This window comes from Pseudomonas putida (assembly GCF_030159595.1).
Taxonomy (GTDB): Bacteria; Pseudomonadota; Gammaproteobacteria; order Pseudomonadales; family Pseudomonadaceae; genus Aquipseudomonas; species Aquipseudomonas putida_AC.
Genome location: NZ_BSKJ01000009.1, coordinates 228,325 through 285,995, shown reverse-complemented (window position 1 = coordinate 285,995; position 57,671 = coordinate 228,325). Strand labels below are relative to the sequence as shown.

General features: G+C 63.6%; 46 protein-coding genes and 1 pseudogene (2 of these 47 only partly in view). 24 read left to right on the top strand and 23 right to left on the bottom strand.

Annotated elements, in window-relative coordinates:
* From QQL85_RS20730 to QQL85_RS20720, 3 genes are all read right to left on the bottom strand, one after another.
* Positions 1–62, bottom strand: the 5' portion of a protein-coding gene (locus QQL85_RS20730) for an AraC family transcriptional regulator (protein WP_284357223.1). 979 nt of this gene lie to the left of the window's left edge; 62 of the gene's 1,041 nt are visible here — the first part of the coding sequence; it begins with the start codon at positions 60–62; its stop codon lies off the left edge, out of view.
* Positions 63–66: 4 nt separating this feature from the next.
* The gene (locus QQL85_RS20725; RefSeq protein WP_284357222.1) at positions 67–1,185 is read right to left on the bottom strand and encodes a nitrilase-related carbon-nitrogen hydrolase; all 1,119 of its coding nucleotides are present in this window, start codon (positions 1,183–1,185) and stop codon (positions 67–69) included.
* A 115-nt stretch (positions 1,186–1,300) separates the two neighbouring features.
* The gene (locus QQL85_RS20720) at positions 1,301–3,538 is read right to left on the bottom strand and encodes a TonB-dependent siderophore receptor (RefSeq protein WP_284357221.1); all 2,238 of its coding nucleotides are present in this window, start codon (positions 3,536–3,538) and stop codon (positions 1,301–1,303) included.
* Positions 3,539–3,797: 259 nt separating this feature from the next.
* Here QQL85_RS20720 and QQL85_RS20715 point away from each other — a divergent pair, with 259 nt between their 5' ends.
* Both QQL85_RS20715 and QQL85_RS20710 read left to right on the top strand, forming a co-directional pair.
* On the top strand, positions 3,798–5,834 hold the full coding sequence (locus tag QQL85_RS20715; protein ID WP_284357220.1) for an NADPH-dependent 2,4-dienoyl-CoA reductase: 2,037 nt from the start codon (positions 3,798–3,800) through the stop codon (positions 5,832–5,834).
* Between the two features lie 51 nt (positions 5,835–5,885).
* A complete protein-coding gene (locus tag QQL85_RS20710) occupies positions 5,886–6,776 on the top strand; it encodes a 1-aminocyclopropane-1-carboxylate deaminase/D-cysteine desulfhydrase (RefSeq protein ID WP_284357219.1) in 891 nt (296 codons plus the stop codon).
* Here the strand turns inward: QQL85_RS20710 and QQL85_RS20705 are convergent.
* On the bottom strand, positions 6,767–7,312 hold the full coding sequence (locus QQL85_RS20705) for a cytochrome b (protein WP_284357218.1): 546 nt from the start codon (positions 7,310–7,312) through the stop codon (positions 6,767–6,769). The genes QQL85_RS20710 and QQL85_RS20705 overlap by 10 nt on opposite strands.
* Before the next feature lie 135 nt (positions 7,313–7,447).
* Positions 7,448–8,425: a DUF1853 family protein gene (locus QQL85_RS20700; protein ID WP_284357217.1), complete on the bottom strand. Its 978-nt coding sequence runs from the start codon at positions 8,423–8,425 to the stop codon at positions 7,448–7,450.
* A gap of 43 nt (positions 8,426–8,468) precedes the next feature.
* Here QQL85_RS20700 and QQL85_RS20695 point away from each other — a divergent pair, with 43 nt between their 5' ends.
* From QQL85_RS20695 to QQL85_RS20645, 11 genes are all read left to right on the top strand, one after another.
* Entirely contained in the window at positions 8,469–9,359 is an 891-nt protein-coding gene (locus tag QQL85_RS20695) for an NAD(+) kinase (protein WP_008090067.1), read from the top strand.
* Positions 9,356–10,330: a metallophosphoesterase gene (locus tag QQL85_RS20690; protein ID WP_284357226.1), complete on the top strand. Its 975-nt coding sequence runs from the start codon at positions 9,356–9,358 to the stop codon at positions 10,328–10,330. The genes QQL85_RS20695 and QQL85_RS20690 overlap by 4 nt, the downstream gene beginning before the upstream one ends.
* Positions 10,327–11,229: a rhomboid family intramembrane serine protease gene (locus tag QQL85_RS20685; RefSeq protein ID WP_284357216.1), complete on the top strand. Its 903-nt coding sequence runs from the start codon at positions 10,327–10,329 to the stop codon at positions 11,227–11,229. Before QQL85_RS20690 ends, QQL85_RS20685 begins: the two co-directional genes overlap by 4 nt.
* A gap of 13 nt (positions 11,230–11,242) precedes the next feature.
* Positions 11,243–11,503: a YeaC family protein gene (locus QQL85_RS20680; RefSeq protein WP_003260154.1), complete on the top strand. Its 261-nt coding sequence runs from the start codon at positions 11,243–11,245 to the stop codon at positions 11,501–11,503.
* Positions 11,500–12,330, top strand: a complete 831-nt coding sequence (locus QQL85_RS20675) for a DUF2797 domain-containing protein (protein WP_284357215.1) — start codon at positions 11,500–11,502, stop codon at positions 12,328–12,330. Before QQL85_RS20680 ends, QQL85_RS20675 begins: the two co-directional genes overlap by 4 nt.
* Positions 12,331–12,343: 13 nt before the next feature.
* The gene (gene pepN, locus QQL85_RS20670; RefSeq protein WP_284357214.1) at positions 12,344–15,001 is read left to right on the top strand and encodes an aminopeptidase N; all 2,658 of its coding nucleotides are present in this window, start codon (positions 12,344–12,346) and stop codon (positions 14,999–15,001) included.
* Between the two features lie 293 nt (positions 15,002–15,294).
* Complete coding sequence (locus tag QQL85_RS20665) at positions 15,295–16,323, top strand: WD40/YVTN/BNR-like repeat-containing protein (protein WP_284357213.1); 1,029 nt, start codon at positions 15,295–15,297, stop codon at positions 16,321–16,323.
* 20 nt (positions 16,324–16,343) lie between these two features.
* Entirely contained in the window at positions 16,344–18,719 is a 2,376-nt protein-coding gene (locus QQL85_RS20660) for an efflux RND transporter permease subunit (protein ID WP_284357225.1), read from the top strand.
* A gap of 64 nt (positions 18,720–18,783) precedes the next feature.
* On the top strand, positions 18,784–19,074 hold the full coding sequence (locus QQL85_RS20655) for a DUF5629 family protein (RefSeq protein WP_284357212.1): 291 nt from the start codon (positions 18,784–18,786) through the stop codon (positions 19,072–19,074).
* Positions 19,040–20,170: a lactonase family protein gene (locus QQL85_RS20650; RefSeq protein ID WP_284357211.1), complete on the top strand. Its 1,131-nt coding sequence runs from the start codon at positions 19,040–19,042 to the stop codon at positions 20,168–20,170. Before QQL85_RS20655 ends, QQL85_RS20650 begins: the two co-directional genes overlap by 35 nt.
* Positions 20,171–20,292: 122 nt before the next feature.
* A complete protein-coding gene (locus tag QQL85_RS20645; RefSeq protein WP_284357210.1) occupies positions 20,293–20,472 on the top strand; it encodes a hypothetical protein in 180 nt (59 codons plus the stop codon).
* A gap of 39 nt (positions 20,473–20,511) precedes the next feature.
* On the opposite strand, the gene QQL85_RS20640 is transcribed toward QQL85_RS20645, so the two are convergent.
* The 9 genes from QQL85_RS20640 to QQL85_RS20600 form a co-directional block, all read right to left on the bottom strand.
* The gene (locus tag QQL85_RS20640) at positions 20,512–21,105 is read right to left on the bottom strand and encodes a glutathione S-transferase (RefSeq protein WP_284357209.1); all 594 of its coding nucleotides are present in this window, start codon (positions 21,103–21,105) and stop codon (positions 20,512–20,514) included.
* Complete coding sequence (locus tag QQL85_RS20635; protein WP_284357208.1) at positions 21,102–24,746, bottom strand: AAA family ATPase; 3,645 nt, start codon at positions 24,744–24,746, stop codon at positions 21,102–21,104. Before QQL85_RS20635 ends, QQL85_RS20640 begins: the two co-directional genes overlap by 4 nt.
* Positions 24,743–25,981, bottom strand: coding sequence for an exonuclease SbcCD subunit D C-terminal domain-containing protein (locus QQL85_RS20630; protein ID WP_284357207.1), 1,239 nt, complete (start codon positions 25,979–25,981; stop codon positions 24,743–24,745). The genes QQL85_RS20635 and QQL85_RS20630 overlap by 4 nt, the downstream gene beginning before the upstream one ends.
* Positions 25,982–26,095: 114 nt before the next feature.
* Positions 26,096–27,730, bottom strand: a complete 1,635-nt coding sequence (locus tag QQL85_RS20625; protein WP_284357206.1) for a BatD family protein — start codon at positions 27,728–27,730, stop codon at positions 26,096–26,098.
* The gene (locus QQL85_RS20620; protein WP_284357205.1) at positions 27,727–29,445 is read right to left on the bottom strand and encodes a vWA domain-containing protein; all 1,719 of its coding nucleotides are present in this window, start codon (positions 29,443–29,445) and stop codon (positions 27,727–27,729) included. Before QQL85_RS20620 ends, QQL85_RS20625 begins: the two co-directional genes overlap by 4 nt.
* Positions 29,442–30,518, bottom strand: coding sequence for a vWA domain-containing protein (locus tag QQL85_RS20615; RefSeq protein WP_119370820.1), 1,077 nt, complete (start codon positions 30,516–30,518; stop codon positions 29,442–29,444). Before QQL85_RS20615 ends, QQL85_RS20620 begins: the two co-directional genes overlap by 4 nt.
* Positions 30,511–31,005, bottom strand: a complete 495-nt coding sequence (locus QQL85_RS20610) for a DUF4381 domain-containing protein (RefSeq protein WP_284357204.1) — start codon at positions 31,003–31,005, stop codon at positions 30,511–30,513. The genes QQL85_RS20615 and QQL85_RS20610 overlap by 8 nt, the downstream gene beginning before the upstream one ends.
* Positions 31,002–31,946, bottom strand: a complete 945-nt coding sequence (locus tag QQL85_RS20605; protein ID WP_016714823.1) for a DUF58 domain-containing protein — start codon at positions 31,944–31,946, stop codon at positions 31,002–31,004. The genes QQL85_RS20610 and QQL85_RS20605 overlap by 4 nt, the downstream gene beginning before the upstream one ends.
* A 4-nt stretch (positions 31,947–31,950) precedes the next feature.
* Positions 31,951–32,910 (bottom strand): AAA family ATPase, encoded by a 960-nt coding sequence (locus tag QQL85_RS20600; RefSeq protein WP_016714824.1) that lies wholly within the window; start codon positions 32,908–32,910, stop codon positions 31,951–31,953.
* Between the two features lie 227 nt (positions 32,911–33,137).
* On the opposite strand from QQL85_RS20600, the gene QQL85_RS20595 reads away from it, so the two are divergent.
* Positions 33,138–34,439, top strand: a complete 1,302-nt coding sequence (locus QQL85_RS20595; protein ID WP_284357203.1) for a phospholipase effector Tle1 domain-containing protein — start codon at positions 33,138–33,140, stop codon at positions 34,437–34,439.
* Positions 34,440–34,468: 29 nt separating this feature from the next.
* Here QQL85_RS20595 and QQL85_RS20590 read toward each other — a convergent pair whose 3' ends face one another.
* The 6 genes and pseudogenes from QQL85_RS20590 to QQL85_RS20565 form a co-directional block, all read right to left on the bottom strand.
* Positions 34,469–35,686, bottom strand: coding sequence for an MFS transporter (locus QQL85_RS20590; protein WP_284357202.1), 1,218 nt, complete (start codon positions 35,684–35,686; stop codon positions 34,469–34,471).
* 59 nt (positions 35,687–35,745) lie between these two features.
* On the bottom strand, positions 35,746–36,960 hold the full coding sequence (locus QQL85_RS20585) for a benzoate/H(+) symporter BenE family transporter (RefSeq protein WP_284357201.1): 1,215 nt from the start codon (positions 36,958–36,960) through the stop codon (positions 35,746–35,748).
* Positions 36,961–37,055: 95 nt separating this feature from the next.
* On the bottom strand, positions 37,056–37,943 hold the full coding sequence (locus QQL85_RS20580) for a dihydrodipicolinate synthase family protein (RefSeq protein WP_284357200.1): 888 nt from the start codon (positions 37,941–37,943) through the stop codon (positions 37,056–37,058).
* 44 nt (positions 37,944–37,987) lie between these two features.
* Positions 37,988–38,770: an aldolase gene (locus QQL85_RS20575; RefSeq protein WP_019097010.1), complete on the bottom strand. Its 783-nt coding sequence runs from the start codon at positions 38,768–38,770 to the stop codon at positions 37,988–37,990.
* Between the two features lie 303 nt (positions 38,771–39,073).
* Positions 39,074–39,475 (bottom strand): hypothetical protein, encoded by a 402-nt coding sequence (locus QQL85_RS20570; protein ID WP_284368778.1) that lies wholly within the window; start codon positions 39,473–39,475, stop codon positions 39,074–39,076.
* A pseudogene (locus tag QQL85_RS20565) lies at positions 39,468–40,867 on the bottom strand (PAAR domain-containing protein). Before QQL85_RS20565 ends, QQL85_RS20570 begins: the two are co-directional and overlap by 8 nt.
* Before the next feature lie 220 nt (positions 40,868–41,087).
* Here QQL85_RS20565 and QQL85_RS20560 point away from each other — a divergent pair.
* The 3 genes from QQL85_RS20560 (at position 41,088) to QQL85_RS20550 (ending at position 45,106) form a co-directional block, all read left to right on the top strand.
* Positions 41,088–41,588 (top strand): sigma-70 family RNA polymerase sigma factor, encoded by a 501-nt coding sequence (locus tag QQL85_RS20560; protein WP_284356565.1) that lies wholly within the window; start codon positions 41,088–41,090, stop codon positions 41,586–41,588.
* Positions 41,585–42,511: a FecR domain-containing protein gene (locus QQL85_RS20555; protein WP_284356564.1), complete on the top strand. Its 927-nt coding sequence runs from the start codon at positions 41,585–41,587 to the stop codon at positions 42,509–42,511. The genes QQL85_RS20560 and QQL85_RS20555 overlap by 4 nt, the downstream gene beginning before the upstream one ends.
* An 84-nt stretch (positions 42,512–42,595) precedes the next feature.
* Positions 42,596–45,106 (top strand): TonB-dependent siderophore receptor, encoded by a 2,511-nt coding sequence (locus tag QQL85_RS20550; protein WP_284356563.1) that lies wholly within the window; start codon positions 42,596–42,598, stop codon positions 45,104–45,106.
* A 207-nt stretch (positions 45,107–45,313) separates the two neighbouring features.
* On the opposite strand, the gene mtlD is transcribed toward QQL85_RS20550, so the two are convergent.
* Complete coding sequence (mtlD, locus tag QQL85_RS20545; protein ID WP_284356562.1) at positions 45,314–47,452, bottom strand: bifunctional mannitol-1-phosphate dehydrogenase/phosphatase; 2,139 nt, start codon at positions 47,450–47,452, stop codon at positions 45,314–45,316.
* Positions 47,453–47,837: 385 nt separating this feature from the next.
* On the opposite strand from mtlD, the gene QQL85_RS20540 reads away from it, so the two are divergent.
* Entirely contained in the window at positions 47,838–48,134 is a 297-nt protein-coding gene (locus QQL85_RS20540; RefSeq protein WP_284356561.1) for a DUF3144 domain-containing protein, read from the top strand.
* A gap of 25 nt (positions 48,135–48,159) precedes the next feature.
* Here the strand turns inward: QQL85_RS20540 and QQL85_RS20535 are convergent, their stop codons facing one another.
* Positions 48,160–49,053 (bottom strand): LysR family transcriptional regulator, encoded by an 894-nt coding sequence (locus QQL85_RS20535; RefSeq protein ID WP_284356560.1) that lies wholly within the window; start codon positions 49,051–49,053, stop codon positions 48,160–48,162.
* 147 nt (positions 49,054–49,200) lie between these two features.
* Here QQL85_RS20535 and QQL85_RS20530 point away from each other — a divergent pair, with 147 nt between their 5' ends.
* The 4 genes from QQL85_RS20530 to QQL85_RS20515 all read left to right on the top strand — a co-directional run bounded on the left by QQL85_RS20530 (position 49,201) and on the right by QQL85_RS20515 (position 54,427).
* The gene (locus QQL85_RS20530; protein WP_284356559.1) at positions 49,201–50,280 is read left to right on the top strand and encodes a 4-oxalomesaconate tautomerase; all 1,080 of its coding nucleotides are present in this window, start codon (positions 49,201–49,203) and stop codon (positions 50,278–50,280) included.
* A 74-nt stretch (positions 50,281–50,354) separates the two neighbouring features.
* Positions 50,355–51,677, top strand: a complete 1,323-nt coding sequence (gene dctA, locus QQL85_RS20525) for a C4-dicarboxylate transporter DctA (protein ID WP_284356558.1) — start codon at positions 50,355–50,357, stop codon at positions 51,675–51,677.
* Between the two features lie 123 nt (positions 51,678–51,800).
* Complete coding sequence (locus QQL85_RS20520) at positions 51,801–53,105, top strand: CitMHS family transporter (RefSeq protein WP_284356557.1); 1,305 nt, start codon at positions 51,801–51,803, stop codon at positions 53,103–53,105.
* A gap of 68 nt (positions 53,106–53,173) precedes the next feature.
* Entirely contained in the window at positions 53,174–54,427 is a 1,254-nt protein-coding gene (locus tag QQL85_RS20515) for an OprD family porin (protein ID WP_284356556.1), read from the top strand.
* Positions 54,428–54,626: 199 nt separating this feature from the next.
* On the opposite strand, the gene soxR is transcribed toward QQL85_RS20515, so the two are convergent.
* On the bottom strand, positions 54,627–55,082 hold the full coding sequence (soxR, locus tag QQL85_RS20510; protein ID WP_284356555.1) for a redox-sensitive transcriptional activator SoxR: 456 nt from the start codon (positions 55,080–55,082) through the stop codon (positions 54,627–54,629).
* Positions 55,083–55,166: 84 nt separating this feature from the next.
* Here soxR and QQL85_RS20505 point away from each other — a divergent pair, with 84 nt between their 5' ends.
* Entirely contained in the window at positions 55,167–56,264 is a 1,098-nt protein-coding gene (locus QQL85_RS20505) for an efflux RND transporter periplasmic adaptor subunit (protein ID WP_284356554.1), read from the top strand.
* Positions 56,261–57,671, top strand: the beginning of a protein-coding gene (locus QQL85_RS20500; protein WP_284356553.1) for a MexW/MexI family multidrug efflux RND transporter permease subunit. Its footprint extends 1,673 nt past the window's final position; 1,411 of the gene's 3,084 nt are visible here — the first part of the coding sequence; the start codon lies at positions 56,261–56,263; the stop codon falls past the right edge of the window. The genes QQL85_RS20505 and QQL85_RS20500 overlap by 4 nt, the downstream gene beginning before the upstream one ends.

The following is a 57,671-nucleotide window of genomic DNA, read 5'->3' as shown; positions in this document are numbered from 1 at the left end:
TCGCTCAGCGGCTGGACAAAGCCAACCGACAGGTCGCCCAGGCGCACGCGGGGACGGGTCATGGGGTTACAGCCACAGGTTCAACAAGCGGGCACCTGGGCTGGGGTTGCCCACCAGCAATTCACCTGCCTGGTAGGCGAAACCTTGGCCATCGCTGCCCTGTTCCCAGAATTGCCCGCGCATGAACACGCTCATGCTGCTGACGCTACCCCCAGCTGCCTCGGTCAGGCGTTGCCAGGCCGTCTGTTCGCTGACTTCGCCACGCTGCAGCGGCAGCCCGGCGCTTGCATCCTGGTGACGGTTGCCGCGCCATGGCGCTAGCCAGCTGCCCTTACCGCTTAGAAACACCGGGTTGGCGACCAGTTGTACGGCTTGCTTAGCCAGCTGCTGGTGGTTTTGCGGGTACCAGCTGTCACTGCCCACCAGCACGCCCAAGCGCCCGGCGGGGGTTTGCACGACCTGCAGCGGTTGCTGGCGGCCATCATGGACATAGCGGCGCATTTCGCTGTCGGGGAACTGCTGGTGCTGTGGCTGGCCCAGTAGCGAGCCGTCACCGGCAAACACCATGCTGCTGTTGAACAGCGGGCCGCTACCAGCGTGCAGTACGCCTTGTTTCACATAGGGTGCAGGCAGCACGATGGAACCGGCCACCAGGGTAACGCCGAATTCCTTGGCCAGGCCGCCGAACAGTTGCTGGTAGTCTGCGGCCATTTGTTCGGCCTTCATGCGCAGGTGCGCGTCGGCGCGCCAGTCGTCGCCGTCGGCGCCCAGCATCGCCAGGCCGTAGCGCAGCGGGTTGCTCAGCTCCAGCCATTGCAGGGCTTCGCGGCTTTGCGTGACCTGGTACAGCTCGTTCTTTTCCCCACGCGCCCACAGCCAGGTGCCGATGTGCTCCGGCAGCACGACCACCGTGCGCGGCCCCACCAACCCTTGGGTGCGGGCCTGCTCCAGGTACGCAGCGAGCTTGCGGTGCAAACGTTGCAGGTTCTGGTAATCGCCCGGGTACAGCAACGGCTCGACGCCCAGCAGGTTGCCGTGCTCGCCCGGTACGCCATGGTTCAGCGCCAGTTCTATACGCAGGTCGGAAAGGTAATGGCCTTCCGGGCGCTGTTGGGTCCAGAAGCCGTAGCCGCAGAGGGCGGCGAGGAAGACCAGCGCCAAAGCGCCAGTAAGCAGTTTTCGCATTGGCCGTGTCTATTCAGTTGGAACTGTGACAAGGGTACGAGCAAACCGGCGCCCAGCGGAAGGTCAATTGTGCGATTTGGTTGTACCGGGGCCGCAACCGGCCCCGGCGGCGGCATCAGAACTTGCCGCTCAGGCTGACCAGGAAGCTGCGTGGTTCGCCGTACAGGTTGCCATAGCCGGTCGAAGACACGGTGCTGTAGTAGGTTTTGTCGAACAGGTTGTTGGCGTTCAGGGCCAGCGTCCAGTGCTCGTCCAGATCGAACGCGGCACGCGCCGAGTAGATGGCATAGCCGCTTTCCACGAAGGAGTAGTCCAGCGATTCGCTGCCGCCCAAAGGCACCACGGTGCCCGATTCGCTGTGCTCGCTCTGGGCGATCACCCCAGCGCCAAGGCTCAGTGCCGGCAGGCGCTGGAAGCGGTAGTCGGTCCACAGCTTGAACAGGTGGCGCGGGGTATGGGTGCTGAAGCGGGCATCGCCTTCACGCTTGTTCTCGTTGGCGTTGTAGGTATAGCCCAACGCCACTTGCAGCCCAGGCAGCACTTCGCCGTTCAGTTCCAGTTCGAAGCCCTGACTCAGCTGGTAGCCATTGCCGACATAGCAGCATGAGGTGACAGACCCCCACTGACGTGGGTAGTCGGGATCGATCTGGCCTTCGCCCTTCTTCTCGATACGGTACAAGGCAAAGCTGGCCAGCAGCTTGCCGTCAGCCAGTTCCTGCTTGATGCCGACCTCGTAGTTGGTGCCGGTCAACGGCTCCAGGGCCTTGCTGCCTGGCGGCGGGCCTTGCAGCTTGGTGGCCTGCGACTTGTAGATTTCGGCGTGGCTGGCATACAGGCTGGTGGTTTCGCTGAGGTCGTAGACGATGCCGTAGTACGGTACGAACTGGCGGTCCTCATCGATGGAGTTGAGCTTCTGGCCGTTGGCGCCGACATACTCGGTGTCTTCCATGAGCGTATAGCGGCCACCGATGATCAGCGACAGGTCGTCCACCGGGCGGATGCGCAGCGAGGTATAAGCCCCTGCCTTGCGCACATCGGTGCTGGTGTCCGGGAAGTTCTCCGCCGTGGGGAAGCGGTCCGGCAGGGTTGGCGAGAAGATCAGGTCGTCGTAAAGGAAGTTCCAGTAGCTGCCGCCACGGCTTTTCAGCTTGCTGCCGTCCACCCCCACGGTCAGGTCGTGCATGTGGCCGAACGCGTCGAACGAGCCTTGCAGGTTCAGGTCCAGGGTGGTGTTGGTGGTTTTGAAATCATGCTGGTTGTTCCACCACGAACCACCGGTACCGGTAACCGGGTCGATGGGGTTTTCCAACTCCACCACGTTCTGCGCGTTGCGGTTGATGTTGTGGCGCACATTGGCCACGGCTTTCCAGTTGTCGCTCAGTTGCTGGTCGAGGCGGGCGAACACCGTGGTGTTCTCGATATCGTTCCAGCTCCAGGGCGTGGTCAGGTTGGTGCTGCGTGACAAGCCCAGGTCGCTGCCGTCGGAGAAGCGTCCCAGTGTGTTGCGCACGCCCTTGAGGTCGTCGCGCTGGTGGCTGGCACCGAAGAACAGCAGGGTATCGTCGCTGGCATCGAACTCGAACGACACATAATTGAGGTTGCGTTTCTTGTGGTCGTAGTCGACGAAGTTGTGTTTGTCTTCCAGTACGCCTACATAGCGCCCGCGCAGGCGACCGTCCATTGCCAGGGGGCCGGTTACGTCGAACTCGCCGCGGTAGTTGTCCCAGCTGCCGGCCGAGGTGAGTGTCTTGACCTGTGGCACCGCCAGCGGGCGCTTGTAGCTGAAGTTGATCACGCCGCCCGGTTCGCCTGCGCCGTACAAGCCGTCGGCACCGCGCAACAGGCCGACGCTGTCGAACTGGGCAAGGTCTTCGTAGCGGCTGCTGTCGAGCATGCTCGAAGTGGCACCGCCCTCGTAGCGCACATCATTGATTTCGAAGCCTCGTGACACATAGGTGTTCTTGGCCCACGCCTCCTTGCGGGTAACACCCGTCATCTGGTTCATCACCTGGTCCATGTTGCGCAATTGCTGGTCCTGCAGGCGCTGATCGGTGATGACGGTTACCGATTGCGGGATTTCGCGCAGTTTCTGCGGCCCCTTGCCGCCCATGGTGGTGGTGCCCGGTGCATAGCTGCCGGTGTTTTCCGTGCTGGCGCCCAGCCACTGGCTTTCGACGTTGGTGGCGGACAGCTCCAATGGGGGTGCGACGTGATTGCCGCCTTCCTTGGCAGCCTCCTGTGTCGTCAGGGCCAGTGTTTCGGCGCGCAGTACGCCGGTTGGCAGTGCTGCGGCGACGCCGAGGCACAGGTGCAGTGACAGGGGAGACAGCCGGGTGAGGCGGGTTTTGACCATGAAGGCAACATCCAATTGGTAGTTATTATCGGATGCGAATTATTTACAATTGATTTACGTTTTCAATACGCTCGTGAAAATATTTTTACAATTCATGACGTGGCGTGAGGTTTTCTTGTTGGTTCTGATCATGAACTTGTCAGTTTGAATCATTGAGCCAGTTCAAACGGTTGTTTAATGTCGTTGACAGATAAACGACGGGCCCCGCCGACCAGTGAGGTGCCCGCATCCCGTGATCACGCCACCAGGGGACCTATCCATGGCCGCCGACCGCTACCCGCACCTGCTCGCTCCGCTGGACCTGGGCTTCACCACCTTGCGCAACCGCACCCTGATGGGCTCGATGCACACCGGCCTCGAAGAGCGCCCCGGCGGTTTCGAACGCATGGCCGCCTACTTTGCCGAGCGCGCACATGGCGGCGTTGGCCTGATGGTGACGGGGGGCATTGCACCCAATGATGAAGGCGGGGTGTATTCCGGTGCGGCCAAGCTCAGCACCGAGGAAGAGGCCGACAAGCACCGCATTGTCACCGAAGCGGTGCATGCCGCCGGCGGCAAGATCTGCCTGCAGATCCTGCATGCCGGGCGCTATGCCTACAGCCCACGGCAAGTGGCACCCAGTGCGATCCAGGCGCCGATCAACCCGTTCAAGCCCAAAGAGCTGGATGAGGCGGGCATCGAGAAGCAGATCGCCGACTTCGTCAACTGCGCGGTGCTGGCCCAGCGTGCCGGTTACGACGGCGTCGAGATCATGGGTTCGGAAGGCTACTTCATCAACCAGTTCCTGGCTGCCCATACCAACCACCGTACCGACCGCTGGGGCGGTAGTTATGAAAACCGTATGCGCCTGGCGGTGGACATCGTCAGCCGGGTACGCGGTGCGGTAGGGCCGAATTTCATCATCATCTTCCGCCTGTCGATGCTTGACCTGGTCGAGGGTGGCAGCACCTGGGACGAGATCGAGCTGCTGGCCAAGGCCATCGAGCAGGCTGGCGCAACCTTGATCAATACTGGCATCGGCTGGCACGAAGCGCGTATTCCGACCATTGCCACCAAAGTGCCGCGTGCGGCGTTCAGCAAGGTCACCGCCAAACTGCGCGGCGTGGTGAACATTCCGCTGATCACCACCAACCGCATCAACACCCCGGAAGTGGCCGAGGCCGTATTGGCCGAAGGCGATGCCGACATGGTCTCGATGGCCCGGCCGTTCCTGGCCGACCCCGACTTCGTCAACAAGGCGGCCGCCGGCCGCGCCGACGAAATCAACACCTGCATCGGTTGCAACCAGGCCTGCCTGGACCACACCTTTGGTGGCAAGCTGACCAGCTGCCTGGTCAACCCCCGTGCTTGTCACGAAACCGAACTCAACTACCTGCCCGTGCGGCTCGTGAAGCGCATTGCGGTGGTGGGGGCAGGTCCGGCTGGCCTGGCGGCGGCCACGGTGGCAGCCGAGCGTGGCCACGCGGTAACCCTGTTCGATGCTGCCAGCGAAATTGGCGGGCAGTTCAACGTCGCCAAGCGGGTGCCAGGCAAGGAAGAGTTCTATGAAACCTTGCGCTACTTCCGTAACAAGGTGAAAAGCACGGGCGTGGACCTGCGCCTGAATACCCGTGTCGATGTACAGGCGCTGGTGAGTGGCGGCTACGACGACATTATCCTGGCCACCGGCATCGCCCCACGCACGCCGGCCATTCCTGGGGTAGAGCATGCCAAGGTGCTCAGCTACCTGGATGTGCTGCTTGAGCGCAAGCCGGTGGGCAAGGCTGTCGCGGTGATTGGCGCAGGTGGTATCGGCTTCGATGTGTCCGAGTACCTGGTGCATCAGGGCGTCGCCACCAGCCAGGACCGTGAGGCGTTCTGGAAGGAGTGGGGCATCGATACCCACCTGGAAGCACGCGGTGGCGTGGCCGGGGTCAAGGCGGAGCCGCATGCCCCGGCGCGGCAGGTGTACCTGTTGCAGCGCAAGCAGTCCAAGGTGGGTGATGGCCTGGGCAAGACCACTGGCTGGATTCACCGCACCGGATTGAAGAACAAGCGGGTGCAGATGCTGAACAGTGTCGAGTACTTGGGTATCGATGATGCCGGTTTGCACATTCGCGTGGCGGACGGCGAGCCGCAGGTGTTGCCGGTGGACAACGTGGTGATCTGCGCCGGGCAGGATCCGCTGCGCGAGCTGCAGGACGGGTTGGTGGCGGCAGGGCAGTCGGTGCACCTGATTGGTGGTGCGGATGTAGCGGCTGAATTGGATGCCAAGCGGGCCATCAGCCAAGGGTCAAGGTTGGCGGCTGAACTCTGAGATTGCCGGGGCCGCACAGCGGCCCCAGGATTTCGCTGGTAAACTCGCACGATGTTTTTCGACCTCCCACAAGCGCCCCTGCAACCCCTGAACCTGCCTTGGCTGGCAACTGCCAGTGTCGAGGCCGCCATCCTGCGCCTGGACCTGATCGACCCGCTTATCAGCGGCAACAAGTGGTTCAAGCTGCGCCATCACCTGCAGCAAGCCAGTACCCGCAACGCCCCTGGCCTTGTCAGCCTCGGCGGCAATCATTCCAATCATCTGCACGCCCTGGCCGCCGCAGGCAAGCGCTTCGGTTTCGCCACTGCCGGCCTGCTGCGCGGCCACGCCCAGGACACACCTACTGTGCGTGACTTGCAGGCGCTGGGCATGGAGCTGCACTGGCTGGGCTATGGCGGGTATCGTGCACGCAACGAAGCCGGCTTCTGGCAACCCTGGCAGGCCTGCTACCCCGGCTGGCATTGCATCCCAGAAGGCGGCGGCGGGCTGGCCGGCGCACAGGGTTGCGCCCTGATCATGGAGCAGGCGCGCTCGCAGATTGCGGCACTGGGCTGGTCGGATTATGACGCCTGGTGGTTGGCTGCTGGAACGGGTACAACCTTGGCCGGCCTGGTACTGGCAGAGGCAGGCACACATGCCGTACATGGCGCACTGGCGGTGCCCAGGGATCATGGTGTGCCGCAGACGGTGGCAGCGCTGGCCGGCGCCCACGGTTACCAGCTACACGACGCCTGCCGCAGCGGTTTCGGCAAGTTCGACGATGACCTGCTGGTCTTCATCGCCGAGTGCGAGCAGCACAGCGGCGTGCCACTCGAAGCCCTCTACACCGGCAAGGCCCTGCTGGCCCTGCGTGATCAGGTCGAGGCCGGGCTGTTCACGCCCGGCACCCGCCTTATCGTTGTGCACACAGGTGGCCTTCAGGGCCGGCGCGGTTACTTGTAGGGCAGCATGCGCAGCAGCGTGTTGTCGCGCTGCACATAGTGGTGATACAGGCCGGCCAGCGCGTGCAGGCCGATCAGCCAGTAGCCCCAACTGCCGATGCGTTCATGCCAGCCTTTGATGAACTTGGCCTGGTCCGGGTCAGGGCCGATCAGGTGTGGCAGCTCCAGGCCGAAGAACGGCACCGGTTTGTCGGCGGCGCTGAGGATCAGCCAGCCGGCCAGCGGCAGGCCGATCATCAGCAGATACAGCGCCAGGTGCATCAGGTGCGCAAGGCCGGTCTGCCAGGCGGGTGGCTTGGGCACGATGGGTGGGGTCGGTCGGCTCACGCGTACGGCCAGGCGCAGCCAGACCAGCACGAACACACTGAGCCCGAGCATGAAGTGCAGGTCTTTCATCAGGTTGCGTTCAACGCTGTCCTTGGGGAACAGGCCGCGCAGTTCGATAAGGGCGTAGACAGCGGCCAGCAGCACCAGCATCAGCCAATGCAGGGCGATGGACAGGCGCGCATAGTGGGTCGCGGGGGTGGATGAAACCATGATCGGTCCTCGTCATCAGGTCGGAATGGCGCTCTTGCTGGCGCTCAGGTACCACTGTAAGGGTTAGCGGGAACAAATCTTTGCGCTGGGTCTGTGAAAATTGTGTTGTCTGCGCCGATCTCTTCGCGGGCGACATCATGCCTCGGGTGTAAATGGCCAACTGTCAGCCACCAGAAACACCCGCTCCACCTCCTGCCAAGTACCATCAGCATCAGGCGCCAACCTCACCAGCAACTGCGCCGGCGCCTGCCGTTCCAGCACATGCAACCAGGCCGCAAACTGTGCCGCCGTCCAGCCTTCGCCTGCCTCGACCCGCGCAGGTGCCAGCCAGGCATGCCGCTGCAGCGGCTGCCAATGCTCACCCGCTGCCATGACCCAGTCCCGCCGTCGCACCCAGCGCCCGCGCAAGTGCTGCGGGTTGGCGCCCGCAGGCGGCTCGGCATGCCCCGGCCACGGATAGAACAGATAGCCACCCAGCCACACATGTGCCTGCACCTGATCAATCCCCAACCGGGCCAGCAGCTCGCGGCTGTGCGCCGCCTTCGACATGGGCAACTGATGCCCCGTCAGGTGCGCAAGCTTGGTCCCCAGCCGGTCATGGCAGCCTGGCCCCAGCCAGGCTTGCGGGTCGTGCCCGGCGCCTTCCGGCCCCAGGTACAACTTGATTGCCAGTTCCAGGTGATGCACGCCGTCGCGGTCGCACAGCACCACGTCCAGCTCGCCCAGCGTGCGCCCCGCGTCACGAATTGCCAGGTTGGCTGCCAGTAGCTCGATGCCCGGCGCCTGGCCCAGGGCAAATTGCCACAGGCGTTCGTAGTAATGCCCTAACCGCCGGCTGCCGAGTTTCGCCAGCCAGTCTTGCAAGGGGCGGTCGTCGTCATCCAGGGCCCGCAACCACTGCTCAAGGCGCATCGGCTGCTGCGCCCACAGGCTACCCGCCAGCGGGTGGCGCTGGGGGCAGGGCGGGGCGCTGAGCAGGGGTGGCGACAGCAGGGCCCATGCCAGGTCGCGCACCGCTGGGCGGCGCAGGTGCCGGGGCAGGTCATGGAGCAGGGCGAATGGCATCATCCAGCGAGCATAGCCGGTTTGCCGCTGCCGGGTGGTTTCGCCCATAATCGGCCCATCGTCACCCGCCGCAGAGCCTCGCAGGAGCCCCATGGAGCAATTTCGCAATATCGGTATCATCGGTCGCCTTGGCAGCTCGCAGGTGCTCGACACCATTCGCCGACTGAAAAAATTCCTCCTCGAGCGCCACCTGCATGTGATTCTCGAGGACACCATCGCCGAAGTGCTGCCCGGCCATGGCCTGCAAACCTCCACCCGCAAGCTGCTGGGCGAAGTCTGCGACCTGGTCATCGTGGTTGGCGGCGACGGCAGCCTGTTGGGCGCTGCCCGCGCCCTGGCTCGCCACAACATTCCGGTGCTGGGCATCAACCGTGGCAACCTGGGCTTTCTCACCGACATCCGTCCTGACGAGCTGGAAGAGAAGGTCGCTGAGGTACTCGACGGCCACTACCTGGTGGAAAACCGCTTCCTGCTGCAGGCCGAGGTGCGCCGTCATCATGAGGCCATCGGCCAGGGCGATGCGCTGAACGACGTGGTGCTGCACCCGGGCAAGTCCACGCGCATGATCGAGTTCGAGATCTACATCGACGGCCAGTTCGTCTGCAGCCAGAAGGCCGACGGCCTGATCGTCGCCACCCCCACCGGTTCCACCGCCTACGCGCTGTCGGCCGGTGGCCCGATCATGCACCCCAAGCTCGATGCCATCGTCATCGTGCCGATGTACCCGCACACCTTGTCGGGCCGGCCGATCGTGGTCGACGGCAACAGCGAACTGAAGATCGTGGTGTCCAAGGACCTGCAGATTTACCCGCAAGTGTCCTGTGACGGCCAGAACCACTTCACCTGCGCCCCCGGCGACACCATCACGGTCAGCAAGAAGCCGCAGAAGCTGCGCCTGATCCACCCGCTGGACCACAATTACTACGAGGTCTGCCGCACCAAGCTGGGTTGGGGCAGCCGTCTGGGGAGCAGGGACGACTGATGCTCGATCCGGCGCGAAGTTTCGACATCATCGGTGACGTGCACGGCTGTGCATTGACCCTTGAACGCCTGCTCGACGCCCTCGGTTACAAGCGCGTGGCCGGTGTGTGGCGCCACCCGCGGCGCCAGGCGCTGTTCCTGGGTGATATCGTCGACCGCGGGCCGCGTATCCGCGAGGCGCTGCACATCGTCCACGACATGGTCGAGGCCGGCCAGGCGTTCTGCATCATGGGCAACCACGAGTACAACGCCCTCGGCTGGGTCACCCCGGCGCTGCCCGGCAGTGGCAAGGCCTATGTGCGCGAGCACACGCCACGTCACGCCCGGCTGATCGACGAAACCCTGACCCAGTTCGCCCACCATCCCGGCGACTGGCACGACTTCGTCAACTGGTTCTATCAACTGCCGCTGTTCATCGACGCTGGGCGGTTCCGCCTGGTACATGCCTGCTGGGATCCGCGCTTGATCGAACCGCTGCGTCAACAATACCCTGACGGGCGCATCGATGAGCACTTCATCCAGGCCTCGGCAGTCAGTGGCAGTTTTGCCGACACGGTGTGCAACCGCCTGTTGCGCGGCACCGACATGCGCCTGCCGGACGGCCTGACGCTGACCGGTGGCGACGGCTTGACCCGTGCCTTCTTCCGCACCAAGTTCTGGGAAGAAGACCCGCAAACCTACGGCGATATCGTATTCCAGCCCGATGCCCTGCCCGAAGAGGTGGCCAGTACCCCGCTCAGCCACAGCCAGAAGAACGCCCTGCTGCGCTATGACGAAGACGAGCCGCTGTTGTTTGTCGGCCACTACTGGCGCAGCGGCCGTCCTGCGCCAATCCGTGCCAACCTGGCCTGCCTGGACTACAGCGCCGTGCTCTACGGCAAGCTGGTCGCCTACCGGCTGGATGATGAAACCCGCATCGACCCGCACAAGTTCGTCTGGGTCGACGTCGACCGCCCACAGGCCAACCAATGAACATTATCGAAGTGATGCGCCTGCCGCTGTCGGTCGACCTCAGCGGCTTCGTTCACCTGCTGCAGCGCCTGCAGGTGCCGCACCGGGTGAGCGAAGAGGGCGATGCCCAAGTCCTCTGGGCCCCCGATACCCTCGCCGATGACGTGCTGCAACTCTACCAGCGCTTCCCTGACGGCAACGCAGACATCCCGGCAACCGACGAACCTGTGGGAGCGGGCTTGTCGGGGCGCCGAACCGCCGCGAATAGCCCCACACAACCCTCCCTGGTAGAACAAGCCAAAGCCTGCAAGGTCACCACCCTCACCCTGCTGCTGTGCTTCATCGTCGCCGGCCTTACCAGCCTGGGCGACAACTTCACCACCATCAGCTGGTTCACCTTCCTCGACTTCCGTGTCCAGGGTGACTACCTGTACTTCAGCTCGCTGGCGCAGGTTCTGGACGAAGGCCAGTGGTGGCGCCTGGTATCGCCCATGCTGCTGCACTTCGGCGTACTGCACCTGGCCATGAACAGCCTGTGGTACTGGGAGCTGGGCAAGCGTATCGAGCTGCGCCAGGGCCCCTGGATGCTGCTGGGCCTGACCCTGCTGTTCAGCCTGGTGTCCAACCTGGCCCAGCACTACACCAGCGGGCCGAGCCTGTTCGGCGGCCTGTCGGGCGTGCTGTACGGCCTGCTCGGGCATGTGTGGCTGTTCCAGTGGCTGGCGCCCAACCGCTACTTCAACCTGCCCAAGGGCGTGCTGGTGATGATGCTGATCTGGCTGGTGGTGTGCCTCACCGGTGTGGTCGGAACCCTCGGCCTTGGTCAGATCGCCAACGCCGCCCATGTGGGCGGGCTGCTCATCGGATGCCTGACCGGGCTCTTGGGTGGGGCGCTGGCCCGGCGTAAACTGTCGGCTTGAATCAGGAGACACTATGTCCACTTTCGCGCAAATGATCGAAAACATTACCCCGGAAATCTACGAGAGCCTGAAACTGGCCGTGGAAATCGGCAAATGGTCGGATGGCCGCAAGCTCACTGCCGAGCAGAAAGAGCTGTCGCTGCAGGCCGTTATCGCCTGGGAGATGAAAAACCTGCCAGAAGACCAGCGCACTGGCTACATGGGCCCGCAGGAATGCGCGTCCAAGTCCGCGCCGATCGCCAACATTCTGTTCAAGTCGGACTCGGTACATTGATCGAACTCGCTCGTGGCTCGTTGAGCAAGATGGCGGTAAGCCTGCAGGCACCCGTGGTGCAATACAGCTTCCGTCTGGATGACACGCAGGTGCCGGTCAACCCGCTGATCGGCCAGCGCCTGCGCCTGGAGTACCTCGGCGCCATTCACTGCAACCATTGCGGCAAACGTACCAAGACCAGCTTCAGCCAGGGTTACTGCTACCCGTGCATGACCAAGCTGGCCCAGTGCGACGTGTGCATCATGGCCCCGGAAAAATGCCACTACGACGCCGGCACCTGCCGCGAGCCGTCGTGGGGTGAACAGTTCTGCATGACCGACCATGTGGTCTACCTGGCCAACTCGTCGGGCATCAAGGTTGGCATCACCCGCGCTACCCAGCTGCCCACCCGCTGGCTCGACCAGGGTGCCAGCCAGGCCCTGCCGATCATGCGCGTGGCCACCCGCCAGCAATCCGGTCTGGTCGAAGACGTGCTGCGCAGCCAGGTGCCGGACCGCACCAACTGGCGTGCGCTGCTCAAGGGCGATGCCGAGGTGCTTGACCTGCCGGCCATTCGCGACCAGATCTTCGACGCCTGCGCCGACGGCCTGCGCGAGTTGCAAGGGCGTTTCGGCCTGCAGGCGATCCAGCCGCTGCCCGACGCCGAAGTGGTGCAGATGAACTACCCGGTCGAGGCTTACCCGAAAAAGATCGTCAGCTTCAACCTCGACAAGGACCGGGTGGCCGAAGGCACGCTGCTGGGCATCAAGGGCCAGTACCTGATCTTCGACACCGGTGTGATCAATATTCGCAAGTACACGGCCTACCAGTTGGCCGTGCTCCAGTAAAAAGGACCTGCACATGCGTACCGAACAACCGCAAGTGATCTACCTCAAGGATTACCAGGCGCCCGAGTACCTGATCGACGAGACGCACCTGACCTTCGAGTTGTTCGAGGACCACACCCTGGTTCACGCGCAACTGGTCATGCGCCGCAACTCGGCACGCGGTGCCGGCCTGCCGCCCCTGGTGCTCGACGGCCAGCAACTGGAACTGCTGCGCGCCGCGCTGGACGACCAGGAACTGCAGGCGGGCGACTACCAGCTTGCAGCCGACAGCCTGACGCTGCACCCCAAGGCCGAGCAATTCACCCTCGACACCAGCGTGAAGATTCACCCCGAGAGCAACACCGCGCTGGAAGGCCTGTACAAGTCGGGCAAGATGTTCTGCACCCAGTGCGAGGCCGAGGGCTTCCGCAAGATCACCTACTACCTCGACCGCCCGGACGTGATGAGCACCTTCACCACCACGGTGATCGCCGAGCAGCATCGCTACCCGGTGCTGTTGTCCAACGGCAACCCGACGGGCAGCGGCCCGGCTGAGGATGGCCGCCACTGGGCAACCTGGGAAGACCCGTTCAAGAAGCCGGCCTACCTGTTCGCGCTGGTGGCCGGTGACCTGTGGTGCGTCGAAGACACCTTCACGCGCCAGTCTGGCCGTGATGTGATGCTGCGCATCTATGTCGAGCCCGAAAACCTCGACAAGTGCGACCACGCCATGGTCAGCCTGAAGAAGTCGATGCGCTGGGACGAAGAAGTCTATGGCCGCGAGTACGACCTGGACATCTTCATGATCGTCGCGGTCAACGACTTCAACATGGGCGCCATGGAAAACAAGGGCCTGAACATCTTCAACTCCAGTTGTGTGCTGGCCCGTGCCGAAACCGCCACCGATGCCGCTCACCAGCGGGTCGAAGGCGTAGTCGCCCACGAGTACTTCCACAACTGGTCGGGCAACCGCGTCACCTGCCGTGACTGGTTCCAGCTGTCGTTGAAAGAAGGCTTCACGGTGTTCCGCGATGCCGAGTTCAGCGCTGACATGAACTCGCGCACGGTCAAGCGTATCGAAGACGTCGCCTACCTGCGCACCCACCAGTTCGCCGAAGACGCCGGCCCCATGGCCCATCCGGTGCGCCCGGACAGCTTCATCGAAATCTCCAACTTCTACACCCTGACCGTGTACGAGAAGGGCGCCGAAGTGGTGCGCATGGTCCGCACCCTGCTGGGTGCCGAAGGCTTCCGCAAGGGCAGCGACCTGTACTTCGAGCGGCACGATGGCCAGGCGGTGACCACCGACGACTTCATCAAGGCCATGGAAGACGCCAACGGTGTCGACTTCACCCAGTTCAAGCGCTGGTACAGCCAGGCTGGCACCCCGCGCCTGGAAGTCAGCGAGGCCTACGACGCTGGTGCTCAGACCTACAGCCTGACCTTCCGCCAGAGCTGCCCGCAAACCCCGGACAAGGCCGAAAAGCTGCCGTTCGTGATCCCGGTGGAGCTGGGCCTGCTGGACGCTGCGGGCAACGACCTGCCGCTGCAACTGGCCGGTGAAGCCGCTGCCCAAGGCACCAGCCGTGTGCTGTCGGTGACCGAGGTCGAGCAAACCTTCACCTTCGAGGGTGTCCACGCCAAGCCGCTGCCTTCGCTGCTGCGCGGTTTCAGTGCGCCGGTGAAGCTCAGCTTCCCTTACGACCGCGACCAGTTTATGTTCCTGATGCAGCACGACAGCGACGGCTTCAACCGCTGGGAAGCGGGCCAGCAGCTGTCGGTGCAGGTACTGCAAGAGCTGATCGGCCAGCATCAACGCGGCGAAGCCCTGAAACTCGACCAACGTCTGATCACTGCCCTAGGCACCGTGCTGGGCAACGAGTCGCTGGACGCCGCCATGGTCGCCGAGATGCTTTCGTTGCCGGGTGAGGCCTACCTCACCGAAATCAGCCGGGTGGCCGACGTGGACGCCATCCACGCTGCCCGCGAGTTCGCCCGCCAGCAAATCGCCGAGCAACTGTTCGACGCCCTGTGGGCCCGCTACCAGGCCAACCGCGAAGTATCGCGCAGCACCGCTTATGTGGCCTCTGCCGAGCACTTCGCCCGCCGTAGCCTGCAGAACATTGCCCTGTCGTACCTGATGCAGAGCGGCAAGCCGCAGGTGCTGGAAGCGACTCTGGAACAGTTCGATCAGTGCGACAACATGACCGAACGCCTGACGGCTTTGGCGGTGTTGGTCAACTCGCCGTTCGAAGCCGAGCGGGCCAAGGCCCTGGAAGCCTTTGCCGAGCACTTCAAGGACAACCCGTTGGTCATGGACCAGTGGTTCAGCGTACAGGCCGCCAGCGCGCTGCCGGGCGGGCTGGCGCGGGTCAAGGCGCTGATGCAGCACCCGGCGTTCACCCTGAAGAACCCGAACAAGGTACGTGCACTGATTGGTGCCTTTGCCGGGCAGAACCTGGTCAACTTCCATGCGGCGGATGGCTCGGGCTATCGCTTCCTGGCGGACCTGGTGATCGAGCTGAATGCGCTGAACCCGCAGATTGCTTCGCGGCAACTGGCGCCGCTGACCCGCTGGCGCAAGTATGACGATGCGCGCCAGGCCCTGATGAAGGGCGAGCTGGAGCGGATTCTGGCTTCGGGTGAGCTGTCCAGTGATGTGTATGAAGTGGTGAGCAAGAGCCTCGCTTAAGCCTGGTAGAAACTGGGGCTGCTGTGCAGCCCTTCGCGGGCAAGCCCGCTCCCACAGGAGTATCACTGTTTTCAAGGCCTGTGATATCTCTGTGGGAGCGGGCTTGCCCGCGAAGGGCCGCTCAGCGGCCCCGGCTTTTTTAGGCCGACAACAAAACATAACACCCCGCCCGTTGTACTCCCGCAAACATCCCCGCTACGATCCCCTCAAGCTATTGCAGGCCTCTATATCAGGCTTTTCGCAGTGTCTGTAATGCATTGACCCACCAAAAAGAACACAACAAGGGGGCAGTCATGAGGGAACAGCTACAGGCGCCAGCCAGGCGTGGTGCCTGGCCATGGGCGGCCAGCGCAGTGTTGGCACTGGCATTGGGGGTATGGGCCGACAGTGCCCAGGCCGCCGCAGCCGACGAATACTCCACCGAATCGGCCAAGGCCAGCCAAAGCCTGTTGATCGGCGCCACCCATGCCGGCAAGCGCCTGGTGGTGGTGGGCGATCGCGGCCACATTCTGTTCTCCGACGACCAGGGCAGCACCTGGACGCAGGCCCGCGTGCCCACCCGGCAACTGCTCACTGCCGTGTTCTTCCTCGACGACAAGCGCGGCTGGGCGGTCGGCCACGATGCGCAAATCCTTGCCAGTAACGATGGCGGCGCTACCTGGACCAAGCAGTTCGAAGACCTCGCCCGCGAAGCGCCCTTGCTTGATGTCGCTTTCCTCGACGCCCAGCATGGCTTTGCCGTGGGGGCCTACGGCGCCTTGTTGGAAACCACCGACGGCGGCCAGCACTGGCAGGACGTGGCCGAGCGCCTGGAAAACCCCGACCAGTTGCACTTGAACGGTATCGCCCGGGTGCGCGATGCCGGCCTGTTCATCGTGGGTGAGCAGGGCGGCATGTTCCGCTCCGCCGACAACGGCCAGACCTGGGCCAAGGTTGAAGGGCCGTACGAAGGCTCGCTGTTCGGCGTGATCGGCACCGCCCAGCCGCACACCTTGCTGGCCTACGGCCTGCGCGGCAACCTGTTCCGCTCCACCGACTTTGGAGACAGCTGGCAGCCGATCGAGCTCAAGGCCGCACGCGGCAACCTCGAATTCGGCCTGGCAAGCGCTACGCTTCTCGATGATGGCACCCTGGTATTGGTTGGCAACGGCGGCAGCGTGCTGCGCAGCGCCGATGGCGGCCAGACGTTTGCCGTGTATAACCGCGCCGACCGCATCGCCCTGGCAGGCGTCAGCGGCCTGGCCAACGGCGGCCTGCTGTTGGTGGGGCAGGGCGGTGTACACCTGGCGGATGCCCAAGGGGCCGAGGGGGCAAGCCGATGACCAGCAGGGAGAGCATCACCATGCACCCGCATCACCAGGACAAGGCCACGCTGCTCGAACGCCTGATCTTCAACAACCGCCCCGTGGTCATCGCCCTGTGCGTGCTGGTGAGCATTTTCCTGTTCTGGCAGGCCACTCAGATTCGCCCCTCCACCAGCTTCGAGAAGATGATCCCGCTGCAGCACCCGTTCATCGAGCAGATGATGGAGCACCGCAACGACCTGGCCAACCTCGGCAATACCGTGCGTATTTCGGTGGAGGCGGTCAACGGTGACATCTTCGACAAGGACTACATGGAGACCCTGCGCCAGGTCCATGACGAGGTGTTCTACATCCCCGGCGTTGACCGTGCCGGGCTCAAGTCGCTGTGGAGCCCCAGCGTGCGCTGGAGCGAGGTTACCGAAGAGGGCTTTTCAGGTGGCGAGGTGATCCCCAACACCTACAACGGTTCGCAGGACAGCCTCGACACCCTGCGCGACAACGTGCTCAAGTCCGGCCAGGTGGGGCGGCTGGTGGGTAACAACTTCAAGTCCAGCATCGTCGATGTGCCGCTGCTGGAGAGCTACCCCGACCCGCAGGACCCAGGGAGGCAGGTGAAGCTGGACTACCAACAGTTCTCGCACCTGCTGGAAGAGAAGATCCGCGACAAGTTCCAGGCGCAGAACCCCAATGTGAAAATCCACATTGTCGGCTTCGCCAAGAAGGTCGGTGACCTGATCGACGGCCTGGTGATGGTGGCGATGTTCTTCGGCGTCGCCCTGGCCATTACCTGGGTACTGTTGTACTGGTTCACCTGGTGCATCCGCAGCACCATCGCCGTGCTCATCACCACCCTGGTGGCGGTGGTCTGGCAGTTGGGGCTGATGCATGCGGTGGGCTTTGGCCTGGACCCTTACTCGATGCTGGTGCCGTTCCTGATCTTCGCCATCGGTATTTCCCACGGCGTGCAGAAGATCAATGGCATCGCCTTGCAGTCGAGTGACGCCGACAATGCCCTTACGGCAGCCCGGCGCACCTTCCGCCAGCTGTTCCTGCCGGGGATGATCGCCATCCTTGCCGACGCGGTGGGCTTCATCACCCTGCTGATCATCGATATCGGGGTGATTCGCGAGCTGGCCATCGGTGCCTCCATCGGCGTGGCGGTGATCGTGTTCACCAACCTGATCCTGCTGCCGGTGGCTATTTCCTATGTCGGCATCAGCAAGAAGGCCATCGAGCGCAGCAAGAAGGACGCGACCCGCGAGCACCCGTTCTGGCGCCTGTTGTCGAACTTCGCCAGTGCCAAGGTGGCGCCGGTGTCTGTAACCCTGGCGCTGGTCGCCTTCGCCGGTGGCCTGTGGTACAGCCAGAACCTGAAAATCGGCGACCTCGACCAGGGGGCGCCGGAACTGCGCCCCGACTCGCGCTACAACCAGGACAACAGCTTCATCATCAGCAACTACTCGACCAGTTCCGACGTGCTGGTGATCATGGTCAAGACCCCGCCGGAGCAGTGCTCGGTCCACTCGACCATGGCGCCGATCGACGAGCTGATGTGGACCATGCAGAACACCCCGGGTGTGCAGTCGGCGATTTCCCTGGTGACGGTGTCCAAACAGGTGATCAAGGGCATGAACGAGGGCAGCCTGAAATGGGAAAGCCTGTCGCGTAACCCGGACATCCTCAACAACTCCATCGCCCGTGCCGACGGCCTGTACAACGGTGACTGCTCGTTGGCGCCGGTGCTGGTGTTCCTCAACGACCACAAGGCCGAGACCCTGGAGCGGGTCACTGCCGCCGCCAAGGCGTTTGCCGACAGCCACAACAAGGAAGGCTTGCAGTTCCTGCTGGCGGCGGGCAACGCCGGCATCGAGGCGGCGACCAACGAAGTGATCAAGTCGGCCGAGCTGACCATCCTGATCCTGGTGTACATCTGCGTGGCGGTGATGTGCCTGATCACCTTCCGCTCGTTCGCCGCCACCCTGTGCATTGTCCTGCCGCTGGTACTGACCTCGGTGCTGGGCAATGCGCTGATGGCCTACATGGGCATCGGGGTGAAGGTGGCGACCTTGCCGGTGGTGGCGCTGGGCGTGGGCATTGGCGTGGACTACGGCATCTACATCTACAGCCGGCTGGAAAGCTTCCTGCGTGCCGGGTTGCCGTTGCAGGAGGCGTATTACCAGACCCTGCGCTCCACGGGTAAAGCCGTGTTGTTCACTGGCTTGTGCCTGGCCATCGGCGTGTGCACCTGGATCTTCTCCGCGATCAAGTTCCAGGCTGACATGGGGCTGATGCTGACCTTCATGTTGCTGTGGAACATGTTTGGTGCGTTGTGGCTGCTGCCGGCGTTGGCGCGGTTCTTGATCAAGCCGGAGAAAATGGTGGGCAAGGAGGGTGGCTCCATTTTCGCCCATTGAATCGCAGGGGGCCGCAAAGCGGCCCCAAGGCTATAATGCCGGCTCATTTCAATCTGGTACCCCCATGTCCCCCCTCGCCACCGCCCTGCAGTCCTGCGACATGCTCCTGATCGACGGCCTGCACGCCTTCGATTTCACCGCCGACGAGTCCGGCCTCACTGTCGAATGCATGGACGGCCGCCAGTTGCGCCGCTGGTCCTTCACCCCCGAGCAAGTCACCGCCGCTATCGCCAGCGGTGATGAATGGCGACTCAGCGATGCCAACGGCGAGCATCGGCTAGTCTGTATGAGTGCCTTTCGTGCCCCGGATGATGACCAAGATGAACCGGACCTGGACGAGCCTGCTGACCGCTAGCCTGATGAGCCTGACAATCCACGCCCACGCTGCAACCTTGCTGGTAGGCAGCTATACCGATGGCGCCAGCCAGGGTATCTACCGCTATCAGTTCGACGACAAAGCCGGCCATATCGACCCCACACCCCTGCAAGTGGTGAAGAGCGTCAGCCCGTCGTGGCTGGTGCTGTCGGCCGACCAGCGTCTGCTGTTCGCGGTCAATGAGACCCCGGGCGGCCATGCCAGCAGTTTCAGCGTCAGCGCCAAGGGCGAGATCAAGCCCCTCAATCAGGTGGCCACGCAGGGTGATGAACCGACCCACGCGAGCCTCAGCCGTGACCAGCGTTACCTGTTCGTGGCCAACTACGCGGTGAAGCCCGACCCGGGCGGCAGCCTGGTGGTGATCCAGGTGGCCAAGGACGGTAAGCTCAAGGCGGTGGTACAACAGGCCCGGCACAAGGCGAGCGGGGTAAATCCTGAGCGCCAGGCCGGTGCTCATGTGCATTCACTGGTGCTGTCGCCCAATGGTCAGCATGTCTATGCCTGTGACCTGGGCGCAGACAAGGTGTTCATCTACCGCTACGACGGCGCCAGCGCGGACAAACCGTTGACCCCGGCAATCCCAGCCTCGGTGGACTTGCCGCCGGGCAGCGGGCCACGCCATTTGTTGTTTGACGCCAAGGGCCGGCATGCCTACCTGACGCTGGAGATGAGTGGCGAAGTGGTGATGTTCGACGTCAAGGACGATGCCTTGCTTGAGCGCCAGCGCCTGCCGCTGACTGATCAGCAATCGGCTGCGGCCAAAGCGGCAGGAGGCCTGCACCTGTCGGCGGACGGGCGCTTCCTGTATGTGAGCAACCGTGGCACGGCCAATGAAATTGTGGCGTTTAGCGTGGGCAAACAGGACGGCCAGTTGGCGTTCCTGCAGCGTCGTGCGGTGGAAGGCGATCACCCCCGGGCGTTTGCCCTGGACCCGAGTGACAACTTCCTGCTGGTGGCCAACCAGAAGAGCAACCAGATCGTGGTGATACGTCGCGATCCCCGCAGTGGCAAGCTGCTTGAGACGGTGCAGACGCTGAAGCAGGATGCACCCTCGGACCTCAAGTTCATCGAGTGATATCGATCGGCGTGATAATCGATACTGCCGCAATGAATTTTTGCGTGCGGCCTCGGCGGCGTAAGTTTGACCCAAGGCCCAAACGGGCCACCGTCAAACCACCGCCGTCGAGGTCAGCCCAGATGAACTTCAATCTCTTCCCGGTTATTGCCGCTTCCGCCATTTCCGCGTCGGTCGTGCTGCCGGCGCATGCCCATGCTGACAGCAGCGGCAAGGCTTCTGCCACCCACAGCTACACCGAGCAGTACCTGCGCCAGAGTGCCAACTTCCATGCGGCCTTGAGTGGCAAACAGCACCCCTGAATCCTGTACCGGCGATAGGGCCAGTACAGGAAACAGGTTTCACTTGGCCATCACTGACCTGAACAGCTCCGAAGCCAGCCACCCCTCCAGCCAGCTCCGCACCCGCGGATAAGCCGCCTCGGCGAACCACTGCGGTTCGACCCCGGCAAACTGGCGCATCAGGGGCAGCAACGCGGCATCGGCGAGGCTCGGGTGGTCGGCCAGCAAGTAGGTTCGCCCCACCAGCAGGCCTTCGAGCTCCGCCAGCCAGGTTTCGGCCTGCTGGCGGTAATGCTCGCGGGAGTGCTCCGGGTAGCGCTCGGCATACTTGTACAGGTTCACCTGCGCCTTGAACGTGCTGTCGTTGCGCGCAATCAGGGCTTCAGCTTGCTGCGCGGCCACAGGGTCGGCCTGTAGCCGCCAGTCCTGGGGATCGTTTTGCGTCAGCGCCCAGCGCATGATGTCCAGGCTCTCTTCCAGTACCCCGGCACCGGTATCCAGCACCGGCACCGTGCCCTTTGGCGACAAGGCCAGCAGTTCTGCCGGCTTGTTCTTCATCGCCACCTCGCAGATTTCTACTTCGCAGCCGGCATAGCGCAGGGCCAGGCGCGCGCGCATGGCCCAAGGGCAGCGGCGGAACGAGTAGAGGATCACCCGCACACCTCCACGTCACTCAGGCCATTGCCTTGGCGGCGTACCTGGATCTGTACCGGGATGCGCTCGTGCATTTCCTGCACATGGGATATCACTGCCACCTTGCGGCCTTGAGCTTGCAAGCCGTCGAGGGCGTCCATGGCCAGTTGCAGCGACTCGGGGTCGAGGCTGCCGAAGCCTTCGTCGATGAACAGCGATTCGATACGCAGGGTGCTGGACGCCATCGAAGCCAGGCCCAAGGCCAGGGCCAGCGACACCAGGAAGGTTTCCCCACCCGACAGCGAATGCACCGAGCGCAGTTCGTCACCCATCTCGGTGTCCAGTACCAGCAGGCCAAGTGCGCTGCCGCCGCGCTTGAGGCGATAGCGGCGGGCCAGCTGGCGCAGTTGGGCGTTGGCGTGGTGCAGCAGCAGGTCGAGGTTGTAACCCTGGGCGATCTTGCGGAACACATCGCCCGAGGCCGAACCGATCAAGGCATTCAGGCGGGCCCAGCGTTGCCATTGCTGGTGAGCCTGTTCGATTTCGGCCGCCAGTGCCTGGTGGGCCTGCTGGCGACGTTGATCGTCGGCCTGCTGTGCACGCAGTTCGGCGCACTGTTGCTCATGGCCGGCCAGGCGTTCACGCAGTTCGGCCAGGGCTTGCTCCAGAGCTTCGGCCGAAGTGTCCACGGTCATGTGCACAGCGTGCTGTTGCAGGCGTTGCTCACGTTCCTGCAGCAGTACGCGGCCTTGTTCGATGGCCTTTTCCGCGCCTTGCAGGCGTTGGCGCAATTGATGGACGTGCGCGTCATCCATGGCCAGCAGGCGATCCAGCCCGTCGTCATCCAGCTCCGGGTGCTCGCTGCGCCACTGGCTGATCTGACCCTGCAACTGCTGGCACTCGGTGTCCAGTGCTTGTTGCTGCTGGATATTGGCTTTGAGTTCGCTGGCTAGCTGCACGCCCTGGGTGCGCAACGCTTGCAGGCGTTGGGCGGTGTCGGCGTCGAGGGCGCGGGCCTGTTCCAGCGTGGTGTCCATGTGCTGCTGCCAGGCTTCGGCACTGGTGTGCTCGCCAAGCAGTTCGCCGAGGGAGGCCTGGGCCTGCTGGCGTTGCTCGTCGAGGGCGGCCAGCTTCTGCTGCAACTGCTGCTGGCCTTGTATACGTGCCTGTTGCTGGTCGCGCAACTTGTCCAGTTGGGCTTGACGGGCTTGCTGTTCCTCCAGTTCGTCCTTGCGTTGCTCCAGTTGTTGCAGGCGCTGGGCGATCTGTTGGTCCAGGGCAAGGAAGGCATTGGCCGGGTCGTCGCTCAAGGCCTTGACGGCTTCTTCGGGCAATACGCCGGCCAGGTCGTCGAGGCCTTGCTGCAGTTGCTGCTCGTCGTTGGCCAGGGCCTGGTGCTGTTGCTCCAGGTGGCGCTGGGCTTGCTGTTGCGCTTCGTGGGCGGCCTGCAGTTGCTGATTGAGGCGGGCTGCATCTTTTTGCAAGGCGAGCAGGGCGCTCTGACGCTTCTCGTCCTGGCCGATTTCTTCGTCCAGGCGTCGCAACTGGCTGTCGAGCCAGGTGCTGCGGGCCTTGTCGTCCTGCGGGGCGAGAGCAGGCCACAGGCTATGTGCCTGCACCTCGGCTACCTGAGTCTGCAGTTGTTCGCCCAGTTGCAGTTGTTGTTGCTGATAGTCTTTGAGTTGGGCGTTGACCACACCCAACTGGGTGCGCAGCTCCACCAGTTTGCTGTTGAGGGTTTCCACCTGCTTCTGCGCGGCGTCTTCTTCGGCCTGGTCATGCCGACCCAGGCTCTGCAGCAGCGCCTCGGGCTGATGGAACGGGTGCTCGGCGCTGCCACACACGGGGCAGGGTTCGCCGTCGCGCAGCTGGCCGCGCAGTTCTTCGACGCTGGTATTGCGCGCCAGGCGCTGGCGTTCCAGCAGCTGGCGGGTGAGGTTCAGCGCTTGTTCGGCGGCTTCGAGCTCGGCCTTGGCGGCGGTGCCTTCGGTGATCAGCTGCTGGCGTCGCTGCATGGCCTGCTGCTGCCGTTCGCGCACGGCATCCAGCTGCTGGCGAAGCTCCTGTTCACGGCCATGCAGGCGCGACAGTTCCTCGACGGCGCGCTGTTGCTTGCGGTTGTCCTGCAGCATGCCACCGAGCAGGTCGATTTGCTCGGCAAGGGCCTGCGGTTCGGCCTTGGCCTCGCGGAACAGCAGGTCGTAGGCGTCGCGCTCGGTCTGCAAGTGCGCATTGGCCTGGCTGGCCAGGGCCTGCAGGCCGGGCAGTTCTTCACGGCCCTTGGCCAGGCGGCCGCCGATCAGCATCACCTGCTTCAGTTGCGGCAGGTAGGCATGCCAGGCATTGGCCAGCCCCTCCAGATGCTGGCTGTGGGCAAGTGCGGTGTCGATCTGGGCCAATTGCTGCAGGCTGCGCTCTTGGTTGTCCTCCAGCTGTCGTAGCTGCTGCTGGCCGTCGGCGACTTGCTGGTCTGCCTGCTGGCTGGTGCTGCGCTGCGCGACCAGCTCCTGGTCCAGGCGGGCCAGGTTGTCCTGGGCGGCAAAGGCCTGACGCAGGCGCGGGGCGTTTTCGCCATGCCGGGCCTGGTTGTCGGCAAGCGCCTGGCGTGCGGCGCCTAGCGCCTGTTCAAGTTCGAGGGTGCGCACCTGCAGTTCGGTTTGCTGCTGCTGTTGCTCAGCAATCTTCGCGGCCACGGGCGCCAGTTGCGCAGTAAGCGCCTGCTGGCGGTGGAACTGGTGACGCTGAGGGGCCAGGCGCTCCAGGCGAGCGAGGTCCAGGCGGGGTTCTGTCAGTTGCTGCCAACTTTGTTCGGCGGCCTGCAGCGCGGTGCCGGCTTCGGCATGCTGGACCTGCAACTGGCGTTGTTCATTCAGCCAGTTGCGTTGCTGTTCCAGTCGGCGCTCGCCGGCTTGGTCGGCCTTGAACTGCTGCTGCGCCTGTTCCAGGCGCTGGTCCAGTTCGGTGCGGGCCTCGGCGGCCATCGGCAGCAGGTGGCTGGCGCGGTCCTTCAGGGCGTTGTGGGCGTCGCCAGCTTCACGGGCCTTGCTGAAGGCTCGCTGGCCCAGGCGGGTGTAAATGGCGGTATTGGTGAGCTTTTCCAGCAGCTCGCTGCGCTCTTTGTCGTCAGCCTTGAGAAAGGCTCCGAACTCGCTCTGGGCCAGCATCACCGCACGGGTGAACTGCTCGAAGTTCAGCCCCAGGCGGGCTTCGACCAGTTGCTTGTATTCGTTCTTGCCGCTGCCCAGCACCTGTTCGCTGTCGAGGTCGTAGAGGCTCTGGCGGCTGTGCTGCAGCTTGCCGTTGGCCTTGTCACGGGCGCGGTTGGCTTCCCAGCGGGCGCGGTAGCGGCGGCCATCGATGCCGACGAAATCGACCTCGGCAAAGCCACTGCCAGTACCACGGCGCAGCAAATTGCGTGGGTCGGACGTGGGGATTTCGCCGTCGGCGTCCGGCACCTTGGCCTCGCGGCCGATGTCGTTCAGGCGTGGTACCGTGCCAAACAACGCCAGGCACAGGGCGTCGAGCAGGGTGCTCTTGCCGGCCCCCGTAGGCCCGGTAATGGCGAACAGGCCAGCGCTGGCCAAGGGCTCTGCGGTGAAGTCGATTTCGACCGGGCCGGCCAGCGATGCCAGGTTCTTCAGGCGGATGGCGAGAATCTTCATGGCTGTTCCTCTTCCTGCTGCACGTCCTGCAACAGCAGGGCGAAGTCGGCCAGTGCCTGCGCGTCGGCGGGGTTGCCGTAGGCTTGCTCCCAGGCGCGGCTGAACAGGTCTTGCGGGGTCATCTGGGCCAGTTCGACAAAGGCCAGCTCATCGTCTTCGGCGTTGTTGCGGCCGGCGTACTCGGCGCTGATACGGATCAGCCGTACCGCCTTGCCCTCAAGCGCGGTTTCGATCTGCTGGCGCAGGTCGGGTTGCGGCTCGTCCAGTATCACCCGCACTTCCAGCCAAGGCTGGCGGTTGGGGTCTTCGAGCAGGTCGATCACCGGCAGGTCAGTCAATTGCTGCAACAACTCGCCCAACGGTGCCGGGCCAACCCGTTGCAGGGCCACGGCGCGCGGTACCGGGCGCGGCTCGACGCTGACCAGGCCGGTGCCGTCCAGCTCCACTTCCAGCACTTGGTGCGGGTAGTTGATTTCGGCGAACGACAGTGGGATCGGCGAGCCGCTGTAGCGGATGCGTTCTTCGCGGTTGACCTTCTGCGGCTTGTGCAGGTGGCCCAGGGCGACATAGCTGATGGCCTTGTCGAACAGCTTGGCCGGCAGCGCCTCGGCGTTGCCGATGATCAGGCTGCGCTCGGAGTCTTCCGATACCGCACCGCCCGCCATGTGCGCGTGGCTGATGGCGATCAGCGCCTGGTCTTTCTTGCGCTTCTTCTGCGCGGCGGCGATCAGTTGCTGGTGCACCTGGGTGATGCCTTGCAGGTAGTCGTCACCCAGGTGCGGGCCGGTGACCTCGGCCGGGCGCAGGAAGGGCAGGGCGAGGCACCAGGCGGCGACCTTGCCACGGCCATTGGTCAGCGGGATCAACAGGCGCTCGGCATCCAGCTGGCCTTCGTCCAGCCAGTGCACACGGCCCAGCGCATGGGTACGCAGGCGGCGCATCAAGGCTGCGGGCAACTCGATACGCGAGCCCGAGTCGTGGTTGCCGGCGATCATCACGATGTCCAGCTTGGGCTGCTGCTCGTGGGCCTGGACGATGAAGTCGTAGAGGCGTTCCTGGGCTTTGACCGGCGGGTTGACCGTGTCGAAGATATCGCCGGCGATCAACAGCGCATCGGGCTGGCGCAGGCGCAGTTGGCCGAGTAGCCAGTCGAGGAAGCAGGCGTGTTCGAAGTCGCGTTCCTGGCCGTGCAGGCTTTGGCCCAGGTGCCAGTCGGAGGTATGAAACAGACGCATGGATGACCTGTTGGTGTCGAGTCGGGCAAGCGGGGAAAGGGCGGTATGGTAACCCAAGCTCGGGGCTGCTGTGGGAGCGGGTTTACCCGCGAAGCGGCCGGCTCAGGCAGCCAATTACTTGGGGTAAAGCGGCGGTAGCCCGCCATTCTCCCCGGCCGGCAACAACACTTGCTCGGCCGGCGGAATGGTACCAATCGCTCGCCACAATTCCTCACCCTGCCAATACTGCCCGCTCTCGCTGTACAGCGCCCCGTTCAACCCGTCCAGCGCATCCGACAACGGCACGAACCGCGCCGCCATTTCTGCCAGGGTTTCTGGCTGCTGTCGGGCCCAGGCGTCCAGCGCCTGACGCGTTGCCTGGGGGTCGTTGGCCTGGCAGGCACGCTTGAGGTCGTCCAGCAGGGTGCGCGGGCTTGGCCCGTTCTGCGCGGCGCGCAGCACGGCCGGTTGTGAGCGGGCGCGCCACCACAGGGCGAAGCCCAGTACGGTGGTGAGGGCGAACACCAAGGTAGCCAACTGCCAAGGCCACAGCAGGGTACTGGCGCTGCTGTTGTCACTCACCGGGGTATCGGCACTCAGCGCCGGGTTGTCTTGCACGTTCAGCGTGCGCGCCGGCAGGCTGGTGTGTTCCAGGTGGTCTTCGCGGGTGTTCCACCAGCTCACTTCCAGCGCTGGTAGGGCCAGTGTGCCGCTGTGGGTCGGCACCAGCGCCTCACGTTCTTCGCGGTTGGCGGTCATGCCGCGGTCGCCGATTTCGTTGCGCAGCAGCGGCTGGTCCGGGTAGCGGCGCAGGCCGGTGATTTCAGTGGCCGGCAACGGCGGCAGCTGGGTGCTGGACAAGCCTTCGGCGCGCAGGGTGATGTTGCGGGTCAGCGAGTCGCCAATCTGCACCTGCTGGTTGCCGGGGTCGGGGTTCCAGTGTTCTTCCAAGGTCAGGCTGCGTGCCGGCAACCACGGCACGCCAGCGGGCCAGGCGGCCGGAATGGGGCGTACGCTCAGTCGCAGCGGCAGTGAGCTGACCTGCACCTGGTGGCCGGCGCGGGCCGTACCATTGGCCTGCGAGGTGTCGTCGCTGCTGGCGGCAGCCGTGGCGGTGAAGGTGAGCGGCGGGATGTCGAGCGTGCCGCTTTGCTGGGCATACACGGCATAGCGGGTTTCGATCACACCATGGCGGACGCCGTTGATTTCCTTTTCATAGGTGCGCGATTCGCCCAGTGGCTCGACCTTGGCGTTATCCAGTTGCAACGGGCTCAAGCTGCTGTCGTCGTACAGGGCTACCGAGTGGTAGATGCGCAGGGTCAGCATGGCTTGGGCCTGGACATAGACGTCGTTACTGTCGAGGGTTGCCTCGATGAATACCTGAGAGGCGCTGTCGGGCCGGCTGGCATCAGCCTGCAGCACTTGCAGCTCGATGGCCTGGCTGTGTGACTGGCCCAACTGCAGTTCGGGAATGCGCAAGCTGCCACTGCGCCGGGGCAGCAGGGTGATGATCCAGCGGGTGCTGGCGCGGGTTTCGCCGTCGAGGGTGTGCAGGCTGTTCAGCTGGCGGGTGCCGCGCACTTCGAAGTCGCCTTCCAGGGCGCGCAGGTCGGGCTTGCCGAACTGGGTGACGTCCTGGCTCTCCAGCGTCAGCTCCAGGCTTTCGCCGGCCTCCAGGCGGGTGCGGTCGACGCTGGCCTGCAGCAGCGGTTCGGCGTGGGCCAGTACAGCCCACAGCAGGGTAAAGAGAAAGACGCCGAAGCGACTCATCGTTGGGTTTCCTGATGCAATTGCTGTTCATACCAGAATTTGCGCCGCAGCAGTTCTGCCGGGTTGTCGGGGATTTCCCGCAGCCACTGCTCCAAGGCCTGGCGCTGTTCGGCGTCGAGGCTGGTCGACACCGGGCGTTGCGGTGGCTGGATCACGCTGTCGTCACCCCCGGCCTGGTTGCCGGGTGCGGCCTGGCTGTTGCTGCTGCTTTCGCCGGGTTGTTCGGCGCTGGCGTGTTCGTCGTTGCCCGGAGTGCCTTGGGCCGGGCTGCTGGCTGAGCTGCTGTTGCCTTCGGTTTCGCTGCCCGGCGTGCCTTGGGCATCGCTGCTGGGCGGTTGTTCCTCGGCCTTGGCATCACGTTGCTGCAGCATTTGTTGCACGAGCGCCTGGTTGTCGAGCGCCGCTTGCAAGTCAGGCTGGCGCTCCAGGGCTTGCTCGTACGCATCCAGGGCAGCTTCCAGCTCGCCGCTGTGGGCCAGGGCATTGCCTCGATTGTAGTGGGCTGGCGCTGTGTCGCCTTGGGAAAATGCCTCGGCGGCACCGGCATAGTCGCCGGCCTGGTACAAGGCCATGCCGCGCCATTGCGGGTCCTGGAAGTGACGCGCGGCGCTGGCCGGGCGGTTTTGTTCCAGCAGGCGCTGGCCTTGCTGGTCGGGGCGCAGCCACAGGTCGTTGAATTCGAAGGCCTGGCTGGGCTGCGGCAACGCCAGCAGCAGCGGCAGGCAGAACAGCCAGCCACGCCGGCCGGCACACGCGGCCAGCAGCAGCAGCGGGATCAGCAGCCAGTAGCCTTGGTCGGCCCAGCTGTCCAGTTGCAGGGTCTGGCCGTCATTGCGCGCGGTGCGCGGGTTGTCGAACAGGCCCAGACCGCGCAGGTCGAGGTCGTCGATGCGGGCATGCCGGTAGCGCCCGCCGGTACCGCTGATGAAGCCCTTGAGGCTGGCGCTGTCCAGACGTGGCAAGAGGATGCCACCTTGGTTGTCTTTAAGGAATTCGCCGTTGGCTTGACGTACCGGGGCGCCTTCGCGGCTGCCAATGCCCAGCATCAACAGGCTGGGGCCCTGGCGGCCGAGGGCCTGGCTGATGCCCTGGCGCTCCGGCGCACTGAGCGACGAGCCGATCAGCAGCAGGCGGCCTTGGCCCAAACCACTCTGGGCGAGCAGCGCCAGGCCCTTTTGCACGGCCAGGTCCGCGCGTTGGCCCGCTTGCGGCATGATCGACGGGTCGATGGCCTCCAGCAGGTTGCGGGTGGTGGCCAGGTCATCGGACAACGGCACCAGGGTATGTGCAGACCCGGCATACACCACCAGCGCAGTCTGGCTGTCGCGTCGGTGTTCGAGCAGGTCGAGAATTTTGCGCCGGGCCTGTTCCAGGCGGTTGGGCGGGCTGTCCTCGGCAAGCATCTGCGGAGTCAGTTCCAGCAGGATCACCAGCGGGTCGGCCGGGCGTTGGCGGTTTTCTTCGACGCGTTGCCAGCTGGGCCCGAGCAGGGCCAGGATCACCAGCGCCCAGGCCAGGCCCAGTGCAACCCATGGCAGTTTACTGGTGCTGCCGCTACCACCGCCTAGCAATACGCCATGGAACGCCGGCGGCAGAATCATCTGCCAGCGCCCGGCGCGTTTGCGCCGGTGCCACAGCTTGTACAGCAGCCAGCCGAGCAGGGGCACGGCCAGCAGCCAGAGCGGGCGTAGCCATTGGGGCCACAGTTCGATCATCGCCGCCTCCTTAGGCGCAGGCGCTTCAGGCGCTGGCGCCATTCCGGGTGCGGCTGCAGGAAGCGCGGCTTGCGCAGCAGGCGTTGCAGCAGGTTGTCTGGCCATTGCACGGCCACCACCAGTAGCACGCTGAGCAGCAGCGCCAGTGCCAGGGGCCAGGCGTACAGGGCCTGGGCCGTGCGTGCCTGGGTCGGTTGCTGGGCCACGGGCTCCAGCTGGTCGAGGGTGTCGCCGATGGCGTCCAGTTCGGCGCCGTCATGGGCGCGGAAGTAGGCGCCGTGGGTGATGTCGGCAATTTCCTTGAGCGCGGCTTCGTCAAGGTCCAGGCTCGGGTTGAGGCCGAGCAGGCCAGGGGTGCCACTGGCTTCGGGGTTGGCGCCGATGCCGATGGTATAGATGCGCACGCCTTCCTGGGCCGCCAGGCGGGCGGCGGTCAGTGGGTGGATCTGCCCACCGTTGTTGGCGCCGTCGGTGATCAGCACCAGCACCCGGCTTTGCGCCGGGCGTTGGCGCAGGCGTTTGACCGCCAGGCCGATGGCGTCGCCGATGGCGGTGTTCTTGCCGGCGATGCCGATTTGCGCTTCGTCGAGGAACGTGCGCACGGTGCGCCGATCGAAGGTGAGCGGCGCCTGCAGGTAGGCCTGGCTGCCGAACAGGATCAGGCCCACACGGTCGCCTTCGCGGTCCTGCAGAAAATCGCCCATCAGCGCCTTGACCAGGTCGAGGCGGCTGATGTCTTCGTTCTTCCACTGCATGTCGGGGAAGTCCATCGACCCGGACACGTCCACCGCCACCAGCAGGTCGCGACCGCTGGCGGCCACCGGCACCGGATCGCCCAGCCACTGCGGGCGGGCAGCCGCGCACAGCAGCAACAGCCAGATGACCACGAACGGGGCCTGTTGGCGCCAGGTGGGCAGGTTGAGCCGCGCGCGGCGCCCGGCCAGGCCTTCCAGTTCGTTGAGGAAGCCCACCTTGAGCACCGGCTCACCGCTGTCGGCTGCGGGCAGCAGCAGGCGTGCCAGCCATGGCAGCGGCAACAGGGCGAAGACCCACGGCCAGGCCAGTTCAAACATGCTTTCGAATCCAGGTTTCCACGGCCTGGCTGAGCCCGGCGATGGCTTTGTCGTCGAGCTTGCACTCAGGTTTGTAGGCGCCTTCGACCAGCACCATCCAGCGGGTCAGGCCAGCGGCCGGGCAGCGGTTGTCGAGAAACGCCAGCCATTGGCGACCGTTGAGGGTGTGGCTGTTGGCGCCGGGGTAGTGGTTGCGGCACAGGCGCTTGAGCAGGGCGTTGATCTGTTGCAGCCAGGCACCTGCCGGTGCGCCATCGTAGGGGCGTGGCAGGAGGGCCAGCTCGGCCAGAGCGGCCACGCGCACCGGGTCGAGCGGTTGCTCGGCACGCACGATGCGGCGTTTGCCCGGGCGCCAGCGGCGCAGCTGCCACAGGCCCCAGCCCAGTAGCGGCAGTAGCGCCAGCAACAGCCACCAGCCCGGTGCCGGCGGCCACAGGCCGATCGGTGCCGGGTCGATCAGCGGGTGCAGTTGGTTGAGTGGGTTCATGACGCGCTCCGGGGCCGCTGAGCGTTCAGGTACTCGCGCAGTTGCTCGATCATTTCGCTTTGCGTGCTCAGTGGCATCAGGACCACACGCAGCTTCTGCGCCATCAGCTCCCACCGCTCGATGCGAGCTTCGGCCTGCTGGCGGTAGGCCTGGCGGAGGTTGGCGTCGAGTGTGTCGAGTTCCAGCTGGGCGCTACGCTGGGCGAAGCGCAGCAGGCCGGCGGCCGGCAGGGCGTGGTCGAGCGGATCGGACACGGGTAGCAACAGCAGGTCGCAATGGCGCGAGAGCATGGCCAGGTGCTGTTCCACCTGGGCGCTGAGCGAGCGTTCATCGCAAATCACGATGGCCAGGCTGCCGGGGCGCAGCACTTCGCGGGCGCGGCGCAGGGCCAGGCCGAGGCTGTCAGCCCCGGGCGTGGCTTCGGTGTGCAGTGCCTGGTTGACCTTGGCCAGGCGGTTGAGCAGTTGCAGCAGGCTCTGTTTGCTGCGCCGGGGTTTGATTTCGTGGTGTTCGTTGTCGCCGAACACCAGGCCGCCGATGCGGTCGTTGTGGCCCAGCGCGGCCCAGCCGAACAGTGCCGCGGCCTGTGCCGCCAACACCGACTTGAACATCAGCCCCGAGCCGAAAAACAGCCGCTGGCTTTGCTCGACGAGGATGAAGATCGGCCGTTCGCGCTCTTCGTGGAACAGTTTGGTGTGCGGCTCCTGGGTGCGCGCGGTCACCCGCCAGTCGATGTTGCGCACATCGTCGCCGGCCTGGTACACGCGCACCTGGTCGAAGTCCACACCGCGCCCGCGCAGCTTGGAATGGTGCAGGCCCACCAGCGGGCTGCGCTGGCCGGGCTTGGAAAACAGCTGGATTTCGCGCACGCGGTGACGCATGTCGATCAGCTCGGCAAGGCCGATGCGGATGCCGGGTTCGGCCAGCTGAGCGGTGGGCATGGGCTCAGGCAACGGCGACGACGTCGAGGATGCGCTGGACCACGCGGTCCTGGTCGATCCCCGCCGCCTCGGCCTCGAACGAGAGGATGATGCGGTGGCGCAGCACGTCGAACAGCACCGCCTGGATATCTTCGGGGCTGACGAAATCACGCCCGGCCAGCCAGGCGTGGGCACGCGCGCAGCGGTCCAGCGAGATGGAACCGCGCGGGCTGGCGCCGTAGGCGATCCAGTCGGCCAGCTCTGCGTCGAACTTGGCCGGGGTGCGGGTGGCCATGACCAGCTGTACCAGGTATTCCTCCACCGCGTCGGCCATGTACAGGCCAAGGATTTCCTTGCGCGCGGCAAAGATGGCCTGCTGGCTGACCCGGCGCTCGGGCTTGGTTTCGCCGCCCAAGGCTTCGCCACGCGCCTGCGCCAGGATGCGCCGCTCAACCGCAGCGTCGGGGAAGCCGATTTTTACATGCATCAGGAAGCGGTCGAGCTGGGCTTCGGGCAGCGGGTAGGTGCCTTCCTGCTCGATGGGGTTCTGCGTGGCCATGACCAGGAACAGCGGCGACAGGTCGTAGGTGCTGCGGCCCACGCTGACCTGGCGCTCGGCCATGGCTTCGAGCAGCGCCGACTGCACCTTGGCCGGGGCGCGGTTGATTTCGTCGGCCAGCACCAGGTTATGGAAGATCGGCCCCTGCTGGAACACGAAGCTGCCGGTTTCCGGGCGATAGATTTCCGTGCCGGTGATGTCGGCGGGGAGCAGGTCGGGCGTGAACTGGATGCGATGGAACTGTGCCTCAATGCCTTCGGCCAGTTCTTTGATGGCCTTGGTCTTGGCCAGGCCCGGTGCACCTTCCACCAGCATGTGGCCGTCGGCCAGCAGCACGATCAACAGCCGCTCGACCAGTTTTTCCTGGCCTAGGATCTGGGAAGAAAGAAAGGTGCGCAGCGCGATCAGCGCTTCACGGTGTTCCATCGGCGACGGTTCCTGGTGTGGGGCCTGAGGCGGCTGACGGTAGCGGCCCTGGCAAGGGCTGATACTTTAATCTATCCGGGGGGGCGGCGACCAATGGCGGCGGGTAAATTTATCGTTGCGGGGGGCTTGTCGGTACAGAAATGTCCCAGGTAGGGCTGGCCATTGTCTGATGGTCGGTGAAGGCGTGCTGGCGCCTGCTTGTGCTTTTCAGGCAAGCAGCAGGCACGATGATGAAAATGAGTAGCGGTAGCACGCCAATCCCCACACCCGCCACCCTGCGTTTTGGCGTGTTTTTCGATGGCACCGGTAACAACCGGCACAATGCCATGACCGTGGATGAACAGCGCGGCAGCTATGGCAATGCCCTGAGCAATGTGGCCCTGTTGCATGCCCTGTATCCGGCGGGTGAGGCTGATGCCGATGGCACGCTGGTGTTTATGAAACGCTATGTGGAAGGCGTGGGTACCCTGGCCGGTGAGGCGGACCATGCCTATGCCGCGGCCACCGGTCGTGGGCGCACGGGGGTTGAGGCGCGGGTCGCCGAGGCTTTGCAGGGGATGGCCGAACAGCTTCAGGGCTGGTGCCGGGCACATCCGCAGGCAGCCGTGGCGCGGGTCGAGTTCGACCTGTTCGGTTTCAGCCGCGGGGCGGCGGCGGTACGGCACCTGGCCAACCTGCTACAGGATGGCGCGGGCGGGTTGTTGCCGATAGCGTGCGACACTTCGATCAACTTTATCGGCCTGTTCGACACCGTGGCGGCGATCATCGCGCCGTTGCAGGGCGACTTCGACCCCGCCGATAGCCGCCAGGGCGGCCTGCGCCTGGGCCTTGGGGCAGGTATTGCCCGGCAGGTGGTGCAGCTGGTGGCGGGGGATGAGCAGCGGCATAACTTTCCGCTGGTGGGCAGTGGTCACGACATTGTGTTGCCGGGGGTGCATTCGAACATCGGGGGTGGTTACCCGGAAACCACGCTGGAGCAGGTGCTGCTGTGCAAGCCGCAGTCCCAGCGTGTGCCGGTGGGCATGCGGGCCGAGCAAAGCCATGTGCACGCCACGGTAAGTGCCTTGTTGGCGTCGGCGTATGCCGACAGGCACATGCCCAGGCCGCAGGTCGTGAGCTGGGAGGCGCCACTTGCCGGCGGCCGGCCACATGAGGCGCAAAAGCAGGTGTATGCGGCGTTGTACTGTGAGCGGGAAGTGGCGGGGCAGTTGTCCCGGGTGTACTTGAGCGTGATGCGAGCGCTGGCGGTGCGGGCTGGCGTGCCATTTGCGCCGTTGGGCGAGCAGCCTGAGCACAGGCTGCCGGAGGATTTACTGGAGATCAGCCGCAAGTTGCATGCGTTTGCCTTGGGGGAAACGGACCAGCCGGGGTTGAGCGAGGCTGAACAGCGGCTGCTGTGCGAGAAGTATGTGCATGCCTCGGCAAACTGGAATGCGCTGAAGGGCTTGCGCAACAGTGTGCTGGATGTGCTGTTCGTCAATCGGCCGGGCGCAGGCGGGCGCGTGGTACATGCGAACCCGGTAACCTGAACGGCCGAAATGACAGGCCAAAGCCGTACCTACACAGCGCGCGCCAGTCGCTCAGCGTTGCGGGCCCTGGCCAGGTACGCCTCTTGCGCCAGGGTCAGCAGCACCGTCAGCAGCATGAACACGACCGATGCAACGAAAATCCCGTTTGGCAGGCGCTGGTCGAGCATCCAGCCAAACGCCACTGGCCCGATGGCGCCACCGATATTGAACCCGGTCGACACCAGCCCGAAGGTTTTGCCCTCGGCCCCTGGCGGTGCAGCCGCCTTGACCAGCATGTCCCGCGACGGGGCGATGATCCCGGTCAGCAGGCCGATGGCACCCAGTACCACCACCAGTGCCCAGCCCTGCAGCAGCCCCAGGGCCACCAGCGCGGTCAGCGCGGCCGCCGCCGCGAAGGCCATTGCCGCCACCAGGCCATGGCGCCGGGTACGGTCGGCCAAGGCACCACCGCACAGCACGCCCGCTGCGCTGCACAGCAGGAAGGCGGTGAGCGCGGTGTTGGCCCAGGCCAGGGTCAGGCCTTGGCCTTGTACGAGTGCGGCTACGGAAAACTTCTCGATGGCGCTGGTGCTCAGGTTGAGCAGGATGAACAACACCGTCAGGACGCCGATCATGGGTGTGAACAAACGCACGCGGCCTGTTGCCGCGACCGGGCCAGCGCCCGTTTGGTTGCCAGGCCCTGCGACCTGGTAAACGCCACTGCCTGGTATCGATATCAGCAGCAGCGCGGCTACCCCAAATACCGCGCCCGCCGCCAGGGCCGCCCGGGTGCCGAACACAGCGGCGATACCGAGGAATACGGCCGGCGTGACCGCCGAGCCGAGGAAGCCGGCAAAGGTATGAATCGAGAACGACCGCCCCAGGCGCGCAGGCTCGATACCGCTGGCCAGCAGTGCATAGTCGGCCGGGTGGTACACGCCATTGGCCAGGCCCGCCAAGGCCATCGCCACCAGCAGCACCGCATACCCCGGGCTGGCAGCCAGCAGCAGGAAACTGAGGCTGCCCAGCAACAGCCCGGCCTTGAGCACTTTACGCGCGCCATAGTGATCGACGGCAAAACCCAGCGGGGCCTGCACCAGGGCGGAGACGATGTTGAATACTGCCAGGGCAACGCCGAGTTCGATGAAGCCCACCCCCAGCAGGCCGGGAAGCACGGGTAGTAATGCCGGGATCAGCATGATGTGCACATGGCTGACGAAGTGCACGGCAGCCACTTGGGTAAGCAACTTGGGGCCAGCTTGGGGCATGTCGATACCTGTTGTACAGCGTGCGCCCTTGGCGCACGGCAAGGTGGTGGAAAGCCCGCTTAGCGGGCGTTGCCGCTGAAACCGGGGAGGCGGCCGTTCAGTGCGGCATGGGCCAGCAAGCCAATGACCAGGCCCCAGAAGGCCCCGCCAATGCCGAACAGGCTGATGTTGGCGGCTGCCGCCAGGAAGGTGATCAGTGCCGCCTCGCGGGCGCGGGCATCGGCCATTGCGCTGGCCAGGCTGGCACCGATGGTGCCCAGTAAGGCAAGGCCGGCCAGGGTGGTGATGAACGTGCCCGGGAGGGCCATGAACACACTCGCCAAGGTGACCCCGAACACCCCCACGAGGATGTAGCAGACACCGGCGGCGATGCCTGCCACCCAGCGCTTGCCAGGGTCTTCATGGGCTTCCTTGCCGGTGCAGATGGCTGCGGTGATGGCGGCGATGTTGAAGGCATGCGAACCGAACGGCGCCATCAGCAATGACCCCAGGCCCGTGACCGCGACGATCGGGTTGGCGCTGGTCGTGAAGCCGTCGTTGCGCAGCACCAGCATGCCGGGCATGTACTGGCCGGTGAGGGTGATCAGGAACAATGGCAGGGCCACGCTGAGGGCAGCGTTGAGGGAGAAGGTGGGCGCGGTGAATACCGGAGAGGCGAATTCCAGCTTGAGCGTGGTAAGGCCCACTTGCCCTTGCAGCAGTAAGTAGCCAAGGCCCAGTAGCAGAATGCCGACCACGGCGTAGCGGGCGGTAAAACGCTTGAATGCCACATAGGCCGCAATCAGCAGCCCGGCCAGGGCCGGGTCCACCGACAGGCTGGCAAAGGCACCGATACCGAACTGCAACAAGATGCCGGCCAGAAGTCCGGCTGCAATACCGCCAGGGACGACCCGCACCAGGCGCTCGAAGCACCCGGTAATCCCCAGCACCACGAAGCCGGCGGCCGACAGCAGATAGGCACCGATGGCTTCACTGTAGGGCACGTTGGCCAGGGCCGTGACCAGGAACGCAGCGGCTGGCGTGGACCAGGCCGTGATCACCGGCGCGCGGCTGTACCAGGACAGCGCCAGGCCGCTGAGACCGACGCCGATCGACACGGCCCAGACCCACGACGAAGTCAGCTCGGGGCTCAGCCCGGCAACCTTGGCCGCCTGGAACACCAGGATGAAGGTGCCACCGTAGTTGACGATGACCGAAACGATCCCTGCCACAACGGGGTGAAGGATGTCTGCCAGTCGAAACGGGGTTGAAGAGCTTTGTACAGGCGCGTCCATGGTTGCCTCTGGTAAAGGTCAGGTACAGCAGCGCAAGGCTGCTCCTACAGAAATGCGCTGCCCGCCAGCGACAGGCTGACGGGCAGGTTTCAGGGTCAGCTGGCCAGCGCTACCAGCAGGCTTTTCAGGTAGTCGCTGCCCTGCGCATCCAGCGGCTGCAGGGGCAGGCGCGGGGCGCCGACATCCTGGCCGAGCAGTTTCAAACCGGCCTTGATGGTGGTGGGCAGGCCTCGGCGGGTGATGTACTCCAGCAGCTCGTACTGGCGGTAGAACAGCGTGCGGGCTTCGGCCAGCTGGCCTTGCTGTACGGCGTCCCACAGTGCTAGGTTAAGTGCCGGGATCAGGTTGGGTGCGGCGGTGCACCAGCCGGTGGCGCCGGCCACCAGGGCTTCCAGGGTCAGCGGGTTGCAACCGTTGTAGAACGCCACCTGGCCATCGGTGGCCTTGAACAGGCGGTGCATGCGCTGAATGTCACCGGTGCTTTCCTTGACCATGGTCACATTGGGCACTTCGCCGAGGATGCGCAGGATCAGCTCCACCGACAGGTCAGTGCCGCTGGTGCCCGGGTTGTTGTAAAGCATGATCGGAATGTCGATGGCGGCGCCGACCGCCTTGTAGTGGGCGACCACTTCAGCTTCGGTGAGCTTCCAGTAAGAGATGGGCAGCACCATCACTGCCGTGGCGCCGCAGGCCTGTGCCAGGCGGGCACGCTGCACGGTGCGGGCAGTGGTCAGGTCAGAGACGCTGACCACGCTGGGCACACGCCCGGCGATGCGTGCCTGGCTGAAGCGCACCACGGTTTCCCATTCGCTGTCGGACAGGTAGGCCCCTTCGCCAGTGCTGCCCAGCGGTGCGATGGCGTGCACGCCGCCTGCAATCAGGCTGTCGATGGACGTGCCCAACGCATCCAGGTCGAGCGTGCCGTCTGCCGTGAAGGGAGTGATGGTGTAGCCGATAACGCCGCGAATTACAGGTGTAGACATGACCAGGCACCTTTGCCGTTGTTGAGGAAAGAGTACAGCTTCGATCAGCCCAGGCAGTCGCCATGGGCACGCAAGGCACGGCGTGCGTAGTAGCTGAACGCGGCGCCATGACGTTTGGGGGTGGAGATCCAGTCGTGGGCCTCTTTGCCCAGTGCTTCGGGGATGGGGCGTATGTCACCGGCGCCCATGGCCAGCAGTTGCATCTTTGCCGCGCGCTCGAACAGCAGGGCGAGCACGCAGGCTTCTTCAATCGAGCCACCGGCAATCAGCAGGCCGTGGTGGGAAAGCAGGATGGCGCGTTTGTCGCCAATCGCCTTCGCGATGATTTCGCCTTCTTCGTTGCCCACCGGCACGCCGGGCCATTCCTTGAGGAAGGCGCAGTCGTCGAACAGTGGGCACAGGTCCATGTGCGAGATGGCCAGCGGCACTTCCAGCATTGACAGCGCGGCGCTGTGCAGCGGGTGGGTGTGGATGATGCAGTTGACGTCGGGGCGGGCGCGGTACAGCCAGCTGTGGAAGCGGTTGGCCGGGTTGGCCATGCCGCGGCCTTGCAGCACGGTGAGGTCTTCGTCCACCACCAGCAGGTTGGAGGCGGCGATTTCGTCGAAGCCCAGGCCCAGTTGTTGGGTGTAGTAGGTGCCGGGCTCCTGCGCGCGGGCGGTGATCTGCCCGGCCAGGCCTGAGTCGTGGCCGCCGTCGAACAGGATGCGGCAGGTGAGGGCGAGCTTTTGCCGGGCGGTGTAGGTGTTGTCGGCCAGCGCGGTCAGCATTTGCTGCTGGGCGAGTTTGACCAACTGGTCCTTGGGGGCCTGCATGGTGGTCGTCATGGGCGGTACCTGCATGGGAAAGGGCAATGGGTTGCTGATGGACAGGTGGCTGTCATCAGGACACAGCGCGATATTAATGACACAAAGTGTCATATGCAAGCGATGTGTCATCGCTTTCCGGAAAAACAAGCATGCGCGAAAACCTGCTGCGTGGTGACGTTCGGGTTGGTGCTGGGGGCGTGGGTCAAAATGCGGATGGAGAGACGGCAGTCGAGGGTTTACAGGCGGGACAGGTTTCGGTGCGACGACAAGGCAGTTCACAAGGATGAAAACCCGCAATTGCGGGTCTGACCTGCAGAGTACCTATCTCCCTTCCGAGAGCTCAACCAAGGTGTAAGCAACAATCATCCAGATACAACCAAGAACTGTTAGCCAGGCCGCAAGGGCTAACTTGAATTTGAGCTTTGGAGGAAAGCGCTTCAATTCATCAGGGTCTAGCTTGCCTCTATGCAATGCCAACCCCGGAAATGTTATTAGCCCAGCGACCATACACATCAGCATCCATCGCCACTTGAACGGTCGCCCACCCCACGCCTGCTTCATGGATTCAAGGTATGGGTTACTTTGGATCGCCGAGCACGCGACATCGTAATCTTTCCTTAGCACAAGGAAGGCAAGGATCGCCGGGCCAGGCAGCCCAATTACAAATGGCCCTAATACCAATATTATCTTCGCTGAGGTCGGCCAATCGTTGATATCAATCACTCGTAGCCTCGTAGATGAACTCACCTGCCGACTCACCAAGCTTCTCTCCCGCGAGGCCACCAGCAACTGCCCCAGCGCCGACAAGCAGAATCCCACACACCGGAACCCCGACGCCTGCAGTCCCAACCGCAAAAGCGGCACACAGCGTACCGGAGGTTAGTCCAGCACCAGTGGAAACCAGAGTGCTCAATCCAAGGCTTCCGGCAAAACTACCGGTCTCTGTCATTCGGACCTTTTTACATGCCTCAGTCTCACCGGCCCGGCAAACCTCCTGAACCTTCAGGTAGGACGAAGTCCCTCCGAGCCCAACTGCAGCGTATCCACCATAAGAGAGATACTTGCCGAGCTTCGCCACCTTATCCAGATGCGTCGCATACCCCGGCATCTGCCCCGGCCCACCCGCTTTCGACCAATGATGCACCAGGCTCTTGGTCGAGATATTCAAACTCTTCCTCAAGCGCTCATAATTCCCAAGGTTCAGCTGCTTGTTCAGAAATGCTGTTTTCAGCTGTCCATCCAGTTGCTGCAGAAGCCGCCGCCGTTCGGCGAAGAAGCCTGGGCTGTTCAGATGGCCGTGGCGCATGAACTCCCGCTGGTGGAGTTGCTCGATACGCGTCAATGTATGACTGACCTGTTTCAAACCTTGATCCAGCATGTCCTTACCCACGCCCATGGACAAACTTGCATCGCTGAGCAAGCCGGCGATCTCGGCCTGGTGCTCCATCATGAGTCCGCTTCGGCGTAGTCGAGCACCTCCAGCGCACGCCGCGCATGCTGCGCCGCTGTCATCAGTTCTCCCTCCTCGCGCGTGCAGGCATTACCGTTGTCAGGATCACCGATGACGAAGATTTCCCCTGCTTTGAAGCCTTGTGTAAACGTCGGGTTGAGCCGCTGCAACCGGGAGATCGGCAATGTGGCGTCGTGCTCAGCCAACTGCAGCAGCACCTGTGAGAACGACATGCGTCGAGGAACAACGTAGAAGCCCGGCTCCAGCGTACCGGGCAGTGCACCTATTACAGGTTGGGAGAAACGCTCCGGGTAGACGGCGGTTGCCGGTTCGGCAAAGTGAGCATTGGCAAGCGCTGCTAGGGGCTTCATGGGTGGCGGTGCTTGATACAACGGTGCGACCACTCGATTGCTGCCCGGCGAACAACCACAGACAACCAGCGCACCGTCCATGGCCACAAGCTGGCCATCGGAAATGAAGTGATCCACACCTTCGGCGACAGTTCCCTCCTGCCCACAAAGAGGGCATGGCGTGGTGTGGTCGCCTTCACGAAGCACCATTCGGCCTTCGTCAAGATATCCGGCTCCTGTCGCAATACAGACAGCACCCGTTGTGGTCACATCGCCATCTACCGCCTGACCTTTTCCCTCTAGACTGACGCGCATCCTCAAGCTCCCTGTGGGTGGATAGGGTTAGAAACCTAACACCCACGGGGCGGCCTCAAGCGCTTGGCACAGAGAATCAGAAGCGTCCTACAAGTCATCCGAATTTGTTCCATCTGAGCCGCCCTTGCATGCGCCACGCTTGAGGCAAGGCGATGAAACCCCGTAATATTGCGAACGATTTGCAACTGCACTTTTCGGCAATATGGGATGAGGGATCACCGTGTCAGCACACGAGCCTGTCGATGCGCTTTACCGTGACCATCACGCCTGGCTGCTGAACTGGCTGCAACGGCGCCAGCCCCATGGTGACCAGGCATCCGATGTGGCCCACGACACCTTTCTGCAGGTGCTGTTGCGCCCTCAGCTGGTTGCCGGTTTGCGCCAGCCAAGGGCCTGGCTGAGTAGCGTGGCGAAGGGGCTGTTGATCGACCGCTTCCGTCGCCAGAAACTGGAAGCCGCCTACCTGCATGCACTGGCGCAACTGCCCGAAGCCGAGGCTCCCTCTGCCGAGCGGCAGCTGATGCTGTTGCAGACGCTGATGCAAATCGACGCCCTGCTCGATGGCCTGCCAGCCAAGGCGCGCATGGCGTTTCTGCTGTCGCGCCTGGAAGGCCTCAGCTATCAGGAAATCGCTCTGCGCCTGGGGGTAAGCCTGAGTAGCATCGAGAAGTACATGGCCAAGGCCATTCGCCACTGTTACCAGATTTCCCTCGAACCATGACCGACAAGGTGCTCGACCAGGCCATCGACTGGCTGGTGAAGCTGGAGTCGTCGCAGCATGCGCCGGCGTTATGCGCTGCCTGCCTGGCCTGGCGCCAGGCCGACCCCCGGCATGAAGCCACCTGGCAGGCACTGCAGGAAGCGCAAACCTGCTTTGACCAGGCCCGTGAACTGCCCGTCGGGGTCGCGATGGGCACACTGGCCGAACCCGGCCGCCGTACAGCATTGAAAACCCTGGCGCTCGGCGTGTTGGGCCTGGGTATGGCCGGGGGCGCCGTGCAGCAGTCACCCTGGCGTGTCAGCCTTGCCGATTACAGCACCGATACTGGCGCGCGACGGCGTTTCGAGCTGGCAGACGGTACGCAGGTGCGACTGAACAGCAGGAGTGCGGTGGATGTGCGTTTCAGCCAGCGCGAACGCCTGATCGAACTGCGCGAAGGCCAGGTGCAGGTGAAGGCGGGCATCGACCCGCTGCAACGCCCGTTGTGCGTCAGCTCGGCACAGGGCCGCTTCCTGGGCAACGATTTCGACCTGTGTCAGGAGCAAGGGCGTACAAGGCTGACCGTTGACCAGGGCACGGTTGCCATCCACATGCCTGGGCAGCCGCCTTCGTTCGCACAGGCAGGGGAGCAGTACCTGGTCGATGCCGCAGGTGGACATTTCATTGAACACCCTACCTTCGAAGGCTCGGCGTGGACGCGCGGCCTGCTGATTACCCGGCAAATGCCATTGCAGGAGCTGGCTGCGCAATTGGCTCGCCAGCGCAATGGCTGGGTCGGTTGCGACCCGGCCGTGGCCGGGCTGCAAGTTTCCGGAGTGTTCCAGCTCGACGATACCGACAACGCCTTGCGCACGTTAGCCCATACCTTGCCGGTGCGCCTGGTGTGGCGCAGCGCATTGTGGGTTCGCATTGTGCCTGCCTGAAAAAAAGTGCCTGCCCGGTTACGGGTTTTTGCCGGGCTCTTCGACAAGAAGAAAAAACCAGCACTTTTCAGGAGCCTCCCCTCGATGGATCTGTTGTCCCGCTATCGCCCCACCTTGCTTGCCCAGGCCATTGTCTTTGGTACCGGTCTGAGCCTTTGCCATCAGGCGCTGGCGGATGAGCCCAGCCGCCGCTACGACTTGCCTGCGGCACCACTGGGGCAGGCGCTTGACCGCTTCGCCGAACAGGCCAGCATCAGTTTGCCCTACGACCCGCAATGGGTCGCGGGCAAGCAGGCGCGCCCGGTAAACGGCCAGTTGCCGGTCAGGATGGCGCTTTACTTGTTGCTGGAGGGCACTGGCCTGAGTGCGGTACAGGCGGCGGATGGCAACTGGTCGCTACAGCCTGACATGCCGGACGCTGGCGCGCCGCTGTCATTGCAAAGCACGATGATCCAGGGGCAGGTCCTGGGGGATACCACCGAAAGCACCGGCGCCTATATTACCGGCGCCACCCGTGTTGGCAGCAAGGTCGCCCAGTCCATCAAGGATGTGCCGCACTCGGTGTCAGTGGTCACTCGCCAGCGTATCGAAGACCAGAACCTCACCACCCTGACCGATGCACTGGACAAGACCACCGGCGTCACGTTGCAGAAGAACGGCGCGACAGGTTCATCGCTGGGCAACGACACCAATTTCTTCTCCCGCGGTTTTGCGGTGTCGAACATCCAGTTCGACGGTGGCGCCCCGATGGACACCGCGATCTCCGGCTACGGTTCGATCAGCCAGCTCGACTTGGCCCAGTACGACCATGTGGAACTCCTGCGCGGTGTCGATGGCCTCTATTCGGGCAGCGGCAACCCCGGCGGTACCATCAACCTGGTACGCAAACGGGCGCTCGGTCACAACCAGCTGAAGTTCTCTGCTTCGGCCGGCAGTTGGGACACCTACCGCAGCGAGCTCGACGTTACCGGCCCGTTGACTGAAACCGGCAACGTCCGGGGGCGGGCAGGGGTGGCTTATCAGAACAACCGCTTCTACTACGACACGGCGAACATGGAGAAAAGTCTGTACTACGGCTCGCTGGAATTCGACCTGAGTGCAGACACCTTGCTGACCGTGGGGGCCAGCTACCAGGAAAGCGAAGGCATCCCCAACTTCGGTGGCCTGCCACGCTACAAGGATGGCAGCGACATTGGCCTGTCACGCAAGACGTCCTACCTCGCCGGCTGGGGTTCGGTCGAGGAGAAGACCCGGCAGGCCTACATCAAGCTTGACCACAGTTTCAACGAAGACTGGCTGTGGACCACCGACCTCACCTGGATGGACATGGACCGCGATGGCAATTCGTTGTTTGCCAACGGCGCGGTCGACCCGCTGACCGGTACCGGGAGCACCTGGCTGAACTACCCGGCCAGGACGGGGCTGGAGCGCAAAGGCATCAACAGCTATGTGAAGGGTGGTTTCGACCTGTTCGGCTTGCACCACGATGTACTGCTGGGCGGCGACTATTCCCATTCGGACGGTTACACCGTGCAGCGCTGGGGCCTGCTGAACTTCACTCCGGTGGACATCTTCAACCCGGTCGAACCGGTCAACCCGGGCAGTACACCGAACAAGACCCATGACAACACGACCGAGAAATACGGCTATTACGGCATGACCCGGCTGTCGTTGAGCGAGCGCAGCAAGTTGATTCTTGGTGCGCGGGTGTCCACCTACAAGTACCGCGATACCGAGGTGTTCTTCGACGATTTCGGCAATGTGCTGAGCGACCCGGCGCCTTACCATCGCGGTCTCAAGGAGCAGGGCGTGACCACCCCGTATGCCGGCCTGACCTTCGAGCTGACCCCGCAATGGACCACCTATGTCAGCTACGCCGAAACCTACAAACCCCAGTTCCTGCAAGTGGCGGCCGGTGGCAAGACCCTGGATGCCGCCACGGCAAAGAACTATGAGCTTGGCCTGAAAGGCCTGTTGTTCGATGAGCGCGTAAACACAAGCTTTGCCATCTACCGTATCGAGCAGGAAGGTGCAGCGATTGAAGACACGCGTTATCCGCCAACCTATGGTGCATCGAACTGCTGCTTCCTCAACGATGGCGAGGTGGTCAGCGAAGGTTTCGATGCAGAGGTCAGTGGCGAAGTGCTGACCGGCCTCGAACTGTTTGCCGGTTACACCTACAACCACACGGTCGACAAGGCCAACGACAGCAGCCGTAATACCTACGCGGCGGTCACGCCCAAGCACCTGTTCAAGCTGTGGGGGACCTACCGCTTGCCGGGCGAACTGGGCAAGTGGAAAGCCGGGTTGGGCGTGACCGCCCAGAGCAGCAACGGCCGCAGCGGTACGGTCACCCCTTACAACCCGGCCACAGGGCTGTATAACGGTGAAGCCGAGAGTTTCAAGTTCGTCCAGGCGGGCTATGCCGTGTGGGCATCGAGCCTGGAGTACCAGATCGACTCGCATTGGACGGCGGTCCTGAATGCCAACAACCTGTTCGACAAGAAGTACTACCAGACCGTTGGCACCTCGGCCAACAGCAACTTTTATGGCGAGCCACGCAACTTCACCCTCACGGTGCGGGCGACCTACTGACCTGAAACGGTTGCGCATGATTGCAGGCTTGCGTGGTACGTTCTGGTAACACGCCGGGCCGCAGCATTTATCTGGTCGGAGAACGTTGGGGCTGCTGTGCAGCCCATCGCCGGCAAGCCAGCTCCCACAGGGGCCGCGCACTGTTGAGGATCTGCGCAGTACTTGTGGGCGCTGGCTTGCCGGCGATGGGCCGCAAGGCGGCCTCGGTTAACTGACTTGCATCAGAAGCGTTTTAGCGGCATGCCTTTGCGGGTATTGCCGAAAAGCACCTGAAATGGCCGTGATCAGTTGCGCATCCCTGATCGGGTCCAACCCTGGAAATCGCTTGCCGTTGTAGTCGCCGTCATGGGTAAGCACAGCTTCGACGCGGGCGTCATTGGCCAGGTAGACCTGCCTGATCGCCTGGGCCTCCAGGTCCTTGGTGTCTTTGCCGCGCAAGGCATGGTGAATGGCGAGTGCTGCACCCAACGTCAGGCCCGGGGTTTGAATACCGTGCCGGCGTGCCAGGTCGATGCTGCTGAAAATGCGTTCGTTGCGCTGAAGCTTGCGCAACGGGTCACGCCCCACCCGGGCACAAGGGTCTTTGAACGAGGTTTTGCAGCGCTCCAGGAAGGTATCGGCAAAACGGCTGACCACCTCGGCCATCTGCGGATACTCCGCCACCAGTGCGGGCGCGACTTCCTGGCGAATCAGCCGCTCGGCCAGCTCGCTCACGCGTGCATCGCCCATACCCTGGCCAATCGAGTCATGGCCCAGCAGGCTTGCATACCAGGCGACGATGGCGTGCGGGCCATTCCACAGGCGGTTCTTGATGACCTGGATCTGGGTGATGTCCGGCACGGTCTTCACCTGGCGCAGGCGCTCCAGCAGGTCGCTACCACGCTCTGCATACAGCGGCATGTCGGGTTCGCTGTTGAACAGGATCAGGTGCAGCTGGCTCATGGCGCTGCGGGTCTGGGCAAAGGGCCTGAAGCGCCCGATCAGGCGTTCGTATTCAGGGACTGGCGTGGGTGCCTTTGTAGCGAGTGCCGACTCGTCTTCCAGGCTGTTCTGGAACATCTGAGACTTGATCCGCAGTTGCCGCACCAACGCGTTGTTGGTGAGCTTGGAAACGATACGGCTGACCACCGTTTCGGCGAAACGGGTTTTCTCAAGCACCTGATCGCAGATTGCCGGCGCGCACAGCAATGCCAGCTCCGCTTGCACATGCCGGCGCACGAATGCAGCACCGCCCACCTTGTTCAGCACGATCAGCAACGTCAGCTCACGGCCACGGCGTTCGAAGCGTTGCAACAAACCTTTGGCAATCACCTTCGCCTGGTTGCGGATGGCCTGCTCGGGCAGGCTCAGGCCTACAATCTCGGCGGCGGTGTACATACGGATCAGCGCATCCTCATCGTCCATGTCGATCATGCGTACATTGTCGAGGGTCTGGTCGAATGAGGTGGCGCTGTAGCGCACGCTGTAACGGCCGAAGGCATTGACGCTTTCGCGCAGCAGGCGCGAGCGGGTGGCGGCGATGATTTCGCAAGGCCGGGTGTAGCCATCCCAATGGGAAAATACCTGCGCCAGGTAGCCACCGCCAATGGCGCCGAACCCATGAATGCCCACCCGGAACTGGTTCAGCGAGGCCGGGAAGCTGTCGTTCAGTGTGGGCATGCCCAGGTCGGGAACGCACTCGCTCAGGTCGGCCAGGAATTCGGCCATGCTGCGGTAGGCCTTCAGCGCGCCTGCCTTGATCTCGGGGGCGGGTGGTTTGATGTCCTCGATCAGGATTGCCTGGCCTTCGGCGCGCATGGCCGAAAGCATACCGTTTTCCGAGTCCTCGACCATGAAGCACTGGCCTGGCTGGCAATTGAGCGCACGGGCGGCTTTCAAAAATATCTCGGGGTGGGGTTTGCCTTGGCTGACCTCATCGCCGCACACGGTGATGTCGAAGTACTTCAGCACGTTGGCGTTGATCAGGTACTCCTCGGCAATGGCGCGGCGGCTGGAGGTGGCCACGGCCATGGTCAGGCCCGACTTGCGCAGGCGTTCCAGCACTTCCAGCAGGCCGGCCTTGATCGGTACGCCGTGATTGCGCACATACTCCAGCTCAAGTTCATCCGCGCGTTTGCGGATCTCGGCGTACGGGAATGCTTCACCGTTATGCGCTTTGGCAAGGGCTTCGGCCTTTGTCGCGCTCAGGCCCAGCGAGCCGATCAATGTGTCCTCGCTCAGCGCTTTGCCGAAGATTTCCAGCGAGGCTTGCTTCAGCGTCTTGAAGCGCAAGCGCTCGGTGTCGAAGAGGGTGCCATCCATATCGAAGATGGCGCTGAGAATCTGTTTACCTTGAAAGAAAAGCATTAGGTGTTGCCCCTGTGGGTGCGTCAGACATCTCGCCTGTAAAAAGCGAGCACGGCGTGTGAGCAGCAGCGTCGGCAGTCAGGTCGGGGGCACGCGTTTGTCAGGTGCACGCTCAGGTGCGACACAGAGATAAGGCGGGGCAGAGCGGGGAGTGCAGAGGAGGTTTGCAATCTGTGAGGTGAGGCGGGCGGCTCGTTTGGCCTTGAGGTCACGCCCACTGGCTGCAGTTCGGTTTGCAGGCAGTGGGCGCAAGTAGCGATGGATACGTGTGATTCCAAGCATAAGGTGCTTTGCTTCCTTTTTCGTTATGGATGATCCTTTTTCAGCCTTGCATGTATGCGCGCCGCCATGCAAGGCTTGGGCATCCGTTACAAGGTGAACCGCAATGACCCAAGCTACCGATCAGGCCTTCTATGACCGCGCCGATGCGCACATCGACCTGGCCAACCAGCAGATTGAAAAATTCGAAGACCTGGGCAAGGTAAGTGCTTCGCTGACCTTCGGCGCCACGCGTTTCAGCGCCTGGATGAGCGCCCGCAGCTTCAAGTCGGGCGCGGAGCTGGCGGCAGCCCGGGAAGAGATTCTGAAGTACTTCTGTGAGCAATACCGGATGATGCTCGAAGACAACCTGGATGAGCACATCGAACATTTCGACCGCTTTGTGCTGGGTAAGGACGCCTGAACTCACCTGCCTGCGCAGCGGCGATTCAACGGTTGGGCCACTGCTGCAGAAGGATCGAAACGAACTTCTCCGCCGCAGGCGACAACGATGCGCCGCGCCGGTACACCAACCCCAGGGTGCGGCTAACCTGCGGCTCGATCAGCGGCACACTGACCAGCGTCGGGTGGTCGGCGTCGGGCATGGCCAGGCTGGGCATGGCCGATACGCCCAGCCCGGCCTCGACCATGCCCAGCGACGTGGACAGGTGTTGCACTTCGTAAAACCATTTGGGCCGCAGGTTGAGCCCCGACAACGCGTGGTCCAGCAGCATGCGGTTGCCGCTCAGGCGGCCGACGCCGATCAGGCGGTAGTCAGCCAGTTCCGTCCAGGTAACGGAGGCCCGGTTCGCCAGTGGGTGGTCCCGCCTGCAGGCCAGCACAAAGTGCTCTTGCACCAGCGTGACAAACTCGATGTCCGGGTGCTGGCCGCTCATCATGTTGATGCCGAAGTCGGCCTCGCCGCGCAACACGGCTTCGAGCCCGTCGTTGGCGCTAAGGTCCAGCAGGCGAATGCGGATTTTCGGGTACTGCTCGTTGTAATCGCGGATCACCGATGGCAGGAAGTAGAACGCTGCGGTGGGAATGCAGGCGAGGGTAACCTGGCCGGTCTGGCGCTCGGCCAGCTCGCGGATGCTGAGGATCGAGTCTTCAAAATCATCCAGCAGGCGCCTGGCCTTGGGCAGGAAGTCGCGGCCCACGCTGGTCAGGCTGACCCGGCGTGTGGTGCGCTCCAGTAGCGAGGTACCCAGGCCTTCCTCGAGCTTCTTGATTCGTCGACTCAAGGCCGGCTGGGATAGGTGAAGCGCCTCGGCGGTCTCGTGGAAACTGCCAAGTTCGGCGATTTTCACGAAAGATCTGATATCTTGCAGCTCATATTCCATAAGAAAACCCGCTACTGTCGCCGTGTTTGATTGATGTTTGAATCGCAATAATGGCTACGATATTTGCATTGGATTGATTTATCCATGCCTGTCACTCTTTTGCTCACAGCATCAATGATGTCCATTGATCAACAAGAGTGCAAAATCATGCAACGAATTCCTTGCGTACTCATGCGCGGTGGTACCTCGAAAGGGCCGTTCTTCCACGCCTGGGATCTGCCTGCCAATGTGGTCGAACGCGACGAGTTGCTGATCAACCTGATGGGCTCCGGCCATGAGCTGGAAATCGATGGCATCGGTGGCGGCAGCCCGCAAACCAGCAAGGTGGCAATCGTCAGCCCTTCGTTGCATCCCGAGGCTGACGTCGATTACCTGTTCGTTCAGGTGATGGTTGCCCAGCGCCGCGTCGACACCGCGCCCAATTGCGGCAACATGCTGTGCGCCGTGGGCCCGTTCGCCATCGAGCAAGGCCTGGTGAAAGGCCAGGATGGCAAGACCTTGGTCCGCATCCGCAACCTGAACACCGGCACCTTGGTCAACTCGCTGGTGGAAACCCCCGGCGGTATCGTGCGCTACGAAGGGCGCACGGCAATCGATGGTGTACCGGGCACAGCCGCCCCGGTGCACCTGACTTTCCTCGATGCCGTTGGTAGCAAGACCGGCAAGCTGTTCCCCACCGGCAAGGCCACGGACGTGATCGATGGCGTTCCGGTCACCTGCATCGACATGGCCATGCCCATGATGGTCGTGCAGGCCAGTCAACTAGGCGTGACCGGATCGGAAACCCCAGTAGAACTCGATGCCAATGACCAACTGCTCAAGCGCCTTGAAGCGCTGCGCCTGAAAGCTGGCAAGGCCATGGGCCTTGGCGACGTCAGTGGCATGGTAATCCCCAAGCCGGTGCTGGTGTCTGCGCCACGGTACGACGGCACGTTGCAGGTGCGTTACTTCATGCCGCACAACTGCCACCGTGCTTTGGCCATCACCGGGGCGGTAGGGCTGGCGACTGCCTGCGTCAGCCCCGGCACGGTACTCGGCGAGCTGCTTGGCGAGGGCGCGCTGCAATTGACCGAAGTGCGCCTTGAGCACCCGAGCGGGGGTATCGATGTGGCGCTGTCGCGCAGTGGTGGCGACGGCAACACGACCCAGGTTTCGGTGGTGCGAACCGCCCGGCGGCTCTTTTCAGGCTTTGTCTACGCCCCTACCTTGCGCAGGCTGGCAGGGTAGCTAGAGGCGGCCCAGCCGCTTGCTTTACACATGCACCAAGCGCATCCGCACAATTTCAACAATGGTGATGCCCCATGAAACTCGCCAAATCGCTGTATTTCCAGATCCTCTGCGCCGTCCTGCTGGGTGTATTGGTCGGCCACTTCTGGGCCCAACAGGCCGTTGCGCTCAAGCCCTTGGGCGATGCCTTCATCAAGCTGATCAAGATGATGATCGCCCCAGTGGTGTTCTGCACCCTTGTCACCGGCATCGCCGGGATGACCGACAAGCGCTCGCTGGGGCGCCTGATGAGCAAGACGTTGCTGCTGTTCCTGGGCCTCACGGTGGTGAGCCTGGTGATTGGCCTGGCGGCGGTTTACCTGTTCAAACCAGGCGTGGGCATGAACATCGATCCCGCCACCCTCAGCACCGAAGGCCTTGGCCAGTACACCGCCTCGGCAGCCAAGCTGGGCGTTGTCGATTTCTTCATGCACATCATTCCCGATACCTTCATCGGTGCCTTCAACAAGGGCGAAGTGTTGCCGGTGCTGTTCATCGCCGTGCTCAGCGGCTTTGCCCTGTCGTCCATGGGGGACAAGGGCAAGCCAGTGCTGGATGTGCTGGAGTCTGCCTCGACCATGGTGTTTCGCATTTTTGGCTACCTGATGCGCTTCGCGCCGGTGGGTGCCTTTGGTGCGCTGGCTTTTACCGTCGGGCAGTACGGCATCACCTCACTCGGTGCCCTGGCCAAGCTGGTGGGTACGCTGTACATCGCCTGTGCGTTCTTCGTACTGGTCGTACTGGGTGGCATCTGCCGTGCCCATGGTTTCAGCCTGTGGAAACTGCTGCGCTATTTCCGAGAGGAATTCCTGGTAGTGCTGGGTACTTCGTCCACCGAGCCCGTGCTGCCGCGCATGCTGGAAAAACTCGAAAAGCTGGGCTGCAAGAAGGGTGTGGTAGGCCTGGTGTTGCCAACCGGTTACTCGTTCAACCTCGATGGCACAGCCATCTACCTGTCGCTGGCGGCCATCTTCATCGCCCAGGCCTGCAACATCGACATCACCCTGGGGCAGACGCTGACCATGCTGGCGATCATGTTGCTGTCGTCCAAGGGCGCCGCCGGGGTGACAGGCAGTGGTTTCGTTGCCCTGGCCTCGACCCTGACCGTGATCCACGATATTCCGCTGGCTGGCCTGGCGCTGCTGATCGGTATCGACCGATTCATGTCCGAAGCCCGGGCCCTGACCAGCCTTGCCAGCAATGCGGTGGCCACCGTGGTGATCTCGCTGTCCGAGAATGCCTGTGAGCGGGAGATCCTGTTGCGCACCCTGGATGGCGTGCAGGCCGAGCAGCCAGTCGCACCCGCACCCGCACCCGCTCAGGCCACTTGGCCCGTGGAGCCACGGCGCCACGTCTGAACGCGCGTCGCCACACCCAAGCCTGACTTAAAATTCCACGCGACATCACCGCGATGCCGAGTGGGGTAGGAGGCTGCCTGCCTGGCGGGCGGCCACGCACAATAAAAACAAGAGAGAAAGACCATGCTCGCACTCCTGGGCCTGATCATGGTGGTGACGTTCACCTACCTGATCATGAGCAAGCGCCTGTCGCCTATCGTTGCGCTGACCGTTGTCCCGATCGTCTTCGCCGTCATCGGCGGCTTTGCCCCCGAACTCGGCAAGATGATGCTCGATGGCCTGAAAATGGTCGCGCCATCGGCAGCGCTGCTGCTGTTTGCCATCCTGTTCTTCGGCCTGATGATCGATGCCGGCCTGTTCGATCCTTTGATTCGCAAGATCCTCAAGCGGGTAAACGGCGACCCGGTCAAGATCGCCATCGGCACGGCACTGCTGTCACTTCTGGTGGCGCTGGACGGTGACGGCACGACCACCTACATGATCACCTGTGCCGCCATGCTGCCGCTCTACAAGCGTATCGGCATGAACCCGATGATCCTGGCCACGGTGTCGATGCTGTCACTGAGCATCATGAGTGGGTTGAGCCCCTGGGGAGGGCCTGCCACGCGGGCCATCGCCGCGCTTGGGCTGGACGCCAGCGAGTACTTCATCCCGATGCTGCCGACCATGATCGGTGGTGCGGCCTGGGTGGTGTTCACGGCCTTCCTGCTGGGGCGCACCGAACGCCGCCGTATCGGCAACATCGCCCTGGAGTCCGGTGGTGGCAACTGCTACATCAAGGAAATCCTTGGCGACAACCCGTACAAGCGCCCGCGCCTGGCCTATGTGAACCTGTTGCTGGTGATCGCCGTCATGGCCGCGCTGGTGATGGGGCTGATGCATGCCGCCATCCTGTTCATGATCGGCTTCGTCGCCGCGCTGATGATCAATTACCCGCAGCTGGAATTGCAGAAGGAGCGCATCCTGGCGCATTCGGGTAATGCCATGACGGTGGTGTTGCTGGTGTTCGCCGCGGGTATCTTTGCCGGGATCTTTTCAGGCACCAAGATGGTCGACGCCCTGGCGCAAACCCTGGTGGACTGGATTCCCGAAGAATGGAGCCACTGGTTCCCCTTGGTAGTGGCGCTGACCAGCATGCCGCTGACCTTCGTGTTGTCCAACGACGCCTACTACTTCGGTGTGGTGCCGATCCTGGCCAACGCCGCAGCGGCTTACGGCATCGACCCGCTGGAAATTGCCCGCGCCTCGGTACTCGGCCAGCCGGTGCACCTGATGAGCCCGCTGGTGGCTTCGACGTTGTTGCTGGTGGGCATGGTCGACCGAGACATCGGTGACTTCCAGAAGGCCACCTTCAAATGGGCCGTGCTCACATCGCTGGTGATCACAGCGCTGGCGTTGCTCACGGGCGCATTGTCCTTCTTCGTCTAAGCATTGACGGGTGCTGCCTGGCGCCCGCGTCTCCAGCTCATTCCGAAAACAACAATAGAGTACCGATCATGTCCCGAGCTGTGTTCCGTGGGGCCACCTGTGGCCTGCTTTGCGGCTGGCTGCCTGTTGCCGGCGCTTCCGGTTTTGTCGACGACAGCAAGCTCAAGCTGCAGTTGCGCAACGTGTATTTCAACGAGAATTTCCGTGACGAGCACGGCATGAGCGCCCGCGCTGCCGCCAGCGCCAAAAGCGAACGGGTGGAGTGGGCTCAAGGTTTTCTGCTCGATTACCAGTCAGGGTTTACCCAAGGTACGGTGGGGGTGGGCCTGGATGCGCTCGGGCTGGTAGGGGTGCGCCTGGACTCCGGTCGTGGGCGCAGTGGCACGGGGCTTCTGCCGGTGCACGACGATGGCCGTGCAGCGCAAGAGTTCGCCAGTGCCGGGGTAACAGCCAAGGCACGCCTGGGCCAGACCGTGGTCAAGCACGGCACCTTGCTGCCCAAGACACCCGTGCTGGTCTATAACGATGCGCGGCTGCTGCCGCAGACCTATCAGGGCACTCAGCTGACCAGCACCGATATCGACGGGCTGACCCTGACGGTCGGGCACCTGGACCGCTTCAAGCAGCGTGACTCGTCCGACAGTACTGGTATTTATCTGGACGGCTATGGCGGCGGCAAATCAGGGGACTTCAGCTTTGCCGGTGCCGATTATGCCGTCAGCAAACAACTGCGCCTGAGTTTCTACCATGGCCAGCTAGAGCACTTCTATCGCCAGGATTTTGCCGGGCTGGTGCATGACCTGCCGCTGGCCGGCGGGGTACTGACCACCGACTTGCGCTACTTCAAGAGCCGCGACAGCGGCGCGGCCTACGGCGGCGGCATCGATAACCACATGTTCAGCGGCCAGGTGACGTATGCGCATTCCGGCCATTCCCTGGGCGCCGGCTATCAGGTGCTTGATGGTGAAGCCGGCTTGCCGTACATCAGTGGTGCGACCGTGTATTCGTTCAGCAACGTCGGCATCGGCAAGTTCATCGAGGAGGAAGAGAAAACCTGGATGGCCAGCTACGCGTACAACTTCGCTGCCGCCGGCGTACCTGGTCTGACCTTCATGGCGCGTTACTTGAGTGGCGATGATGGCCGTTCGGGTGGCGAGGGCATCAAGGAATGGGAGCGTGATACCGAGATCGCCTATGTGCTGCAGGCCGGGCCGCTGAAAGGGCTGGGCGTGAAGCTGCGCAACTATGCGTATCGATCAGATTTCGCACGTGGCCGAGACAGCAATCGCCTGTACCTTACCTACGATATCGCCATCTGGTGATGGCGCAGGCCGGACGACATGTCCGGCCCGGAACCGCCTGACGCGCATCACCTTCAAGCCACGCGGTCCCTGTAGGAGATTGTCCGGTTCCCTGGGCCGCGCTGTCCTGCAGAGAACAGTGATCATCGCGGGAGCGGGTTCGCTAAATCAATGCGTTATGTTTTTTCCATGAGAGCGCACATGGCTTGAGAGGGCGAGGCTAGCGGGCCTTCTTCTCGAGGATGCGCGCCCCGGTACCTTCCTTGGCCAGCACATCCTCGGGGTTGCGCAGCGGGCAGTCTTCCAGCGACAGGCAGCCGCAACCAATGCAGTTGTCCAGGCTGTCGCGCAACGCTTCCAGCGTGCGGATGCGGGCATTGAGGTCTTCGCGCCAGGCCGTGGACATCTCGCCCCATTGCGCCGCCGTAAGCTTGCTGTTGGGCGCATAACGGCTGAATGCCTGCTTGATTTCCTCCAGCGGAATACCGGTGCGCTGTGCCACCTTGATGATCGCCAGCGTGCGCAGCACCAGTGAGGGGTAGCGGCGTTGGTTGCCGGCCGTACGGACGCTGGCGATCAGCCCCTTGGCCTCGTAGAAGTGCAGCGCGGACACCGCCACGCCGCTGCGTTTGGCCACTTCACCCACTGTGAGCATCCGCGTGTTGTCCGCCGCCATGCCTGTTGACCTCAAGTTAAGTTGAGCTCTTATAGTCCTGCCCGATCTTCCTCGCAACCGCTTTCCCCATGATCGGAGCTCTGCATGAACAAACGGATGTTACTGGCCTGGGCCGGCGCTGTAGCGGGTGTGCTGGCTGCTGCCTATGCGCTGGTGGGTAGCGGCTCGGCTCCACCTGCGGCGGCGGCGTGGCCGGCGACCAAGGTGGCGCTGGCCACGGCCGAACAGGTGCAGTTGGCGCGGCAGAACTTTGCTTCGGGGGAGCTGGAGGCGGTCAACCAGGTGCAGGTAGCGGCCGAGACGGCGGGGCGTATTACCCGCATCGCCTTCGAGTCGGGGCAGGCGGTAACGGCCGGGCAGTTGCTGGTGCAGCTCAACGACGCGCCGGAGCAGGCCCAGCGGGTGCAGTTGCGGGCGAAATTGCGTAACGCTGAAGTGGTGCTGCAGCGCAGCCGCAAGCTGCGGGCGATGAATGCCGTGTCGCAAGAGCTGCTGGACAACGCCGCCACTGCCGTGGACGTGGTCAGTGGTGAGTTACAGCATGTCGAGGCGCTGATCGCGCAGAAGGCCATTCGCGCACCGTTTGCCGGCAAGCTGGGCATTCGCCGGGTGCATCAGGGCCAATACCTGGGCGCCGGCGAGGCCATCGTCAGCCTGGCTGATATCAGTCAGTTGCATGTGAATTTTGCCCTGGGCGAACAGGCCGCCCCCGACGTGCACGTCGGGCAAGTGCTGGCACTGACGGTGGACGCAGTGCGCGGGCAAGGCTTCCAGGCCCGGGTGGTAGCGGTCGATCCGGTGGTCAGCAAGGCGCGCCTGGTGCAGGTGCAGGCAGCTTTGCCGAACCCGGGTGGGCAGTTGCAGCCGGGCATGTACGCTGGCGTGCGCCTGGATGCTGCGCAGCCGTCGACTGTGCTGGCTGTGCCGGAAACCGCGATCACTTACACCGCTTATGGCCAGACGGTGTTCGTCGCGACCCAGGACCCGGCGCATGGCACCCGGGTCAGCCGGGTGCGGGTAACCACCGGTGAGCGCTGGCAGGGGCAGGTGGAGGTCACCTCCGGCCTGGCGCCCGGTGACCGGGTGGTGGTTTCCGGCCAGTTGAAGCTCAGTGACGGCATGCCGGTCGAACCCGTCGAGCAGGACAGCCTGCAGGCCAGCCAGGGAGGACGGCAATCGTGAAACTTACCGATGTCTTCGTGCGCCGTCCGGTGCTGGCGCTGGTGGTCAGCAGCCTGATCATCCTGATGGGGCTGTTTGCCATGGGCAAGTTGTCGATCCGTCAGTACCCGTTGTTGGCAAGCTCGACCATTACCATCAGCACCGAGTACCCCGGTGCCTCCGCCGAGCTGATGCAGGGCTTCGTGACCCAGCCGATCACCCAGGCCGTATCGTCGGTCGAGGGTATCGATTACCTCTCTTCGTCGTCGCAGCAGGGGCGCAGCCTGATCACCTTGCGCATGGTGCTCAACCGCGATTCGACCCAGGCGCTGGCCGAGACCATGGCCAAGGTCAACCAGGTGCGCTATCGCCTGCCGGAAAAGGCCTACGACCCGGTGGTGGAACTTTCGGCCGGCGACTCCACTGCCGTGGCCTACGTCGGCTTCGCCAGCGACAGCCTGTCGATACCAGAACTGAGCGACTACCTGTCACGCGTGGTGGAACCGCAGTTCTCTGGCATCGACGGTGTGGCCAAGGTGCAGTCGTTCGGCGGGCAGCGCCTGGCCATGCGCCTGTGGCTGGACAGCGAGCAGATGGCCGGGCGCGGGGTGACGGCCGCCGATGTGGCGCAGGCGGTGCGCGCAAACAATTACCAGGCGACGCCGGGGCAGGTGCGCGGGCAGTATGTGCTGGCCGATATCCAGGTGGATACCGACCTGACACGGGTCGAGGACTTCCGTGAGCTGATCATCCGCAACGATGGCACCGACCTGGTGCGCCTGCGCGATGTCGGCACCGTCGAACTGAGCGCAGCGGCCACCCAGACCAGCGCCACCATGGACGGCAAGCCTGCCGTGCACCTGGGACTGTTCCCCACGCCGACTGGCAACCCGCTGGTGATCGTCGAGGGTATTCGCCAGCTGCTACCGCAGATCCAGCAGACCCTGCCACCCGGGGTGAAGGTGGCGCTGGCCTATGAGACCGCACGTTTCATCGATGCTTCGATCCATGAGGTGCTGCGCACGCTGGTGGAGGCGATGTTGATCGTGGTGCTGGTGATCTGGCTGTGCCTGGGCTCGCTGCGCAGCGTAGTGATCGCGGTGGTCGCCATTCCGCTGTCGATGCTCGGCGCTGCGGGCCTGATGCTGTTGTTCGGTTTTAGCCTCAACCTGCTGACCTTGCTGGCGATGGTGCTGGCCATCGGCCTGGTGGTGGACGATGCCATCGTGGTGGTGGAGAACGTGCACCGCCATATCGAAGAGGGCAAGTCGCCAGTGGCTGCGGCATTGGCTGGGGCGCGGGAAATTGCCGGACCGGTGATCGCCATGACCCTGACCCTGGCGGCAGTGTACGCGCCGATTGGGCTGATGGGCGGGTTGACCGGCACGCTGTTCCGCGAGTTTGCCCTGACCTTGGCGGGGGCGGTGA

Bases quoted from the DNA above. Each gene is read 5' to 3' on its own strand.
- QQL85_RS20725 (WP_284357222.1), bottom strand. From the start codon at position 1,185: ATGCGAAAACTGCTTACTGGCGCTTTGGCGCTGGTCTTCCTCGCCGCC.
- QQL85_RS20720 (WP_284357221.1), bottom strand. From the start codon at position 3,538: ATGGTCAAAACCCGCCTCACCCGGCTGTCTCCCCTGTCACTGCACCTG.
- QQL85_RS20715 (WP_284357220.1), top strand. From the start codon at position 3,798: ATGGCCGCCGACCGCTACCCGCACCTGCTCGCTCCGCTGGACCTGGGC.
- QQL85_RS20710 (WP_284357219.1), top strand. From the start codon at position 5,886: ATGTTTTTCGACCTCCCACAAGCGCCCCTGCAACCCCTGAACCTGCCT.
- QQL85_RS20705 (WP_284357218.1), bottom strand. From the start codon at position 7,312: ATGGTTTCATCCACCCCCGCGACCCACTATGCGCGCCTGTCCATCGCC.
- QQL85_RS20700 (WP_284357217.1), bottom strand. From the start codon at position 8,425: ATGGGCGAAACCACCCGGCAGCGGCAAACCGGCTATGCTCGCTGGATG.
- QQL85_RS20695 (WP_008090067.1), top strand. From the start codon at position 8,469: ATGGAGCAATTTCGCAATATCGGTATCATCGGTCGCCTTGGCAGCTCG.
- QQL85_RS20685 (WP_284357216.1), top strand. From the start codon at position 10,327: ATGAACATTATCGAAGTGATGCGCCTGCCGCTGTCGGTCGACCTCAGC.
- QQL85_RS20680 (WP_003260154.1), top strand. From the start codon at position 11,243: ATGTCCACTTTCGCGCAAATGATCGAAAACATTACCCCGGAAATCTAC.
- pepN (WP_284357214.1), top strand. From the start codon at position 12,344: ATGCGTACCGAACAACCGCAAGTGATCTACCTCAAGGATTACCAGGCG.
- QQL85_RS20665 (WP_284357213.1), top strand. From the start codon at position 15,295: ATGAGGGAACAGCTACAGGCGCCAGCCAGGCGTGGTGCCTGGCCATGG.
- QQL85_RS20660 (WP_284357225.1), top strand. From the start codon at position 16,344: ATGCACCCGCATCACCAGGACAAGGCCACGCTGCTCGAACGCCTGATC.
- QQL85_RS20655 (WP_284357212.1), top strand. From the start codon at position 18,784: ATGTCCCCCCTCGCCACCGCCCTGCAGTCCTGCGACATGCTCCTGATC.
- QQL85_RS20650 (WP_284357211.1), top strand. From the start codon at position 19,040: ATGAACCGGACCTGGACGAGCCTGCTGACCGCTAGCCTGATGAGCCTG.
- QQL85_RS20645 (WP_284357210.1), top strand. From the start codon at position 20,293: ATGAACTTCAATCTCTTCCCGGTTATTGCCGCTTCCGCCATTTCCGCG.
- QQL85_RS20635 (WP_284357208.1), bottom strand. From the start codon at position 24,746: ATGAAGATTCTCGCCATCCGCCTGAAGAACCTGGCATCGCTGGCCGGC.
- QQL85_RS20630 (WP_284357207.1), bottom strand. From the start codon at position 25,981: ATGCGTCTGTTTCATACCTCCGACTGGCACCTGGGCCAAAGCCTGCAC.
- QQL85_RS20625 (WP_284357206.1), bottom strand. From the start codon at position 27,730: ATGAGTCGCTTCGGCGTCTTTCTCTTTACCCTGCTGTGGGCTGTACTG.
- QQL85_RS20620 (WP_284357205.1), bottom strand. From the start codon at position 29,445: ATGATCGAACTGTGGCCCCAATGGCTACGCCCGCTCTGGCTGCTGGCC.
- QQL85_RS20615 (WP_119370820.1), bottom strand. From the start codon at position 30,518: ATGTTTGAACTGGCCTGGCCGTGGGTCTTCGCCCTGTTGCCGCTGCCA.
- QQL85_RS20610 (WP_284357204.1), bottom strand. From the start codon at position 31,005: ATGAACCCACTCAACCAACTGCACCCGCTGATCGACCCGGCACCGATC.
- QQL85_RS20605 (WP_016714823.1), bottom strand. From the start codon at position 31,946: ATGCCCACCGCTCAGCTGGCCGAACCCGGCATCCGCATCGGCCTTGCC.
- QQL85_RS20600 (WP_016714824.1), bottom strand. From the start codon at position 32,910: ATGGAACACCGTGAAGCGCTGATCGCGCTGCGCACCTTTCTTTCTTCC.
- QQL85_RS20595 (WP_284357203.1), top strand. From the start codon at position 33,138: ATGATGAAAATGAGTAGCGGTAGCACGCCAATCCCCACACCCGCCACC.
- QQL85_RS20590 (WP_284357202.1), bottom strand. From the start codon at position 35,686: ATGCCCCAAGCTGGCCCCAAGTTGCTTACCCAAGTGGCTGCCGTGCAC.
- QQL85_RS20585 (WP_284357201.1), bottom strand. From the start codon at position 36,960: ATGGACGCGCCTGTACAAAGCTCTTCAACCCCGTTTCGACTGGCAGAC.
- QQL85_RS20580 (WP_284357200.1), bottom strand. From the start codon at position 37,943: ATGTCTACACCTGTAATTCGCGGCGTTATCGGCTACACCATCACTCCC.
- QQL85_RS20575 (WP_019097010.1), bottom strand. From the start codon at position 38,770: ATGACGACCACCATGCAGGCCCCCAAGGACCAGTTGGTCAAACTCGCC.
- QQL85_RS20555 (WP_284356564.1), top strand. From the start codon at position 41,585: ATGACCGACAAGGTGCTCGACCAGGCCATCGACTGGCTGGTGAAGCTG.
- QQL85_RS20550 (WP_284356563.1), top strand. From the start codon at position 42,596: ATGGATCTGTTGTCCCGCTATCGCCCCACCTTGCTTGCCCAGGCCATT.
- mtlD (WP_284356562.1), bottom strand. From the start codon at position 47,452: ATGCTTTTCTTTCAAGGTAAACAGATTCTCAGCGCCATCTTCGATATG.
- QQL85_RS20540 (WP_284356561.1), top strand. From the start codon at position 47,838: ATGACCCAAGCTACCGATCAGGCCTTCTATGACCGCGCCGATGCGCAC.
- QQL85_RS20535 (WP_284356560.1), bottom strand. From the start codon at position 49,053: ATGGAATATGAGCTGCAAGATATCAGATCTTTCGTGAAAATCGCCGAA.
- QQL85_RS20530 (WP_284356559.1), top strand. From the start codon at position 49,201: ATGCAACGAATTCCTTGCGTACTCATGCGCGGTGGTACCTCGAAAGGG.
- dctA (WP_284356558.1), top strand. From the start codon at position 50,355: ATGAAACTCGCCAAATCGCTGTATTTCCAGATCCTCTGCGCCGTCCTG.
- QQL85_RS20520 (WP_284356557.1), top strand. From the start codon at position 51,801: ATGCTCGCACTCCTGGGCCTGATCATGGTGGTGACGTTCACCTACCTG.
- QQL85_RS20515 (WP_284356556.1), top strand. From the start codon at position 53,174: ATGTCCCGAGCTGTGTTCCGTGGGGCCACCTGTGGCCTGCTTTGCGGC.
- soxR (WP_284356555.1), bottom strand. From the start codon at position 55,082: ATGGCGGCGGACAACACGCGGATGCTCACAGTGGGTGAAGTGGCCAAA.
- QQL85_RS20505 (WP_284356554.1), top strand. From the start codon at position 55,167: ATGAACAAACGGATGTTACTGGCCTGGGCCGGCGCTGTAGCGGGTGTG.